Here is a 57,671-nt window from a genome sequence, read left to right as displayed (position 1 = left end):
GACCACCTCCGGGTCACCGGTGACCGCGCCGGTGTCGGGCGCCAGCCGCACCGCCACGGTCTTCTTGGAATCGACCAGGTTCACCAACACCGTGCCCTCCAGGGCCGCGCACCCGGCAACGCCCGGCCGGTCCGGCCACGTCCACACCGTGGACACCTTGGAATCCTTGGTGATCCGCTGCAGCCGATCGGCACTCGGAGTGCGGTCGGTGACGTAGAGCGAGCCGTCAGCCGAGTCGACGCACATGGCACCGGCAGCACCCAGGCCGCTCAGCGCCGTGGTGACCGGGGCCTGGTTGACCGTGGTGGGCTGCTCGATGCGCAGCACCTTGCCTGCCAGCGAGTTGGGATCGGCGGCCAGTGCCGGATCGCCGGCATCACCGGTCTGCACCAACAACGTGGTCTTGCTGGTGAAGGTCAGCGAACCCATGTTGCCGCTGGCCCCCTTGGGGATGCCGGTGAGAATCGGTTTCGGCACGTCGCCGTCGGCGATGCGGATGACCCGGTTGTCGCTCGGAGTGCTGACGTAGGCGTACATCAACCGGTCCTGGCTGTACGTCGGCGACAACACGATGTCCATCAAGCCGCCGTCGCCGGACGGGTCGACCGGGATCGTCACTTTGACCTTCGGTTCGGCCTTCACCGAAACCTGCTTGACCGCACCCGTGAGCCGCTCACCCACCAGGGCGGACTGGCTGTCGGGCAGCATGACCAAACCGCTGGTGCTGTCCAGGCAGCCCTGCATCACGCCCGTCGCCTTGCATTCCTTCGGGAACGGCTTGGCCGGCAGCGGCGGCGGAGGCGGCGGCGTCGTGGTCGGCCCCGGCTCCATCTTCGGTTCAGTGGTGAACGGCTCGGACTGGGCCGCGTCGAACCGGGCGCAGCCCGAACCGACCAGCATCGCGGCACACAGAACGGCGGCCACCCCCGTCATCCGCCGGCGCGATTTCATGCCGCCAGATTACGGATGACCCGGCGGTGCGCGCCACGTCGGGACCGGGCACCGCGACGCCGGCAGCCCGATACCAGGCAGAAGCGCCGGGGTAAATACCCGGATCGAACCGAACTTGCACTTACCCTGGCAGCTGTGACCAGTCACTCGCAGGACCCACAAGCCTGGCAACGACCGGGTTACTCGGACGATTCCGCCAGGCCGGCCGGAGCCAGCCTGGTCGACCCGGAAGACGACCTGCCGTCGGCGACGTACGGCGGGGACTTCGAAACCACCGCGATTCCGCGCTACGACTCCAAATCAGGTGACCAGTCGGCGTTCAGCCTGGTCGCCGACCCTGAGCCGCTGCCGTACGTGCAAGCCGGCGGCGCCGCCCCGATGGGATCCTTCTCGGCAGAACCCGCCGAGATCGAGCGCGACGAGTTCGTCGACGACCGGATCAAGGCGGCCGGTCGCAGAGGCACCCAGGACCTCGGTCTGCTGATCCTGCGGGTGGCCCTCGGCGGGCTGATGATCATCCACGGCCTGCAGAAGGCATTCGGTTGGTGGGGTGGCCCGGGCCTGGACGGGTTCAACACCTCGCTGACCGAGTTGGGCTTCAAGAACGCCGACATCCTGACTTATGCGGCCACCGGCGGCCAGATCGCCGCCGGTGTGCTGCTGGTGCTGGGGCTGTTCACGCCGATCGCTGCGGCCGGAGCGCTGGCCTACCTGATCAACGGGGTGCTGGCCACGGCGATGGCGGCCCACGAGCAGGCCCGGCTTGCCGAAGTCATCACCGACGGCACCGAATACCGGATGATCGTCGTCGTCGCCGCGGCCGCCATCATCCTGACCGGTCCCGGTCGCTACGGATTCGACGCCGGCCGCGGCTGGGCCCGCCGCCCCTTCGTCGGATCCTTCGTCGCCCTGTTGCTGGGGGTGGCCGGCGGCATCGCCATCTGGGTGCTGCTCAACGGCGGCAACCCCCTCGGCTGACCCGACCCTCAGGCGTACGGATTCGGTACCCGTCCGCCGCTCACCTCGGTCAGCAACGGCAGTGTTGCGAACGTCACGGCCGGCAGGCGCAGGTCGGTTCCGTCGGTCAGGTCGGCGATCGCCCACGATGACCGGTCGAACCGCAGTCCCTTGATCTCTTCCCAGGACACCGTGCGGCTGCGCGTCAGAGTCCGTGCGGTCACGGAGTCGGCATCGACGGTGGTGCGGTACCGGAAGATGGCTGCCGACAAGGCAACCGGGATCACCAGCAGCACCGAGAACAGGGTCGGATTGCTCAGCACCAGGGTCAACAGGCCCAGCGTCAGGAAGCCGACTGCCAGGTGCGCCATGGGCGATATCCGGATGACGACGGGGGCGGTTGCCGAACGTGCGCTCACAGCTTCATCCTTGCACCACCTGATCGGCCGGCCCGCCGGCCATCAGCCGGGGGGACGTCCGAAGCGAAGCAATTTGACCTTTAACCTGTACGGCAGCTACCGTCAGGTGCTATGCAGACCCCCGGATTGCTCGTAGTAATTGGTTGGCGCGTTGATGCCGCGCTGGCCCTCTGCCGGGCATAGCCAACCGCATCGACGCGCCACCCTCGTACAGCTACCGGCTGACGGGGGTTTTTTATTTGCCCGCAAGCGCGCCGGAACCATTGAAAAATTGAAGTTTCCGCCAAGAGGAATGTGACGCAAACCGTGAAGAGGACATCGTGAGCGCACCGACAACACGACCGCCGGCCCGGTCAGCAAGCGCGCCCGCCAACGGCGCGGCCAAGGCCAAATCAGAAGCGGGTCAGCCCAATCGGGTGGCACCGCAGCAGCTCACCGGCGCCCAGGCGGTCGTCCGGTCGCTCGAAGAGCTCGGCGTCGACGTCGTCTTCGGGATCCCGGGCGGCGCAGTGCTGCCGGTCTACGATCCGCTGTTCGACTCGCAGAAGCTGCGCCACGTGCTCGTCCGCCACGAGCAGGGCGCCGGCCACGCGGCCAGCGGCTATGCCCACGCCACCGGCAAGGTCGGCGTGATGATGGCCACCTCGGGTCCGGGTGCCACCAACCTGATCACCCCGCTGGCCGATGCCCAGATGGACTCCATCCCCGTGGTGGCCATCACCGGGCAGGTCGGGCGCAGCCTGATCGGCACCGACGCCTTCCAGGAAGCCGACATCACCGGTATGACCATGCCGATCACCAAGCACAACTTCCTGGTGCGCGACGGTGACGACATCGCCCGGGTGATGGCCGAGGCCTTCCACATCGCCCGCTCGGGCCGGCCGGGGGCGGTGCTGGTCGACGTTCCCAAGGACATCCTGCAGGGGCAGTGCACCTTCTCGTGGCCGCCGCAGATGGACCTGCCCGGCTACAAGCCGAACACCAAACCGCACAGCCGTCAGGTCCGCGAGGCCGCCAAGCTGATCGCGGCGGCGCGCAAGCCGGTGCTCTACGTCGGCGGCGGTGTGATCCGCGGTGAGGCCAGTGCCGAACTGCTCGAGCTGGCCGAGCTGACGGGCATCCCGGTCGTCACCACGCTCATGGCCCGCGGTGCGTTCCCGGACAGTCACACCCAGCACCTGGGAATGCCGGGCATGCACGGCACCGTGGCCGCGGTGGGCGCCCTGCAGAAGAGTGACCTGCTGATCGCCCTGGGCACCCGGTTCGACGACCGCGTCACCGGTCAGCTGGCCTCGTTCGCCCCCGAGGCGAAGGTGATCCACGCCGACATCGACCCGGCTGAGATCGGCAAGAACCGGCACGCCGACGTGCCGATCGTGGGTGACGTCAAGGCGGTCCTCACCGACCTGATCGAGGTGCTGCGCCGCGACGGGACCACAAGCGCCACACTGCAATTGGACAGCTGGTGGGAATACCTGTCCGGGCTGAAGGCGACCTACCCGCTGAGCTACGGCCCGCAGAGCGACGGCAGCCTCAGCCCCGAGTACGTGATCGAGAAGCTCGGCCAGATCGCCGGACCCGAGGCGGTCTATGTCGCCGGGGTCGGCCAGCACCAGATGTGGGCCGCGCAGTTCGTCAAGTACGAGAACCCGAAGACGTGGCTGAACTCCGGTGGCCTGGGCACCATGGGCTTCGCCGTCCCGGCGGCCATGGGCGCCAAGTTCGCCCGGCCCGAGGCCGAGGTGTGGGCCATCGACGGCGATGGCTGCTTCCAGATGACCAACCAGGAATTGGCCACCTGCGCCATCGAAGGTGCGCCGATCAAGGTGGCGTTGATCAACAACGGCAACCTGGGCATGGTGCGGCAGTGGCAGACGCTGTTCTACGAGCAGCGTTACAGCCAGACCGACCTGGCCACGCACTCCCGCCGGATCCCGGACTTCGTCAAGCTGGCTGAGGCGCTGGGCTGCGTGGGTCTGCGCTGCGAGCGGGCCGAGGACGTCGAGGACGTCATCAACCAGGCGCGGGCCATCAACGACCGCCCGGTGGTCATCGACTTCATCGTCGGTGCCGACGCGCAGGTGTGGCCGATGGTCGCCGCCGGCACCAGCAACGACGAGATCATGGCGGCCCGGGACATCCGGCCGCTGTTCGACGAAAACGACGACGAGGGGCATGCCTGATGAGCAACACCACCCCCACCCACACCTTGTCGGTGCTGGTCGAGGACAAACCCGGTGTGCTCGCCCGGGTGGCCTCGCTGTTCTCCCGTCGCGGCTACAACATCCAGTCCCTGGCTGTCGGCGCCACCGAGCAGAAGCACATGTCGCGGATGACGATCGTGGTCAGCGTCGAGGAATCGCCGCTGGAGCAGATCACCAAGCAGCTCAACAAGCTGATCAACGTGATCAAGATCGTCGAGCAGGAGGACGACAACTCAGTCTCCCGCGAGCTCGCGCTGATCAAGGTGCGTGCCGATGCGTCCAACCGTGGCCAGGTCATCGAAGCGGTGAACCTGTTCCGCGCCAAGGTGGTTGACGTCTCGACTGAGTCCTTGACCGTCGAGGCGACCGGAACTCCGGAGAAGCTGGAGGCCCTGCTGCGGGTCTTGGAGCCCTACGGTATCCGCGAGATCGCACAGTCCGGCATGGTGTCGGTCTCGCGCGGTCCCCGTGGTATCAGCGCAGTGAAGTAAGCACGTCAAGTAGCGTTAAGCGGCTGTAGAGCTAGAAAGAGAAGGAAAATTTCGCATGGCAGTTGAGATGTTTTACGACGCCGACGCGGACCTGTCGATCATCCAGGGTCGCAAGGTCGCCGTCATCGGCTACGGCAGCCAGGGGCACGCGCATTCGCTGTCGCTGCGTGATTCGGGCGTGCAGGTCAAGGTCGGCCTGAAGGAAGGCTCGAAGTCCCGCGTCAAGGTCGAGGAGCAGGGCCTCGAGGTCGACACCCCGGCCGAGGTGGCCAAGTGGGCCGACGTGATCATGGTGCTCGCACCCGACACCGCGCAGGCTGAGATCTTCCGCAACGACATCGAGCCCAACCTCGAAGACGGCAACGCGCTGTTCTTCGGCCACGGCCTCAACATCCACTTCGGCCTGATCAAGGCCCCGGCCAACGTCACCGTCGGCATGGTCGCCCCCAAGGGCCCGGGTCACCTGGTGCGTCGTCAGTTCGTCGACGGCAAGGGCGTGCCCTGCCTGATCGCGATCGACCAGGACCCCAAGGGTGAGGGCCAGGCCCTGGCGCTGTCCTACGCCGCCGCCATCGGCGGTGCCCGCGCCGGCGTCATCAAGACCACCTTCAAGGAAGAGACCGAGACCGACCTGTTCGGTGAGCAGGCCGTGCTCTGCGGTGGCACCGAGGAACTGGTCAAGGCGGGCTTCGAGGTCATGGTCGAGGCGGGCTACGCCCCCGAGATGGCCTACTTCGAGGTGCTGCACGAGCTCAAGCTCATCGTCGACCTGATGTACGAGGGTGGCATCGCCCGCATGAACTACTCGGTGTCCGACACCGCGGAGTTCGGTGGCTACCTGTCGGGTCCGCGGGTCATCGACGCCGACACCAAGAAGCGCATGAAGGACATCCTGACCGACATTCAGGACGGCACCTTCGTCAAGCGCCTGGTCGCCAACGTCGAGGGTGGCAACAAGGAGCTCGAGGCGCTGCGCAAGGCCAACGCCGAGCACCCGATCGAGGTCACCGGCAAGAAGCTGCGCGACCTGATGAGCTGGGTCGACCGGCCGATCACCGAAACGGCCTGATTTTCATCCTGACTGGCCAGTTATTGCACGCGAGCTTTGTAAAAGCGTGCAATAACTGGCCTTTCGGCTTTTCTAGATGATTCGGTAGCCGATCGCGGCCAGCGTGCGGGATACGTTCCTGCCATCGGCGCTGCCGGGCAGCTTCTCGGTGCTGTCGAGCTGCAAGGCTTCACCGACCACGCCGTACAACTCGGTCGACACCGGATCGTCGGGCTCTGGCGGCTCGATGCGGCCGTCTGGGTAGATGCACTGGGCCCGGATGGCCCATGACTGTTGTGAGGCGGCGACGACGTGGTAGCCGTGCAACGGCGGGCTCACGTGATACAGCTCCATATCGCCCACCGCGAACAACTTCATGACCGGATCGGTGTGCGGTACAGAACCCACCAAACGGGCGATGCCAGTGCTCACCGCATAAATCTAAGCGCCGGTGGAGGGGGTGCGGCGCAGCAGTTTTCGAGTCAGCTCAGCTGGCACAGCCGATGGGCGCGGGTTCGCCGGCTTCCGAGGCGGCCTCGCAGGCTTCCCGGAACCAGGCTCCGCCGGCGTCCCCGGTCGCATACCCGCCACCGGCTTCGCCGCGCGCGTAACCACCGCCGGCGCTGCCCGTTGCATACCCGCCGCCGGCCTCTCCCGTCGCTTACCCGCCACCCGCGCTGTCGTTCGCATAGCCGCCGCCGCCAGGATCGCCAACGACCGCGCGAGCAATCCACGTCGGCGGCGACCCGGCCCGGATGCGTCGTACTACGCGGCCAGCCGCTGGGCGACGCCGACCACACGCCGGGCCAGGTGGTCGAGGGCATCGTTGGTCGCGTCGTCGAATTCGGCGATGTTGTCGCGGTTGGCGATCAGGCCGACGCCATAGGGATTGCCGTCGGCGAACTTCACCTGGTCGGTGTAGCCGGGCGGCACGATGATCCCGCCGAAGTGCATCAGCGACACGTACAGATTCAGCAGTGTCGACTCCTGCCCGCCGTGCAGAGTCTGCGATGAGGTGAAGGCCGCATATACCTTGTCGGCGAGCTTGCCTTCCGCCCACAGTCCGCCCAGCGAGTCGATGAAGGCACGGAATTGAGCGGTGGGAGAACCGAACCGGGTGGGTGAGCCGAAGATCACCGCATCCGCCCACACGATGTCCTCTCCGGTGGCCGCCGGAAGTTCCTTGGTGGCTTCGTAATTGGCGGTCCAAGCCGGATTGTGGGCGAACGACGCCGGATCCTGCGTCTCGGCGATGTGGCGAAGGCGCACCTCGGCGCCGGCCGATTCCGCGGCGGCGGTAACGCGTTTGGCCATGGTGGTGCCGTGGCCGGTGGCGGAGTAATAGATGACGGCTACCTTGGGCTGGGTCATGGCGCCAGCTTAGGCAGTTCCGTGATGCCGAACTCGCGTTTGAGCACGGTGCGCGCCGCGTACAGACCTGCCATGCCGTGTACCGCGGTGCCCGGTGGCGTCGCCGACGAACACAGGTAGGCCTTGGGGATCGGCGTGGTCCAGGGGTTGGCGCGCAGCGTCGGCCCGACCATCGCGGCGAACAACGTCGCGCCACCGACGATGATGTCGCCTCGTACGTAGTTGGCGTTGTGCTGCGACATCTGGTCCGCGGGGACCGCCCGTGCCGCCAAGACCAGATCCCGGAAACCCGGGGCGGCTTCTTCGAACATCGCGGTCACGGTCTCGGTCAGGTCTGCGGGTGAGTTCGCCGGCACGTGCGAGTACGTCCACAGTGGGCGTCGGCCCTGGGCATCGACACGGCCGGGATCGACCAGATGCGGCAGCGCCGCGAGCGTCATGGGGCGCCGGGCATGCCGGCCCGCGGCGACTTCCCGTTCGGCCGTGGCCATCTGTGCGCGCGTGCCGCCCAGGTGCACGGTCGGCGAGGTGCTCATCCGCGGATCCCGCCAGGGGATCTCACCGGAGAGCACGAAGTCGATCTTGCACACACCAGGGCCATATCGGTAGCGGCGCAACGCTTTTGCGTACCGTGCCGGCACCGAGTCGCCGTAGATGTCCAGCAGCGCCGTCGGCGCGGTGTCATAGATGACGACGCCGCCGGGTGGGTCTGTCACCGGCGAACTCGTGATCAATTCGCCGCCGTGGGCGCGCAGATCGGCGATCAGTGCGTCCGAGATCCGTTGCGTGCCGCCGACCGGAATGGGCCAGCCGGCAGTGTGTGCGACGGTGCCGAGCATGATGCCGGCGCCGCTGTTGACGGGCGACGGCATGCGGGAGATGGCGTGTGTGCCCACGCCGGTGAACAGGGCGCGCGCGTCCTCGCCACGCAGTACGCCCCAGGCCGGGCTGCCCTGTGCGAGCACCCGCAGGCCCGTCCGCACCGTCGTCGGAAGGTCCGGCGGCAACGAGCGTTTGTCGCCGAGGAAGAACCCCAGCACGCCGTCGGACTGCTCCACCAGTGGCCCGAACAGCCGCCGCCACGAGGCGCCGCGTTCCAACTCGTCGCACGTCCGGTCCAGCGACCGGTAGGCGATCGCGGCGCGCCCCGACGGCAGCGGGTTGGCATACGAGATCTCCGGCGCCCGCAGTTCTACGCCACGCGCGGCCAGATCGAACTCGGCGAAGAACGGTGACACCACACCCATCGGATGCACCGCCGAGCACACGTCGTGCAGCACATCGGGATACTCGGGGTCCGCGGCACTGCGTGCGCCACCGCCCGCGGTCGGTTGGGCTTCGATCACCCTCACCGACAAACCGGCCCGTGCGCAGATGACAGCGGCGGACAGCCCGTTGGGGCCGCTGCCGACGATCGTGACGTCCACGCCCATCAGTACATCGCACGCGGTTCGGCTGTGGTAGGGCGCACACACTAGGCTGTCCGCGTGAGTCTTCCCGTTGTTTTGATTGCCGACAAGCTCGCGGAATCGACCGTCGCCGCCCTCGGTGACCAGGTAGAGGTCAGGTGGGTCGACGGTCCGGACCGCGAGAAGTTGCTCGCTGCCGTGCCCGACGCCGATGCGCTCCTGGTACGTTCCGCCACCACGGTGGACGCCGAGGTTCTCGCCGCGGCCGCCAAGCTCAAGATCGTGGCCCGCGCCGGCGTCGGCCTGGACAACGTCGACGTCGACGCCGCCACCGCCCGCGGCGTGCTCGTGGTCAACGCGCCGACCTCCAACATCCACAGCGCCGCCGAGCACGCCCTGGCCCTGCTGCTGGCCACCGCCCGCCAGATCCCGGCCGCCGACGCGACGCTGCGGGAACACACGTGGAAGCGGTCGTCGTTCTCGGGCGTCGAAATCTTCGACAAGACCGTCGGCGTGGTGGGTCTGGGCCGCATCGGGCAGCTGGTCGCCCAGCGGCTGGCCGCCTTCGGCGCGCACATCGTGGCCTACGACCCCTACGTGTCGCAGGCCCGCGCGGCTCAGCTCGGTATCGAATTGCTGCCGCTGGACGAGTTGCTCGGCCGTGCCGACTTCATCTCGGTGCACCTGCCCAAGACCAAGGAGACCGCCGGCCTGCTCGGCAAGGAGAACCTGGCCAAGACCAAGCCGGGCGTCATCATCGTCAACGCCGCTCGCGGCGGCCTGATCGACGAGCAGGCCCTGGCCGACGCGATCACCAGCGGCCACGTACGCGCCGCCGGCCTGGACGTCTTCGCCACCGAACCGTGCACGGACAGCCCGCTGTTCGAGCTGCCGCAGGTCGTCGTCACCCCGCATCTGGGTGCCTCGACCGCCGAGGCCCAGGACCGCGCGGGCACCGACGTGGCCGCCAGCGTGAAGCTGGCGCTGGCCGGCGAGTTCGTACCGGATGCGGTCAACGTCGGCGGCGGCGCCGTCGGCGAAGAGGTGGCGCCGTGGCTGGACCTGGTCCGCAAGCTCGGTCTGCTGGCCGGCGCCCTGTCCGATGCGGCGCCGGTGTCGCTGTCGGTTCAGGCACGCGGCGAGCTGGCCTCCGAAGATGTTGAGATCCTGAAGCTGTCGGCGCTGCGTGGGTTGTTCTCCGCGGTGGTCGACGAGCAGGTGACGTTCGTCAACGCCCCGACGCTGGCTGCCGACCGCGGCGTGACCTCTGAGATCAGCACTGCCACCGAGAGCCCCAACCACCGCAGTGTGGTCGACGTACGTGTCGTGCACGCCGACGGCAGCGCGGTGAACGTCGCGGGCACCTTGAGCGGCCCGCAGCTGGTCGAGAAGATCGTCCAGATCAACGGGCGCAACTTCGACCTGCGCGCCGAGGGCTACAACCTCATCGTCCACTACAACGATCAGCCGGGCGCGCTCGGCAAGATCGGCACCCTGCTGGGTGGGGCCAACGTCAACATCCTGGCCGCGCAGCTGAGCCAGGACGTCGACGGCGACAGCGCCATCGTGATGCTGCGCCTGGACACCGATGTGCCCGAGGATGTGCGCTCCGCGCTCGCATCCGCGGTCGACGCCACCACACTGGAAGTGGTCGACCTGTCATGAAACTCGCAGTCATCGCCGGCGACGGCATCGGCCCCGAGGTCATCGCCGAGGCACTGAAGGTGCTCGACGCGGTCCTGCCGGGCGTGGACCGTACCGAATACGACCTGGGCGCGCGGCGCTACCACGCGACCGGGGAGACCCTGCCCGAGGGATTCGTCGACGAGCTCAAGGGCTATGACGCAATCCTGTTGGGCGCCATCGGTGATCCCTCGGTACCCAGCGGTGTGCTCGAACGCGGCCTGCTGCTCAACATGCGCTTCGCGTTGGACCACCACGTGAACCTGCGGCCGTCGAAGTTGTTCGCCGGGGTCTCCAGCCCGCTGGCGGGCAACCCGGAGATCGACTTCGTGGTGGTGCGCGAAGGAACCGAAGGCCCGTACACCGGCACCGGCGGCGCGATCCGCGTGGACACCCCGCACGAGGTCGCCACCGAGGTGTCGACCAACACCCGGTTCGGTGTCGAGCGCGTGGTGCGTTATGCCTTCGAAAAAGCCCGAGCGCGGCGCAAACACCTCACCCTGGTGCACAAGAACAACGTGCTGGCGTTCGCCGGCTCGCTGTGGAAGCGCACCGTCGACGAGGTCGGTGCTGACTACCCGGACGTCGAGACGGCGTACCAGCACATCGACGCCGCAACCATCCACATGGTCACCGATCCCGGCCGGTTCGACGTGATCGTCACCGACAACCTGTTCGGCGACATCATCACCGACCTGGCGGCCGCGGTCTCCGGCGGCATCGGCTTGGCCGCTTCGGGCAATATCGACGCGACGGGCACCAACCCGTCGATGTTCGAGCCGGTGCACGGCAGCGCCCCCGACATCGCCGGGCAGGGGATCGCCGATCCGACCGCCGCGGTCATGAGCGTGGCGCTGCTGCTGACTCACCTCGGTGAGACCGACGCGGCGGCGCGGGTCGACAAGGCCGTCAGCGAGCACCTGGCCACCCGGGGTGACGCGAAGCTCTCGACCAGCGAGGTCGGCGAGCGGATTCTGTCGCTGCTGTAGCGATCCGGCCTGCGCCTGTGTCAGCGGTGACTGCCCGGTTCGCCACCCTGACGCGTCAGTGCTGGCTTTTCGCGATCGGAGCCTCGTTCTTCACGATCGCCACGGTGCCCGGCTTTCCGGCGCTGGCCGGGTCGGGCATCACGAATGCGCTCTGCTTCGTCGGCTCATGGTTTTTCAGTACGGCGGCGTGGATGCAACTCGTGCTGGCCGGCCAGGGTGTCGAAAGGTGGTCGGCGGCGACTCAATTCGCCGGCACCCTGCTGTTCAACCTGAGCACAGGGGCTGCGGTGTGGGCGCACACCATCATCGGCGAGCGTCGCTACGTGTGGGCCCCCGATGCGACCGGCTCGCTGGCCTTCTTGATCAGCGGAGCGCTGGCGGTCGTGGCGGTCGGCGTGTGGTCACCGAGATCCGTCGACTGGCAGGCCGCGTGGATCAACATGATGGGTTGTGTGGCGTTCGGAGTGTCCGCGCTGGCGGCATTCGTCCGCAAGACCGGCGTGACCGTCGACGAGCGTCTGGCCAACTTCGGCACCTTCATCGGTGCGTTGTGTTTTCTGGCAGCCGCGTTGATGTTGCGTCCCCATGCGGCGTCGGCGCCGGCCACGCGCTGAGGGCGTTGCGATGAATCTGGTGACGCCGACCGGTCTGTACGGGCATGGGACTCATCGAGATCGAACTGTTCGCCACCCTGGACCTCGTCGCGCAGGCGCCGGGCGGACCTGACGAGGACCCCGAGGGCTTCTCATTCGGCGGCTGGCAGGCGCCGCTGATCGACGAGGTTTCGGGTGCCCAGGTCGGCGCTTCGTACCAGGGCGCCGACGCCCTTCTGCTCGGCCGGCGCACCTACGACATCTTCGCCGCCTACTGGCCGCATCAGACCGACGAGTTCGGCACGCTGTTCAACAGCATCCCCAAGTACGTCGCGTCCCGCGGCGCGCCTGACCTGTCGTGGGCCGGTTCCACACAGCTCGGCCCGGATCTGGGTGCTGCCGTGCGTGAGATCCGAGATCGGCATGAACATGTGAAGGTTGTCGGAAGCCTGAACCTGGTCCAGACCCTCTTGCGGGAAAAGCTCTTCGACCGCCTCGACCTGTGGGTGCACCCGATCATGCTGGGAGCGGGGAAGAAGGTTTTCGACGGGGGTTCGGTACCCACCAACGTCACCCTGCTGCAGCCGCCGGTCGCCAGCCCGAGCGGTGTGGTGTTCCTGCGGTACGGACTCGCCGACGGCGTGCCCGCGACGGGTGACATGAGTGATCCGGGCCGCGGATAGCAGCTTTACAACTGCTTGCGCGCTGGGTCGGCCGGCACGAGGGGGACCGCCAACAACGGCAACAACGCACACAGCGCGAACGCGGCCGGATAACCGGCCACCCCGATCAGCGCGCCGACCAATGGTGCGGAGCTCGCGGTCGCCAAGTGCTGGCTGGTGTTCTGCGTGCCCAGTGCGCGCCCGCTCCAGAAGGGGCCGGCGATCTCGGCGATCGCGGTGAACGCCAAACCGTTGTCCGACACCGTGATCACCGACGCGATCACGATCAGCGCGACACTGATCGGTGAACCCAACCAGTCGGTGAGGGCCAGCAGCCCCATCGTCGCAGCAGCCGCCAACGCGATGGTCCGGATGGGCCGCAGCCGCTGTCCGACGACGTCGGACCACCGGCCCGCGGCGATCCGCCCTGCCGCACCCAGCAATTGAGCGATGGTCACCAGTGTGCCGGCCGATGCCGCCGACCAACCCCGGTCGCTCATCAGCCATACCAGCGTGAACGTCCACACCACACCCTGCGGCACCACCAGCAGTACCGAGACCGCATGGATGCGCCACAACACGTTTGAGCCGCGGTACGGGTTGGCCAGGTGCTCGGCCGGAGCCTCATGGCGCGGCGGCCGTGGCGGATCCAGCACTCCCACAGCGCAGATCGCCGCTGCCAGCACACAGACGATCGCGGGGAAGAGCAATGCCGTTGCCACGCCGTGCGATTCGGCCAGGCGCGGAATCACCAACGCGCCCAGGCCGACTCCCAAAGGGGTTGCCGTCTGCCGGATTCCCATCGCCAAGCCGCGCTGTTCCGGAGGAAACCAGCCGACCACGACCCGCCCGCTCGCCGAATTGCTGCTGGCCGCAGCCATTCCGCCCAGCAGCAGGAAGATTCCGACGGTTACCAGGGAGTGCGACGCTGCTGCACCGAACGCGGCGGCAGCGGTCAGCGCCGAGCCCACGGTCAGCACGATCCGTTCGCCGACGCGGTCGACGACGTAGCCCCAGGCGATCAACGTCACCACGAGGCCGAAGCTCGGCATCGAGGACAGTAGGCCGGCCTTGGCCAGGTCCAGGCCGCGCTCGGCATGCAGGGTGGGGATGAGGAACGCCGCGCCGTTGATGAAGACGTTGGCACACGTGGTCGCAGTCAGGGCGATCGCCAACATCGACCAACGGCGAAACGTGCTGATCGACGAGTCGGGCATGCGGCCATCGTGTCACGGATGTCCCAAAATATTGAACTCGTGTCTCATAATATGAGACACGAGTAGCGCTGCCATAGGCTGTGGCGGTGAAGTTGTGGTTGACGGCAACCGTTTTGCTGATATGTGGGTTCCTGGCGGCGCCGAGCGCGACGGCGGCCGCGCCGAACTGGTCAGGGCTGGACGCACGGCACTTCGACACACCGATTCCCGTGGCAGGCACCCTGATCGAGACGGTCCCGCTGGACCCGGCGTTGTCGGTGCCGGGTGCGGCCAGTGCCTATCGCATCCTCTATTCGACTGTCGATCAACATGATTCGCCGGCGCTCAGTACCGCCGCGGTGTTCCTTCCGCACGGTCAGGCCCCGGAGGGTGGCTGGCCGACCATCGCCTGGGCGCACGGCACGGTCGGACTCGGCGACGACTGCGCACCGTCGGCCCAGCCGCGCAGCGCTCGGGATGTGGAATACCTCACCCACTGGCTCGACCAGGGCTACGCCGTCGTCGGCTCCGATTACGCCGGGCTGGGCACTCCGGGACTCATGAGCTACCTCAACGGCGTTGCCACCGCCCACAGCGTCGTCGACTCCGTCATCGCCATGCACCACATGGGCCTGCCGTTGTCGCCGAAGTGGGCACTCGTCGGCCAGTCGCAGGGAGGTGGCGCCGCAGTCAACAGTGCGCGCTGGGCCACCGAGTTCAGCCGGGGGACCGGTCTGGACTACCGCGGCGTGGTGGCCACCGGCACGCCGTTCAACGTCGAGAGCGTCGTCAAACAGGCCGGGCCCGACATGGCGCTGCCGCCCAACCTGGGGCCGGCCGCCAACAGCTACACCGCCTACATTCTCGCCGGGTTCCGCGAGGCCCGCCCCGACATCGACGTCGACAGTGTCCTCACCCCGGCCGGGCTCGATGCCGTCAACAAGGCCGAGACGCTGTGCAAACCGGAGCTCGACCAGCAGCTCACGGCCATGACGCCGACCGGGTTCTTCCGTGCGCCGCTGGCCACCCTGCCGGGAGTGTCGGAAGCCCTCGATGCCTACCTCGGCACCCCGACGAGCGGTTACGACCGGCCGATCTTCCTCGGCGTCGGGCTGCAGGACCGGGATGTCCCGCCCAACATGTCGCTGCAACTCGACGAGCAGTTGCGGGCAAACGGGCAGGACGTCACCCTCAAGGTCTATCCCGACGAAGACCACTCCGGCACCGTGATGGCCTCGGTCCCGGATTCGACGCCGTTCCTCGCCGCGATGTTCGACGGGAGCTGACACCGATCGTCCACGGCACCGTAACTACGCTTGACCAATGCGCTTAGGTCGAATCGCCAGTCCCGACGGCGTCGCTTTCGTCAGTGTCGAAGGCGACGGCGCCGATGCCGTCTGCAAAGAGATCGCCGAGCACCCGTTCGGCACCCCCAACTTCACCGGGCGAAGCTGGCCGCTGGCCGATGTCCGGCTGCTGGCCCCCATCCTCGCCAGCAAGGTCATCTGTATGGGCAAGAACTATGAAGCCCATGCCGCGGAGATGGGCGGGGCGGCCCCCGAGGATCCGGTGATCTTCCTCAAACCCAACACCGCGATCATCGGCCCCAACGTGCCGATCCAGTTGCCGGCCGATGCCCATCCGGTTCACCACGAGGGTGAGCTGGCCATCGTCATCGGGCGACCCTGCAAGGACGTGCCCGCCGCGCGGGCGGCCGAGAACATCTTGGGCTACACCATCGCCAACGACATCTCGGCGCGCGATCAACAGGCCAAGGACGGCCAGTGGATGCGGGCCAAGGGCCATGACACCTTCTGCCCGGTGGGCCCGTGGATCGTCAACGACCTCGACCCCTCCGATCTGGAGATCCGCACCGAGGTCAACGGGGAAGTGCGCCAGCTCAGCCGGACCTCGCTGATGATCCACGACATCGGCGCCATCGTCGAGTGGGTCTCGGCGGTGATGACGCTGCTTCCGGGCGATCTCATCCTCACCGGAACCCCCGAGGGCGTGGGCCCCATCGAAGACGGGGACACCGTGAGCGTCTCCGTCGAGGGCATCGGCACCCTCACCAATCCCGTTGTCCGCAAGAAGAAGTAGAGGAAAGTGATGACATCTCCCGCTGGACCGGTCAGGGTGCGGTTCTGCCCGTCGCCGACCGGAACCCCGCACGTCGGGTTGGTGCGCACCGCGCTGTTCAACTGGGCTTACGCCCGGCATACCGGGGGAGCGTTCGTCTTCCGCATCGAGGACACCGATTCCGCTCGTGACAGCGACGAGAGCTACGCCGCCATTCTCGACGCCCTGCGCTGGTTGGGTCTGGACTGGGACGAGGGCCCCGAGGTGGGCGGCCCCTACGAGCCCTACCGGCAGTCGCAGCGCAGCGAGATCTACCGCGACGTGATCGCGCGCCTGCTCGAGGCCGGCGAGGTCTACGAGGCTTATTCGACACCGGAAGAGGTCGAGGCTCGCCACCACGCCGCGGGCCGGAACCCCAAGTTGGGCTACGACAATTTCGATCGCACGCTCACCGACGAGCAGCGCAAAGCCTTTGCCGACGAGGGTCGTAAGCCCGTGCTGCGTCTGCGGATGCCCGACGAGGATCTGGGCTGGACCGATCTGGTGCGCGGGCCGGTGAGCTTCCCGGCGGGCTCGGTGCCGGATTTCGCGATCACGCGGGCCAACGGAGATCCGTTGTACACCTTGGTGAACCCGGTCGACGACGCGCTGATGAAGATCACCCATGTGCTGCGCGGTGAGGACATCATGCCCTCGACACCGCGCCAGATCGCCCTCTACCGAGCGCTGATGCGGATCGGTGTGGCCGAGCGAGTGCCCGAATTCGCGCATTTGCCAAGTGTTCTCGGTGAGGGCAACAAGAAGCTGTCAAAGCGGGACCCGCAGTCGAACCTCTTCCTGCACCGCGACCGCGGTTTCCTGCCGGAGGGCCTGCTGAACTACCTGGCCCTGCTGGGCTGGGGCATCGCCGACGACCACGACGTGTTCAGTCTCGACGAGATGGTGGCCGCCTTCGACGTGGCCGACGTCAACTCCAATCCGGCGCGGTTCGACCAGAAAAAGGCCGATGCGATCAACGCCGAGCACATCCGGCTGCTGACGCCTGAGGATTTCACCGCCCGGCTGCGTGCGTATCTCGACGCCCACGGCCACGACACGGGTTTGAACGACGCCGCATTCGCCGAGGCCGCGGCACTGATCCAGACCCGCATCGTCGTCCTCGGTGACGCGTGGGGGCTGCTGAAGTTCTTCGACGACGGCTCCTACGAGATCGACGAGAAGGCCGCCGCCAAGGAACTGCGGGAGGAGGCCGTACCGGTCCTGGACGCCGCGCTGAGCGCCTTGGAGGGCGTCGGGGAGTGGAACACCGCCAACATCGAGGCGGCGCTCAAGACGGCGCTCCTGGAGGGTCTGGAGCTCAAGCCTCGTAAGGCGTTCGGACCGATCCGCGTCGCCGTCACGGGCGCGACCATCAGCCCGCCCCTGTTCGAGTCGATGGAGCTGCTGGGTGCCGAGCGCAGCCTGAAGCGGTTACGGGCGGCCCGCGCCGCGCTGTGAACACCCGGGCGCGACGGGCCTTGGTAAAGAGAGCCGAAAATCTTTGGTAGTCTGCTCGTCGGCCCGGAAAGCAAAGCGGGGAAGCCCCCGCCGAGCAGATCGGACCAAAAATTGCCCGTGACCTGCGGTGATGGGCAATTAATGGGGTATGGTGTAATTGGCAACACAGCTGATTCTGGTTCAGCCATTCTAGGTTCGAGTCCTGGTACCCCAGCCATCCGGAGCGGTTCAGCCGGATTAGGTGAGCACGACCGCCTAAGCTATGCTGACCATCCGGAAGTTCTAGCCCCCGTCGTCTAGCGGCCTAGGACGCCGCCCTCTCACGGCGGTAGCGTGGGTTCGAATCCCATCGGGGGTACAGAGGTAAAAGCGTCCAGTTCATACGAACTGGGCGCTTTTGCGTTGGCGGGTGCGGGCCCGCTTGCCTTTGTCACACCAGAGTGGCTGTGGGTGTCGAACGTCACTCTGGCGTGACGACGGGTGAATCTGGGCCGGGTCGGCGACGGCGGACCGCTCGGTTTGTCACGCTGGATTGGCGCTGGGGCTCGACGGCCACTCTGGCGTGACAACCAACTGGCGTGACAACCAATCGCCGGGTGATTGAGATTCGCCTCACAGTCGGCGCGTGAGCGCGTCGGCGGCGGCGAGCAGATCGGCGGCCCAGCGGGCGCCGGGCCGGCGGCCCATGCGGTCGATCGGCCCGGACACCGACACCGCGGCGATCACGGCGCCACGTCCGTCGCGGACGGGGGCCGAGACGCTCGCCACGCCCGGTTCGCGTTCAGCGGCACTCTGCGCCCATCCGCGCTTACGGACCTCGGCCAGTGTGCGGTCGGTGAACTTGGCGGCCGGCAGCACGGCCTGCTGGGTGGCTGCGTCGGCATACGCCAGTAGCACTTTGGCTCCTGATCCGGCCGTCATCGGCAGGTGAGTACCCACCGGCACGGTGTCGCGCAGCCCTGCCGGAGGTTCCAGCGCCACCACGCAGACCCGCGATTGACCCTCTCGCCGGTACAGCTGCACGCTCTCGCCCGTGATCTCGCGCAGGCGGGGCAGTACCGCGGCGCCGGCCGCCAGAAGCGGATCGTTGACGTGGGAGGCCAATTCGGTCAATGCCGGGCCCAGTCGCCAGCGTCCGTCCCCGTCCCGGGCCAGCAGCCGGTGGGTTTCGAGCCCGGCGGCTAGTCGGTGGGCGGTCGCCCGCGGCAGCCCGGTCCGCTCGCACAGTTCGGCCAGCCCGCAAGGTGACTCGGCCACGGTGTGCAGCACACCCACGGCTTTGTCGAGAACGCCGATGCCGCTATCATTTCTCACAGAGAGATACTAACGTCTCGCATTGTGAGATGACAGGCGAGATGACGTCAGTACCGCCCAGCCCTGGCGGACTCTTGATGCAAGCCCGCATTGCCGTTAATCGAATCGAGAAGTAGCGATGGACCAATCGACACAGACATCCGTGAAGCCGCGCACCCTGGCCGAAAAGGTTTGGGACGACCACGTCGTGGCGCGCGGTGAGGGAGAGGGCGCGGCCAAAGAGCCCGACCTGATCTACATCGACCTGCATCTCGTGCACGAGGTCACCAGTCCGCAGGCATTCGACGGCCTCCGATTGGCCGGCCGGCCGGTGCGCCGTCCCGACCTGACGATCGCCACCGAGGACCACAACGTGCCCACGGTCGACATCGACAAGCCGATCGCAGACCCGGTTTCGCGTACCCAGGTCGAGACATTGCGGCGCAACTGCGAGGAATTCGGCATCCGGCTGCACCCGATGGGTGACGCCGAACAGGGCATCGTGCACATCATCGGGCCGCAGTTGGGGTTGACGCAGCCGGGCATGACGGTGGTGTGTGGGGACAGCCACACCTCGACCCATGGCGCGTTCGGTGCCATCGCGATGGGCATCGGCACCTCCGAGGTCGAACACGTGATGGCCACACAGACCTTGCCCCTCAAGCCGTTCAAGACCATGGCGGTCAACGTCGACGGCGTATTGCCGGCCGGGGTGAGCGCCAAAGACATCATCTTGGCCGTCATCGCCAAGATCGGTACCGGCGGTGGCCAGGGGCACGTCATCGAATACCGGGGCAGTGCCATCGAGGCGCTCTCCATGGAAGGTCGGATGACGATCTGCAACATGAGCATCGAGGCCGGGGCCCGCGCCGGCATGGTGGCTCCCGACGAGACCACGTTCGAGTTCCTCAAGGGTCGCCCGCACGCGCCCAAGGGTGCGGATTGGGACGCCGCCGTTGCCGCGTGGAGCCAGTTGCGTACCGACGAGGGCGCCGAATTCGACACCGAGGTTTACCTCGACGCCGCGACGTTGAGCCCGTTCGTGACGTGGGGCACCAATCCGGGGCAGGGTGTCCCGCTGTCTGCGTCGGTTCCGGATCCGGAGTTGATCGGCGACGACGGCGACCGTCAGGCGGCGGAGAAGGCTTTGGCCTACATGGACCTTCGGCCCGGGATGGCGATGCGTGACATCGCCGTGGACACCGTTTTCGTCGGGTCCTGCACCAATGGCCGGATCGAGGATCTGCGGGTGGTCGCAGACGTGCTGCGCGATCGGAAGGTCGCCGACGGCGTGCGGATGCTCGTCGTGCCGGGGTCGATGCGGGTCCGGGCCCAGGCCGAATCGGAAGGTCTCGACCGCATATTCACCGCGGCAGGCGCCGAATGGCGTCAGGCCGGCTGCTCGATGTGTCTTGGTATGAACCCCGACCAATTGTCTCCGGGACAGCGCTGCGCTTCGACGTCCAACCGAAATTTCGAAGGCCGTCAGGGCAAGGGCGGCCGTACGCACCTGGTCTCGCCGGCAGTCGCCGCAGCCACCGCCGTGCGCGGAAAGTTGGCATCCCCGGCCGATCTGCCCGCCGCAACCCACTAAGCAAAGCAAAAGGAGAAGCCCGATGGAGGCTTTTAGCACTCACACCGGCATCGGCGTCCCGCTGCGACGCTCCAATGTCGACACCGACCAGATCATCCCCGCCGTCTATTTGAAGCGGGTCACCCGAACGGGTTTCGAGGACGGATTGTTCGCCGCCTGGCGCTCGGATCCGTCGTTCATCCTGAATCTCCCGCCATTCGACAAGGGCTCGGTGTTGGTCGCCGGACCCGATTTCGGTACCGGATCTTCACGCGAACATGCCGTCTGGGCGCTCATGGACTATGGCTTCCGGGTGGTTATCTCATCCCGTTTCGCCGACATTTTCCGCGGCAACGCCGGCAAGGCCGGGCTATTGGCGGCAGAAGTCGCCCAAGACGATGTCGAGCTGTTATGGAAGCTGATCGAGCAGAATCCAGGCCTGGAAATCACTGTGAATCTTCAAGATCGCAATATCGTCGCCGGAACGGTTGTGGTGCCGTTCAGGATTGACGACTACACGGCCTGGCGGCTGCTCGAAGGACTCGACGATATAGGCCTTACGCTGCGGAAACTCTCTTCGATCGAGGATTACGAGAAGCGCAGGCCGGCCTGGAAGCCGCGCACTCTGCCGGCCTGATTCGGGGCCGTGTACGGGTGCTTCGGCACCCGAATTCGCCGCCTGCCAAACCGGTTTTGGACCCAGCCGGGCGGAGACCAAGTGGGGCAAGCGGATTGCCGGAATGTTCGCTAGCTACGCCTGAAATTGCGCGTGGCTCTTGGAAATCAGTGGTCACAGGGTTTACCGTGTCCTCTAGTCGGTCCAAGGAGGACCACTGGTTTCGGAGGTTTTGGATGAACAAAGCGGAGCTCATCGACGTACTCACAACCAAACTGGGCACCGATCGTCGGCAGGCTACCGCCGCGGTGGAGAACGTTGTGGACACCATCGTCCGCGCGGTGCACAAGGGTGACAGTGTCACGATCACCGGCTTCGGTGTCTTCGAGCAGCGCCGCCGCGCTGCCCGGGTGGCGCGTAACCCGCGTACCGGCGAGACCGTGAAGGTCAAGCCCACCTCGGTGCCGGCTTTCCGTCCCGGCGCACAGTTCAAGGCGGTTGTCTCTGGGGCGCAGCGCCTCCCGGCTGACGGTCCCGCGGTCAAGCGTGGCGTGACCGCCGGTCCGGCCAAGCGCACCGCTGCCAAGAAGACCGCCGCCAAGAAGGCGCCGGCCAAGAAGGCCGCGACCAAGGCCCCGGCCAAGAAGGCCGCGACCAAGGCACCGGCCAAGAAGGCCGCGACCAAGGCGCCCGCCAAGAAGGCCGCGACCAAGGCGCCCGCCAAGAAGGCCGCGACCAAGGCGCCCGCCAAGAAGGCGGCTGTCAAGAAGGCCCCGGCCAAGAAGGCCGCGACCAAGGCACCGGCCAAGAAGGCCGCGACCAAGGCGCCCGCCAAGAAGGCGGCTGCCAAGAAGGCCCCGGCCAAGAAGGGCCGCAAGTAATTACGGTAAAGGCACGTCGTGAGCGGTGACTGAGCTCACGACGTGTCTTTTCTCGTGTCGGTCTAACGTGCCGCGGACAGCGGGCTGCACATATGGTCGGCGGCCACGAGCCGACCGTCGACCAGTGACAGAACCCAGCTGCTGCCTTTGCGATTTCCTGTCGTGGACGGGCGGACGCCGTCACGTTCGCACCACCAGGAAATCAGCCCCGGGATCACCTTGCCTTGTGAGCAGATCACCGGTGTTCCCGCGCGCGCGGCGATGTCGATCAGTCGATGGCGAGCGGTCTTGTGGTCGTCGGCGTAGGCCTCTTCGGTCAGCGCCGGCTCGTTGTGAATGTCCACGCCGAGTTCCTGGCCCAGGGGCTCCAGGGTCTGGTGGCACCGCAACCGATCAGCCGCGTAAAGCGTTGTGGCACCGAATGCCAGTAGTTGCGCGACCAACGCTTCGGCTTGCGCCCGCCCCAACTTGTCGAGCGGACGCTTACGGTCGTCGCCCTTGAAGCGAGACCTCCGTCCGGCCGTACCATGCCGGACGACGATCACCGTCTTGGTGTCTGGCGGCTGTTTTACGAAGCGGCGCAATACTTTTCGATCATGCGGGTAGACCAGCTGATCAGCTGCCGCCGGTACCGGCAGCCAGATGAGCTTGTCCACCTCGTCGTTGGGGGCGAAGTCGCCGCCTGTCGCGCGGGCAGCCCAGTACCAGACCCGTTTGGTTCCCTGGGGAATGTCGTACGAGATCGAGCCCAGCCGGCGACCGAGTTGTGCGGTGTAACCCGTCTCCTCGTGAACCTCGCGCACGGCGGCAACGGGTTCGGTCTCGCCGAGGTCGAGCTTGCCCTTGGGCAGGGACCAGTCGTCGTACCGTGGACGGTGGATCACGGCGACCTCGGTGACGGCTGAGGCATCCTCGCCACGGCGCCACAACACGGCGCCGGCCGCCGGCACGAGCTTGTTGCCCGTTGTCGCTGCTGGCGTGCTGTCCTTCGACACCTCAACTCCTGCAGGTCATTCACCGGCCGGGGCCGGGCGGGATCAGGGATGTCGGTGACGTTCCATCATCGACACCTGGTGGTCTCGAACTGTCTGCCCCTCCTGGGGCAGCGCCGTCCAGTGACCATCGTGTCGTAGCTCCCAGCATCGGGTGGCCGGATCCATCGCCGATTCGAACACCTCGTTGAGCTGTGCGGTCAGCCTCGGATCCTTGACCTGAGCCATCACTTCGACACGGCGGTCGAGATTACGATGCATCATGTCGGCGCTGCCGATCCAGAACTCGTTGATGGCGCGGAAATGAATAATCCGCGAGTGCTCGAGGAATCGGCCCAGGATCGAGCGCACCCTGACGTTGTCGGAGTACCCGGGTACGCCCGGGCGCAGCGCGCAGATGCCGCGCACGACGATCTCGACCGGAACCCCGGCCTGCGAGGCCCGGTACAGCGCGTCGATCACCTGTTCGTCGACCAGGGCGTTGGCCTTCAACCGGATTCCGGTTGCCGCACCCTCGTGGTGGGCGGCGATCTCCCGGTCGATGCGCTCGATGATGCCCTTGCGTACACCGCGCGGGGCCACCAGCAGGTTGCGGTAGGCGTCCTTGCGCGAGTAGCCGGTCAGTGAGTTGAACAGGTCCGTCAGGTCGGCGCCGATGTCGGGATCGGCGGTGAGCAAGCCGACGTCTTCATACAGGCGCGCGGTTTTCGGGTTGTAGTTGCCGGTGCCGATGTGGCAGTAGCGCCGGATCGTCGAGCCTTCGCGCCGGACCACAAGGCAGGTCTTGCAGTGGGTCTTGAGCCCGATCAACCCGTAGACCACATGCACCCCGGCTTGCTCGAGCGCCCTGGCCCACTTGATGTTCGCCTGTTCGTCGAAGCGGGCCTTGATCTCGACGAGGGCGACCACCTGCTTGCCGGCCTCGGCCGCGTCGATCAACGCGTTGACGATCGGCGAGTCACCGGATGTGCGGTAGAGCGTCTGTTTGATCGCCAGCACGTTGGGGTCGGCGGCGGCCTGCTCGATGAAGCGCTGCACGGTGGTGGAGAAGGAGTCATATGGGTGATGTACCAGCACATCTCCGTCGCGCAGGGTGGAGAAAATGCTCTTCGGTGTCTCGCGTTCGCCGAAAGCCGGCGGGGTGGCGGGCACGAAAGGCCGGTCCTTGAGCGTGGGCCGGTCCACGTCGTAGATCTGCCAGAGCGCCGACAGATCCAGCAGGCCGGGCACTTCGATGACATCGCCGGGTGCCACATCGAGTTCCCGCAACAACAGCTCGAGCATGCTCTCGGTCATGTCGTCGGAGACTTCGAGCCGCACGGGCGAGCCGAATCTGCGGCGCGCCAGTTCACGTTCGAGCGCCTGCAGCAGATCCTCGTCGCGGTCCTCTTCGACCTCGAAGTCGGCGTTACGGGTGATCCGGAACGCGTGGTGCTCGACGATCTCCAGCCCGGGGAACAACACGGGCAGGAACGCCGCGATCAGTTCCTCCATCGGCAGGAACCGCACCACGGTCGATCCGTCGGCGGGAGGGCTCAATTCCACGAAGCGGCCGACGTTGTCGGGGACCTTGATCCTGGCGAAGTGCTGGCCGCCGTCCTCAGGATGCTTGACCGTGATCGCCAGGTTCAGGCTCAGCCCGCTGACGAACGGGAACGGGTGAGCCGGGTCGACCGCCAGCGGGGTGAGGACCGGGAACACCTGCTCGTGGAAGTACGTGGAGAGCTTCGCGCGTTCGGACTCGTCGAGTTGAGCCCAGTTGACGATGACGATGCCCTCTTCGGCCAGCGCCGGGCGCACCGAACTGAGGAACACGTTGGCGTGCCGGTTGGCGATCTGCTGAGTGCGTTCGTTGATGCGGCGCAACTGCTCGCGCGGAGACAGGCCGTCGGCAGAGCGCACCGAAAGTCCCATCTCGTCGCGGCGTTTGAGGCCCGCCACCCGGACCATGTAGAACTCGTCGAGATTGGAGGCGAAGATCGCCAGGAACTTCGCGCGCTCCAGCAACGGCAGGGACGGGTCGGCCGCCAGGGCCAGCACCCGGGCATTGAAGTCCAGCCAGCTCAGCTCGCGGTTGAGATACCGATCCTCCGGTAGCGCGTTGTCCACTGCCGGCGAGGTGGCCGCCGGTGGTGCCTCGGGTGTCGCCGACTCGATGGCGGGCACCGACGCGGTTGAGGTGGCGTCCCGTCGGGAGTTGTTCGATCGGGTCCCCGGCTCGGCTTCGGTGGCTTCGCTCATCTGTCCGATCATTCCCTATCCCATGGGTGCACGGCTACCTGCCGACGTGCCTGCCCAGGGTGCGCGCGGTGGCCGCTCCGACGCCGAGGCGCCGGGCCGCCTGCAGATCGTCGGGAGTGTCGATGTCGCAGCGCAGGCCCGGCCAGGCGCCGGTGAGCTCGATCGCACCGGAGTGTCGATGGCGCGCAGCCGAATCGGATCCGAAATGCGGGGCCAGCGAAGTGCCGAACGCGAACAGTGCCGAGGTTCCCGTCCCGTGCCGGTCTCCGACGAAGCTGCGTGGATAGCCTCGCGCCAGGGTCAGGGCCTCAGCCAGCTCCTGGGGCTGCAATGCAGGTAGATCTCCTTGCAGAACAACGATATTCGGGGAGTTGGAGCGCAGTTCGGCCTCGGCTGCGGCGATGGCGTTGTTGAGCGGGTCGCGGTGGCCGGGCGGGGTCGGGTCCACCAGTACTCCGGCACCGAGTTGCCGGGCGGCCTCAGCCGCGGTGTCGTCGGGGGTGACCACGGTCACCGGCGCGATGGCGGACGCGGCAGTGACGGTGTCGACGAGCATCGCCAACACCACCGCCTCGCGGGTGGATGCGGAGAAGATGGGTGCCAGCCGGGTTTTGGCGGCCGACAGCCGTTTCACCGCGATCACCAGGGAGACGTCAGCGGCCTGCGTTGCTGCTGCGGCGTTGTCGCTTCGGGAGCCGCTCATGGGTTCATCCTGCCAGCCCGGCCGGTCCCGGCGAGCGACGCGGTCGCCGGGATAGGGTGAGCGGGTGGTAAAGGCTGCGGTGATGGGTGCCGGTGCGTGGGGGACGGCGCTGGCCAAGGTGCTGGCGGACGCGGGCAATCCGGTGACGATGTGGGCCCGGCGCCCCGAGGTTGCCGATGAGATCAACGCCGATCATCGCAACAGCCGCTACCTCGGCGATGTCGTGTTGCCGCCGTCGATCCGCGCCACCGCAGATCCGGCCGAGGCGTTGGAGGGCGCCTGCACGGTGTTGCTGGGCGTTCCGGCGCAACAACTGCGGGCCAATCTCGAAGGCTGGAAGCACCTGATCGGTGACGACGTCACCCTGGTGAGCCTGGCCAAGGGGATCGAGCTCGGCACGCTCATGCGGATGAGCCAGGTGATCGTCCAGGTGACCGGAGCCGATCCGTCCCGGGTCGCGGTGGTGACGGGGCCGAACCTGGCCAGCGAGATCGCCGACGAGCAGCCCGCGGCCACCGTCGTGGCCTGCAGCGACTCCGGCCGCGCGGTGGCGCTGCAACGCGCACTGGCCACCGGATACTTTCGGCCCTACACCAACGCCGACGTGGTGGGCGCCGAAGTCGGCGGGGCCCTGCAAGAACGTCATCGCGCTCGCCTGCGGCATGGCGGTCGGGGTGGGGCTGGGGGAGAACACCGTCGCCGCGATCATCACCCGCGGCCTGGCCGAGGTGATGCGTCTGGGCATCGCGCTGGGCGCCACGCCGGCCACGCTGGCCGGGTTGGCCGGTGTCGGTGACCTCGTGGCCACCTGTACTTCCAGGCATTCCCGTAACCGCACGTTCGGCGAACGGCTCGGCAAGGGCGGGACGATGGAATCGGCGTTGATCGCGGGAGCCGGGCATGTGGCCGAGGGGGTCGCCTCGTGTGAGTCGGTGCTGGCCCTGGCCTCCAGCTACGGTGTCGAGATGCCGTTGACCGATGCCGTTTATCGGGTGTGCCACAAAGGATTGTCGGTTCACGAGGCGGTCGCGGGACTGCTCGGACGCACCACCAAACCGGAGTAACGGCCTCCGGAAGCGAGGAGGTAGCACCAATGGACAGCTTCTACGGGGATTCCACCCGAAGTGTCAAAGCTGTTGGTGTGGAACCGATTCCAGGGCAACCGGTTGCGCCGACGCCGATCCCGGTGTCGGCGTATCATCTCTCACCCGACGAAGCCGAGCCGCTGGACACCTACGGCCGCAGCTCCAATCCGTCCTGGCGGCAACTGGAATCAGCGCTCGCCGAGCTCGAAGGAGCTGCGCGGGCGCTCACGTTCGGCTCGGGCATGGCCGCCATCACCTCGGCCCTGCGTGTGCTCGCCAAGCCGGGGAGCACACTTGTGGTTCCCGCGGACGGCTACTATCAGGTGCGCCGATATGCTGCCGAATACCTTGCGCCACAAGGCATAACGGTGATCGAGGCGAATATCGCCGATATCTGCGAGGCGGCTGCTCGTGCCGATGTGGTGCTGGCCGAGACGCCGGCCAACCCCGGGCTCGACGTGGTCGACCTGCACCGGTTGGCGATGACCTGCCGCCGGCGTGGCGCGACCCTGGTCGTCGACAACACCACCGCCACACCGCTGGGCCAGCAGCCGCTTTCACTGGGAGCCGATCTGGTGGTGGCCAGCGCCACCAAATCACTGTCCGGACACAGCGATCTGGTGGCCGGCTACGTCGCGGGCAGCCAGCCCGAGTTGATGGCCGCCCTCGAGCGGGACCGGCTGCTGGCCGGGCCGATACTGGGCGCGTTCGAGGCCTGGTTGGTGCTGCGCAGTCTCGGCAGTGCCGGGCTGCGCTTCGAACGGCAATGCCAGAACGCCTCGGCGCTGGCGCTGATGCTGCGCAAGCATCCGGCGGTGCGCTCGGTGCGTTACCCGGGCCTGCCCACAGACCCGGCACATGAGCCGGCCGCCGCCCAGATGAAGCGGTTCGGGGGACTGGTGTCGATCGAGCTGGCCGACGAGGCCGCCGTCCACGCGTTGGTGGCACGCAGCGCCCTGCTGATCGCCTCGACCAGCTTCGGCGGAATCCACACCTCCGTCGACCGCCGAGCCCGGTGGGGTGACCCGGTTCCTGCGGGATTCGCCCGCATCTCGGCTGGGATCGAGGACACCGAAGACCTGCTGGCGGACGTCGAGCAGGCCCTTGCCGGTTGAAACCCCAGGTCAGGATGCGCCGACAGGCAGGGACCGCCCGGGACGGTAGCCTCTCTAGTTTGTGAGTGCCCGCAATCAGACCGGATCCCGCACCCGCGTCGCCGTCGTCTACGGCGGGCGTAGCTCCGAGCACGCGATCTCATGCGTGTCGGCGGGCAGCATCCTGCGCAATCTCGACCCGCAGCGGTACGAGGTCGTCGCCGTCGGGATCACCCCGGACGGCTCGTGGATGTTGACCGACGGAAGCCCCGAGACCCTCGCGATCAGCGACGGCCGGTTGCCCGAGGTCACCGAGACATCCGGCACCGAGCTCGCGTTGCCCGCCGCTCCGAACCGCAGCGGCCAGCTGCTGGCGCTGAGCCACGGGCCCGGCGAGCTGTTGGCCGCTGTCGACGTGGTCTTCCCGGTGTTGCACGGCCCCTACGGCGAGGACGGCACCATCCAAGGACTGCTGGAACTGGCCGGGATCCCGTACGTGGGCTCCGGTGTGCTGTCCAGCGCCGCGGGAATGGACAAGGAATTCACCAAGAAGCTTCTGGTCGCCGAGAACTTGCCGATCGGCGACTTCGTGGTGTTGCGTCCCAGCGAATCCACCCTCGACCTCGAACACCGCGAACGACTCGGCCTGCCGGTGTTCGTCAAACCGGCCCGGGGTGGATCCTCGATCGGCGTGAGCCGGGTCGCGGCGTGGGATGAACTGCCCGCGGCGATCGAACTCGCGCGCCGCCACGACCCGAAGGTGATCGTCGAGGCCGCCATCCCCGGCCGCGAATTGGAATGCGGCGTACTGGAATTCCCCGACGGCCGGATCGAAGCCAGCACCGTGGGCGAGATCCGGGTGGCCGGTGTGCGCGGACGCGAGGACGGCTTCTACGACTTCGCCACGAAATACCTCGAAGACGCAGCCGAATTGGATGTGCCCGCCAAGGTTGACGACGAGATCTCCGAGGAGATCCGTCGGTTGGCCGTGCGTGCCTTCACCGCGATCGACTGCCAGGGGCTGGCCCGCGTCGACTTCTTCCTCACCGACGACGGGCCGGTGATCAACGAGATCAACACCATGCCGGGATTCACCACCATCTCGATGTTCCCGCGGATGTGGGCCGCCAGCGGCGTCGACTACCCGACCTTGCTGACCGCGATGGTCGAGACCGCGCTCGCGCGCGGAACCGGCTTGCGCTGAACCTTCAGCGCGGCGGTCCCGGTGCCGGCTCCTGGGCGCCCATCGTGCGGGCGATCTGGCCGGAGATCTGCTGAATGGGTGTCGGCCCGGACCCGGCCGGCAGCGTCAACGCGACGTACACCGGGCGGTCCACCGCGTACCACGTGCTGCGGCCCTGATCATCGGCGGCCGGGCCGGCTTCGCCCACCCGGAACCACTGGACCTCGTCGACCACCTGCAGCGGCGTGCCCACGACGAAATCGGCCGGGCGTTCCAGCCCGCACCTCAGCACCACGGGTTCGGTGTCCGGCTCGGCGCGCCATGCCGCGGTGGCAGGCGGCGTCGGGTCAACGGTCGGTGCCCGGCGGAAATCGCCGAGCTGCTCGGGCAGCGCCGCCAGCAGGTCCTGGCACTGGCTGCTGTCGGCCTGGGGTGCCGGTATCGCCGGGATGGCCACGGGCTGCTGCGAGGGGGACTGTTGCCGGGACGCGGCGATGCCGAGGACGGTGATCAGCACCGAGACCGCGACGACAACCGCCGCGATGAGCAAGGCCCGGGGCGGTCCGTCGGCGGCGTGCGAGTCGGTCACCCCACCAACTCTATGGGTGCCCGGCCGGGGCGATCGGACAGGTCAGGGTCCGCGTGATTCCCGGCACCTGCTGTACGGCGGGGACCACATCGGACCGCAATGCCGTCAACGTCTCGGCGCTCACGCGCAACACCACGTCATAGGGCCCGGTCACGTATTCCGCGGACACCACGCCCGGCAGCCCGGCGAGTTGTTTGGCGACGACTTCGGCGCGGCCCACCTCCGTCTGGATCAGCACGTAAGCCTCCACCACCGGCTGTCTCCTCCATCTCGCTGCATAAACTGCTGGCCGCAGGCACCAAACGTACCGCAGGTCGGGTTTGGGTTCAGGACGCGGCAGCCGACCGGCAGGAGGCCACATGACGGGCGAGACCATCGGGAGCGGTTCCGGTGACGACAACGACGACACGCTGGGGGGAGCCGGGGAATTCGTCGTCATCGACCGCTTGGTGGCCGGCCGCACGCAGGCCGACGCGGTGACGTTGGGCCCCGGCGATGACGCAGCCGTGGTGACGGTGGCCGACGGCCGCACGGTGGTCTCCACCGACATGCTGATCCAGGACCGCCATTTCCGGCTGGATTGGTCGACGCCGCACGACATCGGGCGCAAGGCGATCGCCCAGAACGCCGCCGACATCGAAGCGATGGGGGGTCGTAGCACCGCCTTCGTGGTGGCGTTCGGGGCACCGTCGGAGACGTCGGTCAGCGCCAGTGCGGAACTGGCCGACGGTCTGTGGGACGAAGCGCGCCGGCTGGGCGCGAGCATCGCCGGGGGAGACTTGGTGAGCGCTCCGCTGTGGGTGATATCGGTCACCGTGCTCGGCGATCTCGGTGGGCGGGAACCGGTGTGCCGCAGCGGTGCCCAGCCCGGCGACACCGTGGCGGTGGTCGGCGAGCTGGGTTGCTCGGCGGCGGGATACGCGCTGCTGCTCGCTGGCGTCGACCGGTTCACCGAACTGCGGCAGCGGCATCTGACCCCGCAGCCGCCCTACGGGCAGGGCGCCCGGGCGGCTGAGGCGGGGGCCACCTCGATGACCGATGTGTCCGACGGATTGCTCGCCGACCTGGGCCACATCGCCGCGGCTTCGGGGGTCGGCATCGACGTGGACCGCGGCTTTCTCGAGGGCGACAGGCAGGTGGTGGCCGAGGCTGCCGCAGCAGTGGATGCCGACCCGTGGGAGTGGGTGCTCGGCGGCGGTGAGGACCACGCGCTGGCGGCGACGTTCCCAGGCGCGGTGCCCCCCGGGTGGCGCGCCATCGGCCGAGTGCTCGAAGGCCCGGCCGCGGTGCTCGTGGACGGCGCGCCGTGGGCGGGTCGTGCGGGATGGCAATCGTTTGACTGAGCAGTCAGGCTAAGTTGGCTTTCTGTGACTGCGGATGCGACAACCAATTCAACAGGTGCACGTCCCCTGAATGAACTGGTCGAGGACGGCTGGGCCCGCGCACTCGAGCCGGTAGGCGCGCACGTCGCGAAGATGGGGGAGTTCCTCAGGGCCGAACTGGCGGCCGGCAGACGCTATCTGCCTACCGGTCAGAATGTCCTGCGCGCCTTTACTTTTCCGTTCGACAAGGTGCGCGTGCTGATCGTCGGTCAGGATCCGTATCCGACGCCGGGGCATGCTGTCGGCCTCAGTTTCTCGGTGGGCGCCGATGTCCGACCGCTGCCGCGCAGCCTGACGAACATCTTCACCGAGTACACCGCGGATCTGGGCTACCCGCCGCCGGTCAACGGTGACCTCACGCCGTGGGCCGAACAAGGCGTGATGCTTCTCAACAGGGTGCTGACGGTGGCTCCCGGCGCTCCGGCCTCCCATCGCGGCAAGGGCTGGGAAGCGGTGACAGAGTGTGCCATCCGGGCGCTGGTCGCCCGCGATCAACCGTTGGTGGCGGTGCTCTGGGGCCGTGACGCGTCCACGCTGAAACCACTACTGGCCGAAGGCGACTGCGTGACGATCGAATCGCCGCATCCGTCGCCGCTGTCGGCGTCGCGCGGCTTCTTCGGATCGCGCCCGTTCAGCCGTGCCAACGAGCTGTTGCAGCACAAGGGTGCCGACCCGATCGACTGGCGGCTGCCCTGAGAATCAGGGCATCGGCACTGCCGGCGGGGCGGGGATGGCCGGCGGGGCCGGTACCGGCGGGGGCGAAGGGATGCCCGGTGACGGAATCTGTACGGTCACGTCGCCGTCGCCTTCGGTCGGCGGGCCGGGCATCTCGGCCGGCGGCGATGCAGGCCCGGGCGATACCGGGGTCTCGATCACCGTGGTCTCGGTTTCAGTGGCCGGGCCTTCCGAGGTCACGGGCGCCTCGGTGGTTGTAGGGCTCTCCGACGTGGTCGTATCGTCCTCGGAGGCGGTGCCACCGCACGCGGTCAATATCGAGCCGACCGCGACGGCAGCAGCAAACGCATAGAGCGGTGTGTGTGATGCACGACATGGGGTCATAACGGCGGGAGATACCCCGCCGTGACCTCAGATAAACGGAATTGTCGCGCAGACGATGAGGTGCGCGACCTCAGCCGCGCGAGACCTTGCCGGCCTTGATGCAGGAGGTGCAGGCGTTCACGCGCTGCTTGTTGCCACCCGGACGCGCGACCGCGCGCACCGACTGGATGTTCGGATCCCAGCGTCGGCTGGTCCGCCGATGCGAGTGCGACACCGACTTGCCGAAGCCCGGGGCCTTTCCGCAGATATCGCACACGGCAGCCATATCAACAACTCCTCGAATTCAGTCCTTGGGGGTCTGGGCCCGCTCGCCGGAAACGGCGGGGCTCAGCCCGACAACCTGATCAGAATACCGGGACCTCAGGGGATCGCCAAAACGGCCCGTGAACACGACGCCAGGTTGTCCACAGCTGACGGTGCTCTGATCAAGTGTGTCGCCACAACTCGATAGGCTGGCGCCCACGGCGGTGGCTGCGGGGGCGGTCGCGCCATTCTGTGGGATCTGATGGGGATTGGGAGGTCCGATGTCGGCTCGACGGCTGGATGGCCCCGCACTGCGTGCCTGGGCCCACACCGCCGTCGATGACCTGATCAGCCATACCGACGAGATCAACCGGCTCAACGTTTTCCCGGTGGCCGACGCCGACACCGGGACAAACATGCTGTTCACGATGCGTTCGGCATGGGCGCATATCGACGCCGAACCGGTTGACGGGGACATTCCGGCGCTGGCGAGCGCGCTGGCGGCCGGCGCGTTACAGGGGGCCCGCGGCAACTCCGGGGTGATCCTGTCGCAGATTCTGCTCGGTCTGGCCGAGGCGATCACCAACGCGGCGGCCCGGCGTGACGGGGATCTGCCCATGGTGGACGCCGCGCTGCTGGGCGCGGCGCTGCGCCATGCCGCCGCCCTGGCCGGTACGTCGATGGGTGAGCCCGTACCGGGCACCATCGTGTCGGTGCTGGAGGCCGCGGCCCAGGCTGCCGAGCGCTGCGCGGCCGAAGGCGGCGACGTAGCTGACGCGGCCGCGGCCGCGGGTGATGCCGCGGCCACCGCGCTGGACCGCACACCGGAGCAACTCGACGTGCTGGCCAAGGCCGGTGTGGTCGATTCGGGCGGGCGCGGTCTGCTGGTTCTGCTCGACGCGATGACGGCGACGTTGGTGGGGCATGCGCCCCGCCGGCCGGTGTACACACCGTCCTCACCGCAGGCTCCGCCGGCGCCGGCCGACCTTGCCGTCGCTGACGCCCCACCGCAGTTCGAGGTGATGTATCTGCTGACGGGCTGTGGCGCTCCCGCCGTCGAGGGGTTACGGGCGGCGCTCGAGCAGATGGGTGAGTCAGTCGCGATCGCCGCTTCCGGCAACGACCAGTACTCGGTGCACGTCCACCTCGACGACGCCGGGGCCGCGGTCGAGGCCGGGCTGGCGGTCGGGACGCTGAGCCGCATCCAGATCACCGCCCTGACGGTGGGCCCCGGCCTCACTCCGGCGGGGGGCTGGGCCCGTGAGCGGGCCGTGCTGGCTGTCGTCGACGGGGACGGCGGCGTCGAATTGTTTTCCGGCGAGGGAGCGCACGTGTTGCGGCCCAAGGCGGACGAACCCATCAGCGCACAGCAGTTGTTGCGTGCCTTGATCGACGTGGGGGCGGCCCAGATCATGGTGCTGCCCAACGGCTATGTGGCCGCGGAGGAGCTGGTGGCCGGCTGTACGGCGGCGATCGGGCGCGGTATCGATGTCGTGCCGGTGCCGGCCGGGTCGATGGTGCAGGGTCTGGCCGCGCTGGCGGTCCACGACGAGAGCAGACAAGCCGTCGATGACGGGTACACCATGGCGCGGGCGGCCGCCGGCGCACGGCACGGGACGGTGCGGATCGCCAGCGAAGAGGCGCTGACGTGGGCGGGTGCCTGCAAGCCGGGCGACGGGCTCGGTATCGCGGGCGACGAGGTGCTGATCGTGGGGTCTGATATCACCACGGCCGCAGCCGGATTGATCGACCTGCTGATGGTGGCGGGCGGAGAATTGATCACGGTGCTGACCGGTGATGGTGTGGACGGTGCGGTGGGCGAGGCACTGCAGGCGCACGTTCATCGCGAGCACCTCGGCGCCGAGTTGGTCACCTATCACACGGGCCACCGGGGCGACGCCCTGCTGATCGGGGTGGAGTAGTGGTCAGCCTCAGCGACCGTCTCGATTTCGTGCTCGGCGCCCGCGCCGCCAAGCCTCTCGAAGAACACTTCGGCATCGTCACCGTCAACGATCTGCTGCGGCACTATCCCCGCAAGTACAGCGACGGGATGTCAGTGCGTGGTGAGGGCGAGGCTCTCGACTTTGAAGAGGGCGAGCACGTCACGTTCATCGAGGTGATCACCGAAACCAAAACCGGCGAGATGAAGCCGACCTTCAGCAAGAAGACGGGCCGGCCGAAGAGCCGAACCTGGTTGCGGGTCACCTTGGGGGAGCATCGGCCCACCGTGACGGCGACGTTCTTCAACGCCGGATGGATGGTCGACAAGTTGCCGACCGGTACGCGGCTCATGCTCTCCGGCGAGGTCAAGTACTTCCGCAACAACCTCCAGTTGGACCACCCGGCCTTCCTGGTCCTCAACGCCCCGTCTGGCAAGCAGATCGGGACCAAGTCGCTCAAAACCATCGCCTCGGCATCGGGAGCTACCGGGGAGGAGATGCTGGCCGAGTTCGAGCGAGACTTCTTCCCGATCTATCCGGCATCGGCCAAGGTGCAGAGCTGGGACATCTACGCGTGTGTGCGGCAGACGCTCGACGTCCTCGACCCGGTTCCCGATCCGCTGCCGGAATCCTTTGTGCGCGAACACAATCTGATGACCGAAGACGAGGCACTGCGGGCGATCCATCTGGCGCAGAACACGCTCGAGCGCGAACGCGCCCAGGAGCGGCTCACATTCGACGAAGCCATCGGACTCCAGTGGGCATTGGTGGGCCGGCGCTACAGCGAGCTGAGCGAATCCGGCCCTGCCGCACCACCCGTCGATCACGGACTGGCCGCTGCGATGCGCGCCCGGATGCCTTTCGAGTTGACTGCCGGACAATCCGAAGTGCTGGAGGTGATCTCGGGCGAGCTGACCTCGACCCGCCCGATGAACCGGATGCTGCAGGGTGAGGTGGGTTCGGGTAAGACCATCGTGTCGGTGCTGGCGATGTTGCAGATGGTCGACGCGGGTTATCAATGCGCCTTGTTGGCACCCACCGAAGTCCTTGCGGCCCAACATGCGCGCTCGATCCGTGACGTGCTGGGGCCGCTGGCGATGGCGGGGGAACTCGGCGGTGCCGAGACGGCAACCGGTGTCGCGCTGCTCACCGGGTCGATGACGGCACCGCAGAAGCGCGCGGTGCGCGCCCAGGTGGCGTCGGGGCAGGCCGGCATCGTCGTCGGCACGCACGCACTGCTGCAGGAGGCCGTCGAGTTCCACAACCTGGGCATGGTGGTCGTCGACGAACAGCACCGCTTCGGGGTGGAGCAGCGGGATACGTTGCGCGCCAAGGCACGTGATGGCCTGACTCCGCATCTGCTGGTGATGACGGCCACGCCGATTCCGCGCACGGTGGCGCTCACGGTGTACGGCGACCTGGAGACGTCGACGCTGCGCGAGCTGCCCCGCGGTCGGCAACCCATCGCCACCAACACCATCTTCGTCTCACAGCAGCCGTCCTGGCTGGACCGGGCCTGGGCCCGGATTCGCGAGGAGGTCGACGCCGGCCGGCAGGCCTACGTGGTGGCCTCCCGTATCGACGAATCGGACAAACCCGCCGACAAGAACGACAACCGCGGCGGCCCTCCGCCCATCACCGTGATCGACCTGTTCGACCGGTTGAGTACGGGCCCGCTGTCTGGCTTACGGCTCGGGCTCATGCACGGCCGGTTATCCGGTGATGAGAAGGACGCGGTGATGGGGCTGTTTCGAGCCGGCGAGATCGATGTGCTGGTGTGCACCACCGTGATCGAGGTCGGCGTCGACGTGCCCAATGCGACCATGATGGTGGTGATGGACGCCGACCGGTTCGGCGTCAGCCAGCTGCACCAGCTGCGCGGGCGGATCGGTCGCGGGCAGCATCCCAGCTTGTGCCTGCTGGCCACCCGCCTGCCGGAGACCTCCAAGGCAGGTGAGCGGATCAAGGCCGTGGCGGCGACCCTGGACGGTTTCGCACTCGCCGATCTCGACCTCGATGAGCGTCGGGAGGGAGATGTGCTGGGCCTCAACCAGTCCGGACGCGCCATCAACCTGCGCTTCCTATCGCTGCGCGATCATCTGGAAGTGATCCAGGAGGCCAGGGAGTTCTGCGAGCGACGGTACGAACAGAGCCCGCACGATCCCGGAATGGATCTGCTGGCAGCGCAGTTCGTGAACACCGACCGGGTCGAGTACCTGGACAAGTCATGACGAACCGACGGGTGTGGTGGCTGGTGGCGGCCGTCGCACTCGCGGTGGTGGTGGCCGTTCAGGTGACCACGTCGACGCACAACGTCGCGCGGTTCGTCGCTCAAGCGCAGCCGCCCACCGTGGCAGCCGGCATCGACCTGCTGGCCGGCGTGCCGCAGATTCCGGTGCGGGTGCGCGGCAACGATTACCGTCGTGCGGCGTTCGGCGAATCCTGGGACGACGACAACAGTGCGCCCGGCGGGCACAACGGCTGCGACACCCGTAACGACATCCTCGACCGCGACCTGGTGGACAAGACCTTCGTCGCGATCAAGCGGTGCCCGACCGCAGTGGCGACGGGCACACTGCACGATCCGTACACGAACGCGGTCGTGTCATTCGTCCGCGGCAATCAGACCGGCGCCTCGGTACAGATCGACCACATCGTGCCGCTGGCGTTGGCGTGGGATCTCGGGGCCAGGGACTGGCCGGACGATATGCGACTCCGTTTCGCCAACGACCCGGCCAATCTGCTCGCGGTTGCCGGTAAACCCAATCAGGACAAGGGAGACCAGGAACCCGCCCACTGGATGCCACCCAACCGCGCGTTCTGGTGCCAATACGCGGTGCAGTTCGCCGAGGTGCTACGCGGCTATGCGCTTCCGGTCGACGCGGCCTCGGCAGGTGTCCTGCGCGAGGCGGCCGCAACCTGCCCGGTGGGTTGACGCTCCGCGCGGATTCGGTCAGCCCGTGAAAGTCGCCGGGTCCGGCCGGAACCGGGTGCCGTCGTCGAGACCGTTGAGGCTGTCCATCTGTTCGCCCGTCAGCTCGAAACCGAACACGTCGAAATTGGACGCGATGCGCTCGGGATCGGTCGATCGGGAGATCACGATGTTGCCCAGCTGGATGCTCCAGCGGATCAGCACCTGCGCCGGCGTCTTGCCGTGCGCCTCGGCGATGGCCGTGACCGCCGGGTTGTCGAGCAGATTGCCGACGCCGAGGGGGCTGTAGGCCTCCGTGACGACGTTGTAGCGGGCGTTGGCTGCCCGCCAGTCGCTCTGATTCAGCAACGGGTGCAGCTCGATTTGATTGACCGCGGGCGCCGTGAACGTCAGGTCGACGATCGTCGAGAGATTCTCGGGGCTGAAATTGGACACGCCGGTGGAGCGCGCCAATCCCTGCTGCTTGAGCGCCATCAGGCCACCCCAGCTGTCGACGTACTTGCCGACATCGTTGCCCGGCCAATGGATCAGGTAGAGGTCGACATAGTCCAGGCCCAGCCGTTCGAGGCTGGCTCGTGCGGCGTTCTGGGAGGACTGGAAGCCGTGATCGGTGATGGCCAGTTTGGTGGTGACCGAGATTTCCTCGCGGGGTATGCCCGACGCCGCGATGGCGCGCCCGACACCGGCTTCGTTGCCGTAGGCCGCCGCGGTGTCGATCAACCGGTGGCCGGCCTCCAGCGCCGCGGACACCACGCGCTCGGCCTCAGAGTCCGAGAGACCGCCGACGCCCAGGCCGACCACGGGGATCGTGCGTTCGTCGTTGAGCGTGACGGTGGGAATCGCAGCCCCGTCCGAGGAGGTCATGTCACCTATCCTGTGAAGTTGAAGGTTCGCGGATCGGGACCCAGGCGGGTGTCTGTCTCCAACGTGGCGATGGCCGCCATGTCCGTTTCGTCCAGATCGAAATCGAACACGTCGAAATTGCTGACAATCCGCTCGGGGTTCACCGACTTCGGGATGACGATATTACCCAGATGGATATGCCACCTAATCAGTACCTGTGCGGGGGTTTTACCGTGCCGTTCGGCGATCTGTGTGATCACCGGATCGGTGAGCAGCGACCCCTGCCCCAACGGACTCCACGCCTCGGTCGCGATGCCGAGCCTGGCGTGCACCTCACGAAGCTCGTGCTGCGGTAGTAGCGGGTGCAACTCGATCTGGTTGACCGCGGGCACGATGCCGGTGGAGTCGATGAGCACGTTGAGATGTTCGGGCTCGAAATTGCTCACCCCGATAGAGCGGACCCGGCCCTGATCGTGCAGGTGCGCGAACGCCCTGAACGTCTCGACATAGGCGTTGTTGGCGGGTACCGGCCAGTGGATCAGATACAGATCGAGATAGTCGACGCCCAGCCGATCCAGGCTCGCGTCGAACGCGGCCAGCGTGGAGTCATATCCCTGGTCGCTGTTCCACAGCTTGGTCACCAGGAACACCTCGTCGCGGGGGACCCCGGAGTTGGCCAGGCCGCGGCCGGTCTCGGCCTCGTTGCGGTAGGCGGCCGCGGTGTCGATGTGCCGATAGCCTGCCTGCAGTGCGGCCGTCACCGCGCGTTCGGTCTCCTCGGCGGGGGTCTGCCATACCCCCAGTCCGACTTGCGGTATCGAATTACCGTCGTTGAGCGTGACACGAGGACTCACAGAAGGAGCAGCCATGACTGAAAGTCTGCCAGGCGGACCAGTCGAAGGCGGACATGATGGTCATGGCTGGGATGTGGTCAAACAGAAGCTGCTGGAGCGGGCCACGGGATTGACCTTGGCCGCGATCCCGCGGATCCCGGATCAGCTCAAGAGGCTGATGCTGGGCGGGCGGTCGGTGACCGTCGACGGCAACACACTGGACACGACGTTGCAGCTGACACTGGCCGCCCAACACGCGGCCGGAGTCGGCGGACTGGTTGCCGACTACAGTCCGGAATCCGGTGTCGCCGTTTCCCGAGCGGCGCTGGCGGTCACAGCGGGAATGATGAAGACCCGGATCCGTGCGGACGTCACCGAGATTTCGATTCCGGGGCCGGCCGGGCCGATGCGGGCGCGACGGTATGTCCCCGACGGCAGCGGTTCCCCGGCGATACCGGCGTTGCTGCTGTACTTCCACGGCGGTGGTTTCGTGATCGGCGACCTCGATACCCACGACAGTCTGTGCCGGTTGATCTGCCGGGACGGCGGGATCCAGGTCATCTCCGTGGACTATCGGCTCGCGCCCGAGCACAAGGCACCGGCTGCTGTCGACGACGCCTACGCCGCCTACCGCTGGGCGCTCGACCACGCCGCCGGCCTGGGTGCCACGCGCATCATGGTCGGCGGGGACAGTGCGGGCGGCAACCTGGCCGCCGTAGTGACCCAGCAGGCCCGCGATTCCGAACTGCCGCTGCCGGCGCTGCAGTTGCTGCTCTATCCGGTCACCGACATGTCGAGCGACACGCGATCCAAGACGCTGTTCGCCGACGGCTACTTCCTGAAGAAACGTGACATGGACTGGTTCGCCGGGCACTACCTCGACGGCGCTGAGGTGTCGGCCGAGGATCCGATGGTGTCACCGCTGCTCAGCGAGGATCTGTCCGGCTTACCTCCGGCGCTGGTGGTCACCGCGGGCTTCGATCCGTTGCGGGACGAGGGCAACCGATACGCCAGGGCGATGCGCGACGCCGGGGTGGTTGTCGACCTCCGTGAGGAGCGCTCGATGATCCACGCTTTCGCCAGCTTCTTTCCTCTGGGCGGCGGCAGCGCCACCGCCACGGGGGCGATGATCTCCGCGCTGCGCGCACATCTCAGCCACGCCGAAAGTTGACCTGTCGACGCCGGTACGCTTGTCGACGTGGCCAAACCGAAGAAGACCGCGAAGTACGACCTCAAAGCGGCTGACCGCAAGCGCAACCTGTGGGTTCAGATCGGGCTGACAGCCGTGGTGGTGCTGTTCGCCGTCGGCCTGGTGCTCTACATCGTGATGACCGGCCACAAGCGGCCGGCTTCCGGTGAGGCCAGGGCCGTGCACGTCGCAGCGCCCAACGTGATCACCAAAGAGGGCACTTCGGAGCCCAAGGTGACGCTGAGCCTCTTCGAGGACTTCCTGTGCCCCGCCTGCGGTCATCTGGAGCAGCAGTTCGGCCCGACCATCAACAAGCTCATCGACTCCGGTGCGGTGGCCGTCGACTACCACATGGTGGCGATTCTGGATAAAGCCGGCAACGGCTACTCGTCCCGGGCCGGTGGCGCTGCGTACTGCATCGCCGACGAGTCCGTCGAAGCGTTCCGCCGCTTCCACTCCGCGCTTTTCACCCCGGGTATCCAGCCTGAGGAGGGCAGCGGTGTCTACCCGGACAACGGCCGGATCATCGAGCTGGCCCGCCAGGCCGGTGCGGCCGGGGACGTCCCCGACTGCATCACCAATGGGCGCTACGTGGAGATGGTGCAGGGCATGGCCGCGGCCACCGGTATCAACTCGACTCCGACCGTCAAATTCAACGGCGAGGAATACAACCCGAGCACCCCTGACGCGCTGATCGCGAAGGTGAAAGAGATCGTCGGTGACGTGCCCGCGTTGAACGGCCCGGCGCCCGGCCCCGGCGCACCGGCAGCGCCTGCTCCAGGGGCTCCCGCCGCGCCTGCTCCGGCCACACCCGCTCCGGCTCCGGCCAACCCATGAGCGACACCGCCGCCGAACTGGACGAGGTGGGAACCGAAGAGCCCCGCGGCGTAGCCGTGGGCAAGGCCAGCGCCGTCTGGGTGCTCATCGCAGGTGTCCTCGGTTTGGCGGCGGCGCTGGCACTCACGGTCGAGAAGATCGAGCTGCTGATCGATCCGTCCTATGTCCCGTCCTGCAGCATCAACCCGGTCATCTCCTGCGGTTCGGTGATGACCACCCCGCAGGCGTCGGTCTTCGGATTCCCCAATTCGCTGATCGGGGTGGTCGCATTCACGCTCACCCTGGTCACCGGCGTGCTGGCAGTCGCAGGTGTCCGCTTGCCCCGCTGGTACTGGGGCGGGTTTGCGGCCGGGACTCTGCTCGGTGCGGTCATGGTGCACTGGCTGATCTTCCAGAGCCTCTACCGCATCGGCGCCCTGTGCCCGTACTGCATGGTGGTGTGGGCGGTGACCATCCCGCTGTTGGTGGTCACCAGTTCCATCGCGCTTCGGCCGTTGCACACCAATGCCGTCGCCCGGGCGGTCTACCAGTGGCGCTGGTCGATCGTGGCGATCTGGTTCACCTCACTTGTGCTGTTGATCTTGGTGCGTTTCTGGGAATACTGGTCAACGCTGCTGTAACACTTCCGAAATAACTTGTCGGTTAGGTCTACCCGTGATTTCCAAACTGCTGGTCGCCAATCGTGGCGAGATCGCGATCCGTGCGTTTCGTGCTGCTTATGAGTTGGGCATTGCGACGGTGGCGGTGTATCCGTATGAGGATCGCAATTCGTTGCATCGGTTGAAGGCTGACGAGTCGTATCAGATCGGTGAGGTCGGCCATCCGGTGCGGGCGTATTTGTCGGTGGACGAGATCATCCGGGTGGCTAAGCATTCCGGGGCCGACGCGGTTTATCCGGGTTACGGGTTTTTGTCGGAGAATCCGGAGTTGGCGTCGGCGTGTGCGCAGGCCGGTATCACCTTTGTGGGGCCTTCGGCTCAGGTGTTGGAGTTGACGGGGAACAAGTCGCGGGCGATCGAGGCGGCGCGGGCAGCGGGCTTGCCGGTGTTGGCGTCCTCGGCGCCGTCGTCGTCGGTGGATGAATTGGTCGCTGCGGCAGCCGATATGGAATTCCCGCTGTTCGTCAAGGCGGTGTCCGGCGGTGGTGGGCGCGGGATGCGCCGGGTCACCGATCCTGAGGCGTTGGCCGAGGCGGTGGAGGCGGCTTCGCGTGAGGCGGAGTCCGCGTTCGGTGACCCTGCGGTGTATCTGGAGCAGGCGGTCATCAACCCGCGTCATATCGAGGTGCAGATCCTGGCCGATACGGCCGGCAACGTGATGCATTTGTTCGAGCGGGATTGCAGTGTGCAGCGCCGGCATCAGAAGGTGATCGAGCTGGCGCCGGCACCGAACCTGGATCCCGCACTGCGCGAACGGATCTGCGCGGACGCGGTGGCCCTGGCCCGGCACATCGGGTACTCGTGTGCGGGCACCATCGAGTTTCTTCTCGATGAGCGTGGCCATCACGTGTTCATCGAGTGCAACCCGCGGATTCAGGTGGAGCACACGGTGACCGAGGAGATCACCGATGTGGACCTGGTGGGTTCGCAGTTGCGGATCGCGGCCGGTGAGTCGCTGGCGGATCTGGGTTTGAGCCAGGATTCGCTGGTCATTCGCGGGGCGGCGATGCAGTGCCGGATCACGACCGAGGATCCGGCCAACGGATTCCGTCCCGATACCGGGCGGATCACCGCCTACCGCTCGCCTGGCGGTGCGGGGGTGCGTCTGGACGGCGGTACCAATGTCGGCGCGGAGGTGTTGGCGCATTTCGACTCGATGCTGGTCAAGCTGACGTGTCGGGGTCGGGATTTCTCCACCGCGGTGGCGCGTGCCCGCCGGGCGTTGGCGGAGTTCCGGATTCGTGGGGTGTCGACGAACATTCCGTTTTTGCAGGCGGTGATCGAGGACCCCGATTTCCGGGCCGGGCGGGTCACCACGTCGTTCATCGATGACCGTCGGCAGCTGTTGACCGCGCACACCCCGGCTGACCGCGGCACCAAGATTTTGAATTACCTGGCTGATGTCACGGTGAACAAGCCCAACGGCGAACGCCCGACGGGGGTGTACCCGCAGGACAAGTTGCCGGTGATCGATTTGGAGGCGCCGCCGGCGGCGGGGTCCAAGCAGCGGCTGGTCGAGTTGGGGCCGCAGGGCTTTGCCCAGTGGCTCAAGGATTCGCCTGCTGTCGGGGTGACGGATACGACGTTCCGCGATGCGCATCAGTCGTTGTTGGCTACCCGGCTGCGGTCGACGGGTTTGTTGAAGGTGGCGCCGTATGTGGCGCGGATGATGCCGCAGCTGCTCTCGATCGAGTGCTGGGGTGGCGCGACCTACGATGTGGCGCTGCGGTTTTTGAAAGAGGACCCGTGGGAGCGGCTGGCCGCCCTGCGGGAGGCGGTGCCCAACATTTGTTTGCAGATGCTGCTGCGCGGGCGCAACACCGTGGGCTACACCCCATATCCGGAGTTGGTGACCTCGGCATTCGTTCAAGAGGCCACCGCAACCGGCATCGACATCTTCCGGATCTTCGACGCGCTCAACAACATCGAGTCGATGCGTCCGGCGATCGACGCGGTCCGCGAAACCGGCACCGCGGTCGCCGAGGTCGCGATGTCCTACACCGGCGATCTGTCCGATCCTGCCGAGAATCTGTACACCCTGGACTATTACCTGAAGCTGGCCGAGCAGATCGTCGAGGCGGGCGCGCATGTGCTGGCGATCAAGGACATGGCCGGGTTGTTGCGCCCGGCCTCGGCGCACCTGTTGGTCTCGGCGTTGCGATCGCGTTTTGATCTGCCGGTGCACGTGCACACCCATGACACCCCCGGTGGACAGTTGGCCACCTACCTGGCGGCCTGGCAGGCCGGGGCCTCGGCGGTCGATGGTGCGGCGGCACCGTTGGCCGGGACGACCAGTCAGCCGGCGTTGTCCTCGATCGTGGCCGCCGCGGCGCACACGTCGTTCGACACCGGCCTGTCACTGGACGCGGTCTGTGATCTGGAGCCCTACTGGGAGGCGTTGCGCAAGGTCTATGCACCCTTCGATGTTGCGGCGTCGGGTCCTCCTTTTCCGACCGGGCGGGTGTACACCCACGAGATTCCCGGTGGGCAATTGAGCAACCTGCGCCAGCAGGCCATCGCGTTGGGGTTGGGGGATCGATTCGAGGAGATCGAAACCGCTTACGCCGCAGCCGATCGGGTGCTGGGCCGGTTGGTGAAGGTGACCCCGTCGAGCAAGGTGGTCGGGGATCTGGCGTTGGCGTTGGTGGGGGCGGGGGTCAGTGCCGCCGAGTTCGCCGCCGATCCGGCCCGCTACGACATCCCCGACAGTGTGATCGGATTCCTGCGTGGCGAGCTGGGTGACCCGCCGGGGGGATGGCCCGAACCGTTGCGCAGCAAGGCTCTTGAGGGCCGGGGACCGGCCAGGCCGATCCAGGAACTCTCGGTCGAGGATGAGGCGCTGCTGGCCGCACCCGGGCCCAAACGTCAGGCGGCGTTGAACCGGTTGTTGTTCCCTGGGCCGACCAAGGAATTCGAGGCCCACCGTGAGGAATACGGCGACACCTCGGGTTTGAGTGCCAACCAGTTCTTCTACGGGCTGCGTTACGGCGAGGAACACCGCGTCGAATTGGAACGCGGGGTGCAGTTGCTGATCGGGCTGGAAGCGATCTCCGATGCCGACGAGCGCGGCATGCGCACGGTGATGTGCATCCTCAACGGGCAACTGCGACCCATCACCGTGCGTGACCGCAGCATCGCCAGCGAGGTCCCGACCGCGGAGAAGGCTGATCGCACCAACCCCGATCACGTCGCCGCCCCGTTCGCCGGGGTGGTCACCGTCGGGGTCGCCGCAGGCGACACCGTGGAGGCCGGCGCGACCATCGCCACCATCGAGGCGATGAAAATGGAAGCCGCCATCACCGCCCCCAAAGCCGGCACCGTGCAACGCGTCGCCGTGTCCGCCACCGCACAAGTCGAAGGCGGCGACCTACTGGTAGTGGTGACCGGTTTGGCGGGCAAAAGCGAAGCGGCCGGGGGATCGAGCTGACCCGCATCATCGCGGGGGTGCTCGGTGGCCGTCGGATCGCGGTGCCCCGTAGCGGTACCCGGCCGACTTCAGACCGGGTCCGCGAAGCAGTGTTCAACGCGTTGACCGCGCGGGTGGATTTCACCGGCTTGTCGGTGCTGGATCTGTACGCCGGTTCGGGAGCGCTTGGCCTGGAAGCACTTTCGCGGGGCGCCACCTCGGCGACCTTCGTCGAGGCGGATGCTCGCGCGGCCGCGGTGATCGCCGAGAACATTTCTGCGCTCGGTGTGCGTAACGCGTCGGTACGCCGGGGCAATGTCGACACGGTACTGGCCGGAGGTGCTACGCGGCCGGTCGATCTGGTGTTCGCCGACCCGCCGTACGACCTGGATGACGCCGCGGTCGATGCGATGCTCGCGGCGCTGGCCAGCGCCGGTTGGGTAGCCGCGGGCACCCTCGTTCTGGTGGAGCGGCGGTCATCTAGTGGGCCGGTGAGCTGGCCGGCAGGCTGGGATGAGCTGAGCGTGCGGCGCTACGGCGATACCCGGGTCGAACTCGCCGAAGTGGCCTAGCGGCTCGGCCGCGGGGGTGGGGCCTGTAGCGTCGTCACCCATGAGTGGCGCGGTATGCCCCGGCTCCTTCGACCCGGTAACCCTTGGCCATGTCGACATCTTCGAGCGTGCGGCCGCACAGTTCGACGAGGTCGTGGTGGCGGTTCTGGTGAACCCCAACAAGAAAGGGATGTTCGATCTCGACGAGCGGATGGCGATGATCGAAGAGTCGACGACACACCTGCCGAATCTGCGGGTCGAGTCCGGGCAGGGCCTGGTGGTCGACTTCGTCAAGGCCCGGGGACTGACCGCGATCGTCAAAGGGCTGCGCACCGGCACCGATTTCGAGTACGAGCTGCAGATGGCTCAGATGAACAAACATGTCGCAGGCGTCGACACGTTCTTCGTGGCCACCACGCCGCAGTACTCGTTCGTGTCGTCGTCGTTGGCCAAGGAGGTCGCCTCCCTGGGCGGTGACGTTTCGGCGTTGCTCCCGGAGCCGGTCAATCGTCGGCTGCAGGAGAAACTCGGCGGTTAGCCCAGCCCGCCGACGGGTATCTGGATCGGGTGGCGCTCAGCCCATGCGCCCCGACCTGAAACCCGATCCGCGGAGGTTCCGCTGTGCCCAACACATTCGTTCAATCCACCGACGATGTCGTGAAGTTCCTCAAGGACCAGCACAACCTGATCAAAGACTTGTTCGAGGAGGTGTTCTCGGCCTCCACCGTCGAGGCCCGCGAAAAGGCCTTCGTCGAATTGCGGCAACTGCTGGCGGTGCACGAGACCGCCGAGGAGATGGTCGTGCATCCGCGGGTGCGCCGCGAGGTGACCGACGGCGACGAGATCGTCGACGCGCGCCTGCACGAAGAGCACGCCGCCAAGGAACAGCTGTCCAAGCTGGAGAGCATGGACTTCGATTCCGCCGAATTCCTCACCGAGCTCGCCAAGTTCCGCGACGCCGTGGTCGACCACGCCGAACACGAGGAACACGAAGAGTTCAACAAGCTGCACCGAAAGCTCGACGCTGATGAACTCCAGCGTCTGGTCAAGGCTGTGCAGGCGGCCGAGGCGATCGCTCCTACCCGTCCGCATCCCGGGGTGGAGTCGGCCGGGCTCAATTTCGCCGTAGGACCGTTCGCCTCGATGCTCGACCGTGCACGGGATCTGATTGCCGCGGCGATGCGGTGACTTTGCCGTAGCGGCGGGTTCAGGACTACCCCAGGCGACACACCGATTGTGCTCCCAAGTCACAGGCGTAACACCAGGCACACTAGTCACTGACAACGACGACCTGGAGGGTTTTGCCGTGTACCGAGTTTTTGAAGCGCTCGACGAGCTCGGCGCGATCGTCGAAGAAGCGCGCGGTGTGCCGATGACCGCCGGTTGCGTGGTTCCGCGCGGCGATGTCCTCGAGCTGATCGATGACATCAAGGACGCCATCCCCGGTGAACTCGACGATGCGCAGGACGTGCTCGATGCGCGTGACTCGCTGTTGCGTGAGGCCAAGGAGCATTCGGAGTCGGTGATGGCGAAGGTCAACGCCGATGCGGACGGCATGCTCAACCACGCCAGGAGTGAGGCCGACCGGCTGCTGGCCGATGCCAAGGCCCAGGCGGATCGGATGGTCGCCGAGGCTCGCCAGCACAGTGAGCGCATGGTCGGCGAGGCGCGCGAAGAGGCTGCGCGGCAGGCGGCCGTGGCCAAGCGCGAGTACGACGCGACCACGGGCCGGGCCAAGGCTGAGGCCGACCGCCTGATCGAGAACGGCAACCTGTCTTACGAGAAGGCCGTGCAAGAGGGCATCAAGGAGCAGCAGCGCCTCGTGTCGCAGACCGAGATCGTCTCGACGGCGACGGCCGAGGCCACCCGTCTCATCGACGCGGCGCACGCCGAAGCCGACCGGCTGCGCGGCGAATGCGACATCTACGTCGACAGCAAACTGGCGGAGTTCGAGGACTTCCTCAACGGCACGTTGCGTTCCGTCGGCCGGGGACGTCACCAGCTGCGCACGACTGCGGGCACACACGACTACGCCACCCGCTGACGACGCCGCCGGGCCGGCACGCACTGCGTCATGGTGCGGTCTGACGCCGCCGTAGGATCGATGCATGGCGACGCACGCGAAATCGTCCGGTCGGGAGGGGCCTGAAAAGCGCACCGGTTCCCGGTCACCGCTGGTCATCGATGTCTCCCGACTGGGCCGGCGACCGGGTTCCTTCCTGCCGTACCAGGAGACTGTGCCCAGCCCGGTACGCATCGGTGTCGAGTTGGTCGCCATCGAGAAAGGGGCGCCACTCGAACTCGACCTGCAGTTGCAGTCGGTTTCAGAGGGTGTGCTGGTCAGCGGAACCGTATCGGCACCCACCGTCGGTGAATGCGCGCGCTGCCTGACCGAGCTCACCGGCGACGTCCAGATCGAGCTGACCGAGCTATACGCGTATCCCGACAGCACCACCGACGAGACGACCGAGGCCGACGAGATGGGGCGGGTCGGTGGCTCCGGTCAAGCCGACACCGTCGACCTGGAACAGCCGATCATCGATGCTGTCGGGCTGGCATTGCCGTTCTCTCCGTTGTGCCGTCCGGACTGCCCAGGCTTGTGCCCCGACTGCGGAGTTGCGCTGGCCACCGCCGAGCCGGGACATCACCACGACAAGATCGATCCCCGCTGGGCGAAGCTTGCCGCGATGCTGCCCGACGAAGAGCGGCCCAGGGGCGACAAGTGACCGACCCGCATGCGGATCTGCTGGAGGCGCTCGGCGTCGACCTACCGGCAGAATTGCTCACCATCGCGTTGACTCATCGCAGCTATTCCTACGAGAACGGCGGCGTGCCGACCAACGAGCGGCTGGAGTTTCTCGGCGACGCGGTGCTCGGATTGACGATCACCGAGGAGCTCTACCACCGCCATCCCGAACGCTCGGAAGGCGACCTGGCGAAGCTTCGCGCCAGCATCGTCAACACCCAGGCGCTGGCCGATGTCGGCCGGGGGCTCACCGACGGCGGTCTCGGCAGCCACCTGTTCCTGGGCAAGGGCGAGGAGAACTCCGGCGGTGCCGACAAGTCGAGCATCCTCGCCGATGGTGTCGAATCCCTGCTCGGCGCAATCTATTTGCAGCACGGTCTGGCCACTTCCCGTGAGGTGATCCTGCGGTTGTTCGGTGAGCTGCTCGATACGGCGCCGACCCTGGGTGCCGGGCTGGATTGGAAGAGCAGCTTGCAGGAGCTGACCGCATCCCGGGGCCTCGGGGCTCCCAGCTATGTGGTCACCTCGACCGGACCCGATCACGACAAGGAGTTCTCGGCGGTCGTGGTGGTGGCCGATGTCGAATACGGCAGAGGTGTCGGGCGCAACAAGAAAGAGGCCGAACTCAAGGCTGCCGCGGCAGCGTGGAATGCACTCGACAATGCGTGAGCACCGATGCCAGAGCTGCCCGAGGTAGAGGTAGTCCGCCGCGGCTTGCAGGAACATGTTGCGGGCAAATCGATTTCGGCGGTACGGGTGCATCATCCCCGTGCCGTACGCCGTCATGAGGCCGGCCCCGCTGACCTGACTGCCCGGTTGCTCGGCGCCCGCATCACCGGAACCGGTCGCCGCGGCAAATACCTGTGGTTGACGCTGGGGGAGGACGAGGGCGACGAGACCGACGCCTTGGTGGTGCACCTGGGGATGAGCGGTCAGATGCTGCTGGGTCCGATCCGCGACGATCGGCACCTTCGGATCGCGGCGCTGCTCGACGACGGTACGGCCTTGAGCTTCGTCGACCAACGTACGTTCGGAGGCTGGCAGCTGGCCGAGTTGGTGACGGTCGACGGCACCGCGGTGCCGCAACCGGTGGCGCACGTCGCCCGCGATCCGCTCGACCCGCTGTTCGACCGCGAACACGTGGTCAACGTGTTGCGGCGTAAGCACTCTGAGATCAAACGCCAGCTACTCGATCAGACCGTGGTGTCCGGTATCGGCAACATCTACGCCGATGAGGCGCTGTGGCGGACCAAGATCAACGGCGCCAGAACCGCTGCACTGCTACCACGCCGCCGGCTGGCCGAGTTGCTCGACGCCGCAGCAGAGGTGATGACCGATGCGCTGAGCCAGGGCGGGACGTCGTTCGATTCGCTGTACGTCAACGTCAACGGTGAATCCGGTTACTTCGAACGCTCTTTGGATGCCTACGGTCGCGAAGGTCAGCCGTGCCGACGGTGCGGTGCGGTGATGCGCCGCGACAAGTTCATGAACCGGTCGTCGTTCTACTGCCCGAAATGTCAGCCCCGTCCCCGGGGCTGATATCTCGGCTGCATGCCGCCGCTCACGGCATGCTGGGCATGCCCGGCGAGTCGGTCATGCAGATCTTCCACGATCCGTCCTCCTTGCGCAGGTAGAACTTGGCTGCGCCTCTGCTGGTAGACAGATCCACCGTCGCCTTGTCGCCGTTCACCGTGATCTTGTCGATCTGTGCGGTCTCGTCAGCGCTGGTGTTGTCGTGGGGAATGTCGATGGCGTCCAAACCGCCGACCTTTTCGAACAGGTCCTGGTCTGCCTGGCAGAAGTAGGGCAGGGCGTCCTTGAAGTCGCCCTTGTCCGCCATCACCGTCTCGAGGAATTCGCGGACCTCCTGTTCCTCGGAAGTCTCGCTCGACGACGATGATCCCGCGCTGGTGCGGCTGCTCGATTTCGAATCGCCGCCCAACGCGAAGATGAGGACCGCACCGACCACTACCACCACCGCGAGCACCGCAGCGGCGATCGCGATCCACTTGCCGTTGCCACCTTTGGGCGGCTGCGGAGTGGGGTAGCCGTACGGCTGCTGTGGTGCCCCGTAAGGCTGAGCCCCATAGGGAGCTCCGTACGGTTGCTGGGCGGCTCCATACGGTGCGCCGAAGGGGCCTTGAGGCTGTTGCGGTGCGCCGAAGGGTTGTTGTGGCCCCCCGAACGGCGGTTGCGGCTGCTGCGACGGCTGAGGTCCCCCGAAAGGTGAGCCGTACGGCTGTTGCGGCTGCTGGGGCGCCCCGAAGGGCTGCGCAGGATTGCCACCGGTGTTCGGATATCCCTGAGGCCCGCCCTGCTGGTACGGCTGCTGCCACGGGTCAGGAGAACCCGACGGCGGGGTGGGCGGATTGCTCGGCGGATAGGTCACGGTGCTCCTCGGCGAAAGTCGGTCCGTCGAGTCTATCGTCGCCGTGTGCTCCGCCGTCGTGTTGAACCGTGAGCATCGAGGTGAGTCGGCGGTCGTCACCGCCGGAATAACCCTTCCCGGGGACGTGTAGAAATACCGCATGACCGAACTTTGGGTTGACCGCACCGGTGTACGCAGGTATGTCGGGCGTAGTTCACGCGGTGCAGAGGTACTCATCGGCAGCGAGGATGTCGAGGGCGTGTTCACCCCGGGTGAATTGCTGAAGATCGCCCTGGCGGCATGCAGCGGCATGTCCAGCGACCAGCCGCTGCGCCGCCGCCTGGGCGACGATTATCCGGCGACCATCCGGGTGTCCGGGCCGCCGGATCGTGAGCAGGAGCGTTACCCGCTGCTGGAGGAGAAACTCGAGATCGACTTGTCGAACCTCTCCGAAACCGAGGTGGCCCGCTTGCTGACGGTGGTCGAGCGAGCGATCGACCAGGTCTGCACGGTCGGCCGTACCCTCAAATCGGGCACTGAGGTGAAGTTCGAAGTCACCACTCGATGACCGGACCGGAACTCCCCGCGAACGGACCCGATACCGAGGTGCGCCTGAGCGCCTGGGTGCACGGTCATGTGCAGGGCGTGGGATTCCGGTGGTGGACCCGGTCGCGGGCGCTGGAGCTGGGCCTGACCGGGTTTGCTTCGAATCGGCCCGACGGCCGCGTGCACGTGATCGCCCAGGGGCCGCGCGAGAAATGTCAGCGATTGCTTGAGCTGCTGAGCAGCGGGCAGACGCCGGGGTCGGTGGATCACGTCGTCGCAGATTGGACCGATGCCGACGCCACGATGACGGGGTTTCGCGAACGGTAGCCGACTCGGCGGTAGGGTAAATCGCCGTGCACCTCAAGAGTCTGACGCTGAAGGGCTTCAAGTCCTTCGCTTCGCCGACGACTCTGCGCTTCGAACCCGGCATCACCTGCGTCGTCGGCCCGAACGGGTCGGGCAAGTCGAACGTGGTCGACGCCCTGACCTGGGTGATGGGCGAGCAGGGTGCCAAGACCCTGCGTGGCGGCAAGATGGAAGACGTCATCTTCGCCGGCACGTCCTCGCGGGCACCGCTGGGCCGCGCCGAGGTGACGCTGACCATCGACAACTCGGACAACGCGCTGCCCATCGAGTACTCCGAGGTGTCGATCACCCGCCGCGTGTTCCGTGACGGCGCAGGTGAATACGAGATCAACGGCAGCAGCTGCCGGCTGATGGATGTCCAGGAGCTGCTCAGCGACTCCGGTATCGGCCGCGAGATGCACGTCATCGTCGGCCAGGGCAAGCTCGCCGAGATCCTGGAGTCGCGTCCCGAGGACCGCCGCGCCTTCATCGAGGAGGCCGCCGGGGTTCTCAAACACCGCAAACGCAAGGAAAAGGCGGTCCGCAAGCTCGACTCGATGGCGGCGAACCTGGCCCGCCTGACCGATCTGACCACCGAGTTACGCCGCCAGCTCAAGCCGTTGGGCCGTCAGGCCGAGATGGCGCGTCGCGCGGCGACGATCCAGGCCGATCTTCGCGATGCCCGGCTGCGGCTGGCCGCCGATGATCTGGTGCGGCGCCAGGTCGAGTTCCACAACACCAACCAGGCCGAGACCACGCTGCGTCGCGAGCACGACGAGGCGACCGTCCGGTTGGAAGCCGCAACCGTCGAGCTGCAGGCGCACGAGGCCGCCGTCGCCGAACTGACCCGTCGCGCCGAAGCGGCCCAGCAGACCTGGTTCCGAGCCTCGGCCCTGGCCGAACGGCTGAGCGCGACCGTGCGCATCGCGACCGACCGGGCCCAGTTGTTCGAGGCCGAGACCGAGGTGTCCACCGGGCAGGACCCCGAAGCGCTGGAAGCCGAGGCCGACGAGGTTGCCGAGCTCGAAATGGAGCTGCTCGGTGAGCTCGAGGAATCGCGCATCGTCTTGGAGACCGCCCGTGCCGAGCTGGCCGAGCGTGAGCAGCTCGCCGCCGAGGCCGAGCGGGCACATCTGGCTGCCGCGCGCGCCGAGGCCGATCGGCGTGAAGGTCTGGCCCGGTTGGCCGGTCAGGTCGACACCATGCGCACCCGCGTCGAGTCGATCGACGACGGGGTGATGCGCCTGTCGGTCAACATCGAGGAAGCCGCCGCCAAAGCCCAACAGGCGAAAGCCGAATTCGAGACCGTGCAGAGTCGCGTCGGCGAACTCGACGCCGGTGAGGTGGGTCTGGACGAGCAGCATGACCGTTCGGTGGCAGCGCTGCGGCTCGCCGACGAACGGGTTGCCGAGTTGCAGGCCGCCGAGCGTGCCGCCGAACGGCAGGTGGCATCTCTGCGAGCCCGTATCGAGGCGCTCTCGGTCAGCCTGGACCGGCGTGACGGTGCCGCCTGGCTGCAGAAGAACCACAGTGGCGCAGGTCTTTTCGGCAGTATCGGCGAATACCTGAAGGTGCAGCCGGGGCATGAGGTGGCGGTGGCCACGGTGTTGGGTGCCGCCGCCGACGCACTGGCGGCCGAGGATTTCGGGGTGGCTGCGGCCGCTGTGGCTGCGCTCAAGGAGTCCGACGGTGGCCGGGCGGCCCTGCTGCTGGGGGACTGGAAAGGCAACGGATCGGCACCGTCAGGGGTACTTCCCGACGGAGCGATCTGGGCCAATGACGTGGTGTCCGTTCCGGACCGGTTGCGTCCGGCGATCACCGCGATGCTCGCCGGGGTGGCGGTGGTGGGCGACCTGGCAGCCGGGGTGCAGCTGGTATCCGGGCGACCCGACCTGCGTGCGGTGACCGCGGACGGTGACCTGGTCGGCGCGGGCTGGATCAGCGGCGGGTCCGACCGCAAGCCGTCCACGCTCGAGATCAGCGCTGAGATCGACAAGGCCCGTGCGGAACTGGAGATCGCCGAGAGGCAGACCGGTGAGCTGGCCGCGGCATTGTCGGGGGCGTTGACCGAGCAGGCCGCCCGCCAGGAATCGGCCGAAGAGGCGATGGCCGCGCTCAACGAGTCCGACGCCGCGATCTCGGCCATCTACGAGCAACTGGGCCGGCTTGGGCAAGATGCGCGCGGGGCCGATGACGAGTACCAGCGGCTGATCCGCCAACGCGACGAGCTCGAGGCGGGGCGCACCAATACGGTCGAGGAGCTCACCGAACTCGAGTCGAGGCTGCACAACGCCGAACAGCTGCCGATGTTCGAGGCCGAGCCGGTGGACCGGCAGGCCTCGGTCGCCGCGGCCGAGGCAGCCCGCTCGGTTGAGGTGGAGGCCCGGCTGGCGGTGCGTACCGCCGAGGAGCGCGCGAATGCGGTTCGCGGGCGCGCGGATTCGCTGCGTCGGGCCGCTGCTGCCGAGCGTGAGGCTCGGGTGCGGGCGCAACGGGCCCGGGAAGCGCGCGAACACGCGGCGCGGGTGGCGGCTGCGGTCTCGGAGTCCGGACGCGTGGTGGCCCAGCGCTTGAGCGCTGTGGTGTCGGTGGCTTCGCGGATGCGCGACGAGCTGGCCACCGAACGTCAGATGCGTGCCACCGCCCTGTCGCAGGTGCGCGAGACGGTCACCGAGCTCAACGCGCGGATCACCGCGCTCACCGACTCCCTGCACCGTGACGAGATGGCCAAAGCCCAAGCGGCGCTTCGGATAGAACAACTGGAAGCGCAGGTGCTCGAACAGTTCGGGATGCCCGCAGCCGACCTGATCGCCGAGTACGGGCCCCAGGTCGCGTTGCCGCCGAGCGACCTGGAGATGGCCGAGTACGAGCAGGCGCGTGAGCGCGGCGAACAGGTGATGGCGCCTGCCCCGATGCCGTTCGACCGGCCGACCCAGGAGCGTCGGGCCAAGAAGGCCGAACGTGAGCTCTCCGAGCTCGGCCGGGTGAATCCTCTTGCGCTGGAAGAGTTTGCGGCACTGGAAGAGCGCTACAACTTCCTGTCGACCCAACTCGAAGACGTCAAGGCCGCGCGCACCGATCTGCTCGATGTCATCGCTGATGTCGATACGCGCATCCTGCAGGTGTTCACCGAGGCCTACGTCGATGTGGAGCGCGAATTCGAGCAGGTGTTTTCCACGCTGTTCCCGGGCGGCGAAGGCCGCCTGCTGCTGACCAACCCGGCCGACATGCTGACCACCGGCATCGAGGTCGAGGCCAGACCGCCGGGCAAGAAGATCAAACGACTGTCGCTGCTGTCCGGTGGCGAGAAGTCGTTGACCGCGGTGGCGATGCTGGTGGCGATCTTCCGTGCCCGCCCTTCTCCGTTCTACGTGATGGACGAGGTCGAGGCCGCGCTCGACGATGTGAACCTGCGCCGGCTGATCAGCCTTTTCGAGCAGCTACGGGAGAAGTCTCAGCTGATCGTGATCACCCACCAGAAGCCCACCATGGAGGTGGCCGACGCGCTTTACGGTGTGACGATGCGCGGCGACGGCATCACCACCGTGATCTCGCAGCGGATGCGGGGGCAGGAGATGGCTGCCAGCTCAGGCTGATTCGGTGCTGAGCTACTCGAATGTCCTTGTCGCTGCAGGGGCGGTGCCGGGAAACTGTGCCGAGCGTGCGACTATGCCGCGTCGGAGCGTGCGGCGCGCGGACTACGGCGCGGCTTATCGTGGGGGCCGGCGTTTTTCGTCGTCGCGGTTGCGGATTTGGTCCGGGCCGAACCGCTTTCGCCTGAGCGGGGGCTCCTCAGGGTCGCATGCCGGTCAGCCCCTGACCGGTCATCATCGACGCCGTTGGACGTCGTAGGCGAGAACGTGTGCCGCAGTGACTGCCGGATTCGCTCGGCCGTCGCTTGCGGCTTCGGCCGCGTCTTGGCCTTCACCTCGGTGTCTACTTCCGGATCCGATTTGACGGTATCCGCGCCGGCGACGGTGCCGTCGATTGTTGCGGCGTCCGTGCTGGTCGCCTCCCGCCGGGTGGGCTCGGACTGAGGTTCCTCCGCGGCCGCCGGCTTACCCGGCGCAGTAACGGTTTCCGTGCGGTGATCGAAACCATCGGCGGTATGGACGCCCAAGCCGGCAAGCGCATCGCGCACACCTTCCTCGGCTGCGGCGGCCAAGTCCGACGCCAACTTGTCGAGATCGATGTGGGGTATCAGTCCCGCGCGGGTCGGTACACCCATGTTCTCCGGCGTGCGGTCATAGGCGAGGTCGATCAGTACCCGCAGGGTCGGCTCGGCCAGGTCGAGCAGGGGATCGAGAATTCCTGTGCCGCGCAACGGCTGTAGCAGCGGCAGGTGCTCGGTGTGCACCAGGTAGTAGGTGGTGTTGCCGGATGTGTAGGACTGATAGCTGGTCGGGTCGTTCAGGTTGATCACCGATGACCCGTAGTTGGGATGCAGATAGAAGTAGCCCATCAGGGCGTTCAGATCGGCCAGCAGATTGAGTGGGTACTTGGGGAAATCGGCGATCAAGTCGTATTCGCGCGCCACGTCGATCGTCTGGTACTCGTCGTCCGGGGTGGCGCCGTCGAAACTGACCCCGAGCAGTGGGATGTAGAGGCCTTCGAACCGGGCCAGTATTCCTCCGTTGGGGCGGTTGGGGTTGGCCACGAACACGAACGACAGTTCGTCGGCGGCCGGAACGGTGGCGCCCTGTGTTCGGAGTTCGGCCAGATTGCGCTTCTCCCGGGTGGCGATGTTGGCGCTTTGCGAATAGCCGACGACGATCTTCTCTCCCGGGGTGCTCAGGACGGCATTGTTCAGGCTCAGAACTCCGCGGGCCACCGAGGTGTCGAAGCTGACGTCGCTCAGGCCGGTCGCCGGCCAGAAATGCTCCGGCGTCGACACCCAATAAAGGTCGTCCTCGTCGAGGTGCCGGTCGGACAGATAGGTGCCGTTCACCTGGTCCAGGTAGGTGCCTGCGCCCCACTGGTGTGGATCTCCCAGTGCTTTCATCCCGGTGCCACCCATGATGAGCGCCGTAGCCGCCAGCTGCACCAGTGTGGTCATGCTCGCGGTCAGCGCCAGCCCGACCGTTCCGGCCACCGCGACGAGCGTCGGCGCCAACCCCCGAAACACACGCATGTGCATCTTGTGTCCTCCACTTTTCGCAAAAAATCCCAAGGGAAGGACCGCATGCTGCCCAAACGCTGAAGTCATTCCCGACCCGCTTTGGATCGTGGACCACATTTGCTGCGGATGTCAGCGAATTGAAAAAATTCGGAACTGAATGCCGAAAGAGCAGCCCAACGCTTAATCAGAAAGAATCAGAATTTCACGCAGCTAAGCCGTAGCGGATATCTACGGCTGGATTCAGTGCGTGCTGGTTCGTATGTGGTGGCGAATAGATGCGACGGTGGTACGTGAGTGTACCGTCCTTGCGCGCCGAACGGTATACCGATCTTTCCCACCGGGATGGGAATGTGCGGAGCTTCACCGGCCGGGCAGGCTCGCGGGGCCGGTCGTGCCCATCTCGCTGCCCTGAGACAATGGCCTCGTGTCAGATGGTGCGTTGTTGGGTCTGTGGATCGCTGTCGCGGTCGTCGCCGTTCTCGTCGTCGTCGCTCTCACGATCGGGTTGGTGCGTTATCGGCGTCGGCGGATCAGCCTGTCGGGGCGCGACGCCACGAAACCGATCGACCGGTCCGGTGGCTATACGGCGTCCTCGGGGATCACGTTCAGCCAATCGGGCACGCCGACGGTTGAACGCATCGACACCAGCGGCCTGCCCGCGGTCGGGGACGACGCGACGATTCCGCGTGATGCGCCGAAACGCACCATCTCCGATGTCCAATTGCCCGAGCCGGTCGAACCGGAAGCACCGGCCGTACCGGAAGCGCCGGCCGAACCGGCACCGCAGGAGCCGGCCGAAGCGGCGGAACCGGCTGTGGTCGCCGAGCCCGAACCGGTCGCCGAGCCGACCGAGGCGCAAGATGCGGTCGCTGCC

Annotated in this window: 54 protein-coding genes, 2 tRNA genes and 1 pseudogene (2 of these 57 only partly in view); 39 read left to right on the top strand and 18 right to left on the bottom strand. The window is 66.9% G+C overall.

The window, feature by feature from the left end; genetic code table 11:
- A protein-coding gene (locus K6L26_RS20950) for a PQQ-dependent sugar dehydrogenase (RefSeq protein ID WP_019343137.1) crosses the window boundary here: on the bottom strand, positions 1–951 show its 5' portion. The gene continues 171 nt to the left of window position 1, outside the view; the window shows 951 of its 1,122 coding nt (coding positions 1–951); its start codon is at positions 949–951; the stop codon falls past the left edge of the window.
- A 135-nt stretch (positions 952–1,086) separates the two neighbouring features.
- Here K6L26_RS20950 and K6L26_RS20945 point away from each other — a divergent pair, with 135 nt between their 5' ends.
- Positions 1,087–1,929, top strand: coding sequence for a DoxX family protein (locus K6L26_RS20945; RefSeq protein ID WP_019343136.1), 843 nt, complete (start codon positions 1,087–1,089; stop codon positions 1,927–1,929).
- Between the two features lie 8 nt (positions 1,930–1,937).
- On the opposite strand, the gene K6L26_RS20940 is transcribed toward K6L26_RS20945, so the two are convergent.
- Positions 1,938–2,279, bottom strand: coding sequence for a PH domain-containing protein (locus tag K6L26_RS20940; RefSeq protein ID WP_019343135.1), 342 nt, complete (start codon positions 2,277–2,279; stop codon positions 1,938–1,940).
- A 368-nt stretch (positions 2,280–2,647) separates the two neighbouring features.
- Here K6L26_RS20940 and K6L26_RS20935 point away from each other — a divergent pair, with 368 nt between their 5' ends.
- From K6L26_RS20935 to ilvC, 3 genes are read left to right on the top strand one after another with little or no spacing between them, the layout of a single operon-like run.
- Positions 2,648–4,510 (top strand): acetolactate synthase large subunit, encoded by a 1,863-nt coding sequence (locus K6L26_RS20935; RefSeq protein WP_036388294.1) that lies wholly within the window; start codon positions 2,648–2,650, stop codon positions 4,508–4,510.
- Positions 4,510–5,022, top strand: a complete 513-nt coding sequence (gene ilvN, locus K6L26_RS20930) for an acetolactate synthase small subunit (RefSeq protein WP_019343133.1) — start codon at positions 4,510–4,512, stop codon at positions 5,020–5,022. Before K6L26_RS20935 ends, ilvN begins: the two co-directional genes overlap by 1 nt.
- Before the next feature lie 55 nt (positions 5,023–5,077).
- Positions 5,078–6,091: a ketol-acid reductoisomerase gene (ilvC, locus tag K6L26_RS20925; RefSeq protein ID WP_036388291.1), complete on the top strand. Its 1,014-nt coding sequence runs from the start codon at positions 5,078–5,080 to the stop codon at positions 6,089–6,091.
- A 72-nt stretch (positions 6,092–6,163) separates the two neighbouring features.
- Here ilvC and K6L26_RS20920 read toward each other — a convergent pair whose 3' ends face one another.
- The 3 genes from K6L26_RS20920 to K6L26_RS20910 form a co-directional block, all read right to left on the bottom strand.
- Positions 6,164–6,502, bottom strand: a complete 339-nt coding sequence (locus K6L26_RS20920; RefSeq protein WP_019343131.1) for a hypothetical protein — start codon at positions 6,500–6,502, stop codon at positions 6,164–6,166.
- 333 nt (positions 6,503–6,835) lie between these two features.
- Entirely contained in the window at positions 6,836–7,441 is a 606-nt protein-coding gene (wrbA, locus tag K6L26_RS20915; protein ID WP_076212614.1) for an NAD(P)H:quinone oxidoreductase, read from the bottom strand.
- On the bottom strand, positions 7,438–8,868 hold the full coding sequence (locus K6L26_RS20910; protein WP_221853446.1) for a phytoene desaturase family protein: 1,431 nt from the start codon (positions 8,866–8,868) through the stop codon (positions 7,438–7,440). The genes wrbA and K6L26_RS20910 overlap by 4 nt, the downstream gene beginning before the upstream one ends.
- Before the next feature lie 60 nt (positions 8,869–8,928).
- Between K6L26_RS20910 and serA the strand changes: the two genes are divergently transcribed.
- Genes serA through K6L26_RS20890 form a run of 4 tightly spaced genes read left to right on the top strand, consistent with a single transcriptional unit; the run spans position 8,929 to position 12,798 of the window.
- Positions 8,929–10,515, top strand: coding sequence for a phosphoglycerate dehydrogenase (serA, locus tag K6L26_RS20905; RefSeq protein WP_036388286.1), 1,587 nt, complete (start codon positions 8,929–8,931; stop codon positions 10,513–10,515).
- Positions 10,512–11,522, top strand: a complete 1,011-nt coding sequence (locus K6L26_RS20900; protein ID WP_221851442.1) for a 3-isopropylmalate dehydrogenase — start codon at positions 10,512–10,514, stop codon at positions 11,520–11,522. The genes serA and K6L26_RS20900 overlap by 4 nt, the downstream gene beginning before the upstream one ends.
- A gap of 26 nt (positions 11,523–11,548) precedes the next feature.
- Entirely contained in the window at positions 11,549–12,136 is a 588-nt protein-coding gene (locus tag K6L26_RS20895; protein WP_221853445.1) for a hypothetical protein, read from the top strand.
- A gap of 44 nt (positions 12,137–12,180) precedes the next feature.
- Positions 12,181–12,798, top strand: a complete 618-nt coding sequence (locus K6L26_RS20890) for a dihydrofolate reductase family protein (protein WP_019343124.1) — start codon at positions 12,181–12,183, stop codon at positions 12,796–12,798.
- A 5-nt stretch (positions 12,799–12,803) separates the two neighbouring features.
- Here the strand turns inward: K6L26_RS20890 and K6L26_RS20885 are convergent, their stop codons facing one another.
- On the bottom strand, positions 12,804–13,994 hold the full coding sequence (locus K6L26_RS20885) for an MFS transporter (protein WP_221851440.1): 1,191 nt from the start codon (positions 13,992–13,994) through the stop codon (positions 12,804–12,806).
- Between the two features lie 86 nt (positions 13,995–14,080).
- Here K6L26_RS20885 and K6L26_RS20880 point away from each other — a divergent pair, with 86 nt between their 5' ends.
- The 5 genes from K6L26_RS20880 (at position 14,081) to K6L26_RS20860 (ending at position 17,907) form a co-directional block, all read left to right on the top strand.
- Positions 14,081–15,259 (top strand): alpha/beta hydrolase family protein, encoded by a 1,179-nt coding sequence (locus K6L26_RS20880; protein WP_109748950.1) that lies wholly within the window; start codon positions 14,081–14,083, stop codon positions 15,257–15,259.
- A 37-nt stretch (positions 15,260–15,296) separates the two neighbouring features.
- A complete protein-coding gene (locus tag K6L26_RS20875) occupies positions 15,297–16,073 on the top strand; it encodes a fumarylacetoacetate hydrolase family protein (RefSeq protein ID WP_036388280.1) in 777 nt (258 codons plus the stop codon).
- Between the two features lie 9 nt (positions 16,074–16,082).
- Positions 16,083–17,549, top strand: a complete 1,467-nt coding sequence (gene gltX / locus K6L26_RS20870; protein ID WP_221851438.1) for a glutamate--tRNA ligase — start codon at positions 16,083–16,085, stop codon at positions 17,547–17,549.
- Positions 17,550–17,691: 142 nt separating this feature from the next.
- Positions 17,692–17,766 (top strand) — tRNA-Gln (locus tag K6L26_RS20865).
- A gap of 68 nt (positions 17,767–17,834) precedes the next feature.
- Positions 17,835–17,907: transfer RNA gene (locus K6L26_RS20860), tRNA-Glu, on the top strand.
- Positions 17,908–18,161: 254 nt separating this feature from the next.
- Here K6L26_RS20860 and K6L26_RS20855 read toward each other — a convergent pair.
- Entirely contained in the window at positions 18,162–18,863 is a 702-nt protein-coding gene (locus K6L26_RS20855) for an IclR family transcriptional regulator (protein ID WP_036388277.1), read from the bottom strand.
- Positions 18,864–18,981: 118 nt separating this feature from the next.
- Here K6L26_RS20855 and leuC point away from each other — a divergent pair, with 118 nt between their 5' ends.
- From leuC to K6L26_RS20840, 3 genes are all read left to right on the top strand, one after another.
- A complete protein-coding gene (gene leuC / locus K6L26_RS20850) occupies positions 18,982–20,436 on the top strand; it encodes a 3-isopropylmalate dehydratase large subunit (RefSeq protein ID WP_019343117.1) in 1,455 nt (484 codons plus the stop codon).
- Between the two features lie 22 nt (positions 20,437–20,458).
- Complete coding sequence (gene leuD, locus K6L26_RS20845; protein WP_019343116.1) at positions 20,459–21,052, top strand: 3-isopropylmalate dehydratase small subunit; 594 nt, start codon at positions 20,459–20,461, stop codon at positions 21,050–21,052.
- 215 nt (positions 21,053–21,267) lie between these two features.
- Entirely contained in the window at positions 21,268–21,912 is a 645-nt protein-coding gene (locus tag K6L26_RS20840; protein ID WP_064894552.1) for an HU family DNA-binding protein, read from the top strand.
- A gap of 62 nt (positions 21,913–21,974) precedes the next feature.
- On the opposite strand, the gene K6L26_RS20835 is transcribed toward K6L26_RS20840, so the two are convergent.
- The 3 genes from K6L26_RS20835 to cofC are packed head-to-tail and all read right to left on the bottom strand — an operon-like array spanning position 21,975 to position 25,848.
- Entirely contained in the window at positions 21,975–22,907 is a 933-nt protein-coding gene (locus K6L26_RS20835; RefSeq protein WP_221851437.1) for an 8-oxo-(d)GTP phosphatase MutT1, read from the bottom strand.
- 42 nt (positions 22,908–22,949) lie between these two features.
- Entirely contained in the window at positions 22,950–25,157 is a 2,208-nt protein-coding gene (locus K6L26_RS20830; RefSeq protein WP_019348112.1) for an RNA degradosome polyphosphate kinase, read from the bottom strand.
- 22 nt (positions 25,158–25,179) lie between these two features.
- Positions 25,180–25,848, bottom strand: a complete 669-nt coding sequence (gene cofC, locus K6L26_RS20825; RefSeq protein ID WP_221851434.1) for a 2-phospho-L-lactate guanylyltransferase — start codon at positions 25,846–25,848, stop codon at positions 25,180–25,182.
- Positions 25,849–25,912: 64 nt separating this feature from the next.
- Between cofC and K6L26_RS20820 the strand changes: the two are divergent.
- From K6L26_RS20820 to K6L26_RS20810, 3 genes and pseudogenes are all read left to right on the top strand, one after another.
- Positions 25,913–26,912, top strand: a pseudogene (locus K6L26_RS20820) (NAD(P)H-dependent glycerol-3-phosphate dehydrogenase).
- A gap of 29 nt (positions 26,913–26,941) precedes the next feature.
- Complete coding sequence (locus K6L26_RS20815; RefSeq protein ID WP_085141138.1) at positions 26,942–28,048, top strand: cystathionine gamma-lyase; 1,107 nt, start codon at positions 26,942–26,944, stop codon at positions 28,046–28,048.
- 61 nt (positions 28,049–28,109) lie between these two features.
- Entirely contained in the window at positions 28,110–29,231 is a 1,122-nt protein-coding gene (locus K6L26_RS20810) for a D-alanine--D-alanine ligase family protein (RefSeq protein ID WP_019348116.1), read from the top strand.
- 4 nt (positions 29,232–29,235) lie between these two features.
- Here the strand turns inward: K6L26_RS20810 and K6L26_RS20805 are convergent, their stop codons facing one another.
- A complete protein-coding gene (locus K6L26_RS20805) occupies positions 29,236–29,799 on the bottom strand; it encodes a DUF3515 domain-containing protein (RefSeq protein WP_221851432.1) in 564 nt (187 codons plus the stop codon).
- 10 nt (positions 29,800–29,809) lie between these two features.
- Positions 29,810–30,052 carry an Lrp/AsnC family transcriptional regulator gene (locus tag K6L26_RS20800; protein ID WP_036388265.1) on the bottom strand — a complete coding sequence of 81 codons (243 nt, stop codon included), beginning with the start codon at positions 30,050–30,052 and terminating at the stop codon, positions 29,810–29,812.
- 106 nt (positions 30,053–30,158) lie between these two features.
- Here K6L26_RS20800 and K6L26_RS20795 point away from each other — a divergent pair, with 106 nt between their 5' ends.
- Positions 30,159–31,142 (top strand): thiamine-phosphate kinase, encoded by a 984-nt coding sequence (locus K6L26_RS20795; protein WP_221851431.1) that lies wholly within the window; start codon positions 30,159–30,161, stop codon positions 31,140–31,142.
- A 24-nt stretch (positions 31,143–31,166) separates the two neighbouring features.
- A complete protein-coding gene (locus K6L26_RS20790) occupies positions 31,167–31,877 on the top strand; it encodes a uracil-DNA glycosylase (protein ID WP_221851429.1) in 711 nt (236 codons plus the stop codon).
- 3 nt (positions 31,878–31,880) lie between these two features.
- Here K6L26_RS20790 and K6L26_RS20785 read toward each other — a convergent pair whose 3' ends face one another.
- Both K6L26_RS20785 and rpmB read right to left on the bottom strand, forming a co-directional pair.
- Positions 31,881–32,096: a hypothetical protein gene (locus tag K6L26_RS20785; RefSeq protein WP_076212587.1), complete on the bottom strand. Its 216-nt coding sequence runs from the start codon at positions 32,094–32,096 to the stop codon at positions 31,881–31,883.
- A 214-nt stretch (positions 32,097–32,310) separates the two neighbouring features.
- Positions 32,311–32,505: a 50S ribosomal protein L28 gene (gene rpmB, locus K6L26_RS20780; RefSeq protein WP_003881125.1), complete on the bottom strand. Its 195-nt coding sequence runs from the start codon at positions 32,503–32,505 to the stop codon at positions 32,311–32,313.
- 259 nt (positions 32,506–32,764) lie between these two features.
- On the opposite strand from rpmB, the gene K6L26_RS20775 reads away from it, so the two are divergent.
- Genes K6L26_RS20775 through K6L26_RS20765 form a run of 3 tightly spaced genes read left to right on the top strand, consistent with a single transcriptional unit; the run spans position 32,765 to position 37,358 of the window.
- Positions 32,765–34,405: a DAK2 domain-containing protein gene (locus tag K6L26_RS20775; RefSeq protein ID WP_221851427.1), complete on the top strand. Its 1,641-nt coding sequence runs from the start codon at positions 32,765–32,767 to the stop codon at positions 34,403–34,405.
- Positions 34,405–36,654, top strand: a complete 2,250-nt coding sequence (gene recG, locus K6L26_RS20770; RefSeq protein WP_064894570.1) for an ATP-dependent DNA helicase RecG — start codon at positions 34,405–34,407, stop codon at positions 36,652–36,654. The genes K6L26_RS20775 and recG overlap by 1 nt, the downstream gene beginning before the upstream one ends.
- Complete coding sequence (locus tag K6L26_RS20765; RefSeq protein ID WP_221851425.1) at positions 36,651–37,358, top strand: HNH endonuclease family protein; 708 nt, start codon at positions 36,651–36,653, stop codon at positions 37,356–37,358. Before recG ends, K6L26_RS20765 begins: the two co-directional genes overlap by 4 nt.
- Positions 37,359–37,376: 18 nt before the next feature.
- Here the strand turns inward: K6L26_RS20765 and K6L26_RS20760 are convergent, their stop codons facing one another.
- Complete coding sequence (locus K6L26_RS20760) at positions 37,377–38,219, bottom strand: aldo/keto reductase (RefSeq protein ID WP_064894572.1); 843 nt, start codon at positions 38,217–38,219, stop codon at positions 37,377–37,379.
- A 5-nt stretch (positions 38,220–38,224) separates the two neighbouring features.
- Positions 38,225–39,052 carry an aldo/keto reductase gene (locus tag K6L26_RS20755; RefSeq protein WP_085141146.1) on the bottom strand — a complete coding sequence of 276 codons (828 nt, stop codon included), beginning with the start codon at positions 39,050–39,052 and terminating at the stop codon, positions 38,225–38,227.
- 13 nt (positions 39,053–39,065) lie between these two features.
- On the opposite strand from K6L26_RS20755, the gene K6L26_RS20750 reads away from it, so the two are divergent.
- The 11 genes from K6L26_RS20750 to mutM all read left to right on the top strand — a co-directional run bounded on the left by K6L26_RS20750 (position 39,066) and on the right by mutM (position 49,958).
- A complete protein-coding gene (locus K6L26_RS20750) occupies positions 39,066–40,202 on the top strand; it encodes an alpha/beta hydrolase (protein WP_221851423.1) in 1,137 nt (378 codons plus the stop codon).
- A 27-nt stretch (positions 40,203–40,229) separates the two neighbouring features.
- Entirely contained in the window at positions 40,230–41,057 is an 828-nt protein-coding gene (locus K6L26_RS20745; protein ID WP_221851422.1) for a DsbA family protein, read from the top strand.
- Complete coding sequence (locus tag K6L26_RS20740) at positions 41,054–41,677, top strand: vitamin K epoxide reductase family protein (protein WP_221851420.1); 624 nt, start codon at positions 41,054–41,056, stop codon at positions 41,675–41,677. The genes K6L26_RS20745 and K6L26_RS20740 overlap by 4 nt, the downstream gene beginning before the upstream one ends.
- Before the next feature lie 34 nt (positions 41,678–41,711).
- Positions 41,712–45,143, top strand: coding sequence for a pyruvate carboxylase (locus K6L26_RS20735; protein ID WP_221851418.1), 3,432 nt, complete (start codon positions 41,712–41,714; stop codon positions 45,141–45,143).
- Positions 45,140–45,694: a 16S rRNA (guanine(966)-N(2))-methyltransferase RsmD gene (gene rsmD, locus K6L26_RS20730; protein WP_084676653.1), complete on the top strand. Its 555-nt coding sequence runs from the start codon at positions 45,140–45,142 to the stop codon at positions 45,692–45,694. Before K6L26_RS20735 ends, rsmD begins: the two co-directional genes overlap by 4 nt.
- Positions 45,695–45,734: 40 nt before the next feature.
- Positions 45,735–46,211, top strand: a complete 477-nt coding sequence (gene coaD, locus K6L26_RS20725) for a pantetheine-phosphate adenylyltransferase (protein ID WP_019348855.1) — start codon at positions 45,735–45,737, stop codon at positions 46,209–46,211.
- Between the two features lie 83 nt (positions 46,212–46,294).
- Positions 46,295–46,861 (top strand): hemerythrin domain-containing protein, encoded by a 567-nt coding sequence (locus K6L26_RS20720; protein ID WP_036388249.1) that lies wholly within the window; start codon positions 46,295–46,297, stop codon positions 46,859–46,861.
- 118 nt (positions 46,862–46,979) lie between these two features.
- Positions 46,980–47,717, top strand: coding sequence for a cell division protein SepIVA (gene sepIVA / locus K6L26_RS20715; RefSeq protein WP_019347326.1), 738 nt, complete (start codon positions 46,980–46,982; stop codon positions 47,715–47,717).
- A gap of 64 nt (positions 47,718–47,781) precedes the next feature.
- Entirely contained in the window at positions 47,782–48,399 is a 618-nt protein-coding gene (locus K6L26_RS20710; protein WP_019347327.1) for a YceD family protein, read from the top strand.
- Positions 48,396–49,088 (top strand): ribonuclease III, encoded by a 693-nt coding sequence (rnc, locus tag K6L26_RS20705; protein WP_019347328.1) that lies wholly within the window; start codon positions 48,396–48,398, stop codon positions 49,086–49,088. The genes K6L26_RS20710 and rnc overlap by 4 nt, the downstream gene beginning before the upstream one ends.
- Positions 49,089–49,094: 6 nt before the next feature.
- Positions 49,095–49,958, top strand: coding sequence for a bifunctional DNA-formamidopyrimidine glycosylase/DNA-(apurinic or apyrimidinic site) lyase (mutM, locus tag K6L26_RS20700; RefSeq protein WP_036388243.1), 864 nt, complete (start codon positions 49,095–49,097; stop codon positions 49,956–49,958).
- Positions 49,959–49,980: 22 nt separating this feature from the next.
- Here mutM and K6L26_RS20695 read toward each other — a convergent pair whose 3' ends face one another.
- A complete protein-coding gene (locus tag K6L26_RS20695; RefSeq protein ID WP_019347330.1) occupies positions 49,981–50,808 on the bottom strand; it encodes an Rv0361 family membrane protein in 828 nt (275 codons plus the stop codon).
- 139 nt (positions 50,809–50,947) lie between these two features.
- Between K6L26_RS20695 and K6L26_RS20690 the strand changes: the two genes are divergently transcribed.
- Genes K6L26_RS20690 through smc form a run of 3 tightly spaced genes read left to right on the top strand, consistent with a single transcriptional unit; the run spans position 50,948 to position 55,274 of the window.
- On the top strand, positions 50,948–51,355 hold the full coding sequence (locus K6L26_RS20690) for an OsmC family protein (protein ID WP_019347331.1): 408 nt from the start codon (positions 50,948–50,950) through the stop codon (positions 51,353–51,355).
- Positions 51,352–51,660, top strand: coding sequence for an acylphosphatase (locus K6L26_RS20685; protein ID WP_221851416.1), 309 nt, complete (start codon positions 51,352–51,354; stop codon positions 51,658–51,660). The genes K6L26_RS20690 and K6L26_RS20685 overlap by 4 nt, the downstream gene beginning before the upstream one ends.
- A gap of 26 nt (positions 51,661–51,686) precedes the next feature.
- On the top strand, positions 51,687–55,274 hold the full coding sequence (gene smc, locus K6L26_RS20680; RefSeq protein ID WP_221851414.1) for a chromosome segregation protein SMC: 3,588 nt from the start codon (positions 51,687–51,689) through the stop codon (positions 55,272–55,274).
- A gap of 71 nt (positions 55,275–55,345) precedes the next feature.
- On the opposite strand, the gene K6L26_RS20675 is transcribed toward smc, so the two are convergent.
- The gene (locus tag K6L26_RS20675; RefSeq protein ID WP_221851412.1) at positions 55,346–56,809 is read right to left on the bottom strand and encodes a PE-PPE domain-containing protein; all 1,464 of its coding nucleotides are present in this window, start codon (positions 56,807–56,809) and stop codon (positions 55,346–55,348) included.
- A 412-nt stretch (positions 56,810–57,221) separates the two neighbouring features.
- Between K6L26_RS20675 and ftsY the strand changes: the two genes are divergently transcribed.
- Positions 57,222–57,671: the beginning of a signal recognition particle-docking protein FtsY gene (gene ftsY, locus K6L26_RS20670; protein WP_019347335.1), read on the top strand. Its footprint extends 936 nt past the window's final position; only the first 450 of its 1,386 coding nucleotides appear in the window; its start codon is at positions 57,222–57,224; its stop codon lies off the right edge, out of view.

The organism is Mycobacterium farcinogenes (genome assembly GCF_019739075.1).
GTDB classification, from domain to species: domain Bacteria; phylum Actinomycetota; class Actinomycetes; order Mycobacteriales; family Mycobacteriaceae; genus Mycobacterium; species Mycobacterium senegalense.
This window is presented reverse-complemented; position numbering and strand designations above follow the sequence as displayed.

Coding starts and splice junctions, on each gene's coding strand:
- K6L26_RS20940 (WP_019343135.1), bottom strand. CDS start 2,279: ATGGCGCACCTGGCAGTCGGCTTCCTGACGCTGGGCCTGTTGACCCTG.
- ilvN (WP_019343133.1), top strand. CDS start 4,510: ATGAGCAACACCACCCCCACCCACACCTTGTCGGTGCTGGTCGAGGAC.
- ilvC (WP_036388291.1), top strand. CDS start 5,078: ATGGCAGTTGAGATGTTTTACGACGCCGACGCGGACCTGTCGATCATC.
- wrbA (WP_076212614.1), bottom strand. CDS start 7,441: ATGACCCAGCCCAAGGTAGCCGTCATCTATTACTCCGCCACCGGCCAC.
- K6L26_RS20900 (WP_221851442.1), top strand. CDS start 10,512: ATGAAACTCGCAGTCATCGCCGGCGACGGCATCGGCCCCGAGGTCATC.
- K6L26_RS20890 (WP_019343124.1), top strand. CDS start 12,181: ATGGGACTCATCGAGATCGAACTGTTCGCCACCCTGGACCTCGTCGCG.
- K6L26_RS20885 (WP_221851440.1), bottom strand. CDS start 13,994: ATGCCCGACTCGTCGATCAGCACGTTTCGCCGTTGGTCGATGTTGGCG.
- K6L26_RS20875 (WP_036388280.1), top strand. CDS start 15,297: ATGCGCTTAGGTCGAATCGCCAGTCCCGACGGCGTCGCTTTCGTCAGT.
- gltX (WP_221851438.1), top strand. CDS start 16,083: ATGACATCTCCCGCTGGACCGGTCAGGGTGCGGTTCTGCCCGTCGCCG.
- leuC (WP_019343117.1), top strand. CDS start 18,982: ATGGACCAATCGACACAGACATCCGTGAAGCCGCGCACCCTGGCCGAA.
- leuD (WP_019343116.1), top strand. CDS start 20,459: ATGGAGGCTTTTAGCACTCACACCGGCATCGGCGTCCCGCTGCGACGC.
- K6L26_RS20840 (WP_064894552.1), top strand. CDS start 21,268: ATGAACAAAGCGGAGCTCATCGACGTACTCACAACCAAACTGGGCACC.
- K6L26_RS20830 (WP_019348112.1), bottom strand. CDS start 25,157: ATGATCGGACAGATGAGCGAAGCCACCGAAGCCGAGCCGGGGACCCGA.
- cofC (WP_221851434.1), bottom strand. CDS start 25,848: ATGAGCGGCTCCCGAAGCGACAACGCCGCAGCAGCAACGCAGGCCGCT.
- K6L26_RS20815 (WP_085141138.1), top strand. CDS start 26,942: ATGGACAGCTTCTACGGGGATTCCACCCGAAGTGTCAAAGCTGTTGGT.
- K6L26_RS20795 (WP_221851431.1), top strand. CDS start 30,159: ATGACGGGCGAGACCATCGGGAGCGGTTCCGGTGACGACAACGACGAC.
- rpmB (WP_003881125.1), bottom strand. CDS start 32,505: ATGGCTGCCGTGTGCGATATCTGCGGAAAGGCCCCGGGCTTCGGCAAG.
- K6L26_RS20775 (WP_221851427.1), top strand. CDS start 32,765: ATGTCGGCTCGACGGCTGGATGGCCCCGCACTGCGTGCCTGGGCCCAC.
- K6L26_RS20765 (WP_221851425.1), top strand. CDS start 36,651: ATGACGAACCGACGGGTGTGGTGGCTGGTGGCGGCCGTCGCACTCGCG.
- K6L26_RS20760 (WP_064894572.1), bottom strand. CDS start 38,219: ATGACCTCCTCGGACGGGGCTGCGATTCCCACCGTCACGCTCAACGAC.
- K6L26_RS20750 (WP_221851423.1), top strand. CDS start 39,066: ATGACTGAAAGTCTGCCAGGCGGACCAGTCGAAGGCGGACATGATGGT.
- K6L26_RS20740 (WP_221851420.1), top strand. CDS start 41,054: ATGAGCGACACCGCCGCCGAACTGGACGAGGTGGGAACCGAAGAGCCC.
- coaD (WP_019348855.1), top strand. CDS start 45,735: ATGAGTGGCGCGGTATGCCCCGGCTCCTTCGACCCGGTAACCCTTGGC.
- K6L26_RS20710 (WP_019347327.1), top strand. CDS start 47,782: ATGGCGACGCACGCGAAATCGTCCGGTCGGGAGGGGCCTGAAAAGCGC.
- mutM (WP_036388243.1), top strand. CDS start 49,095: ATGCCAGAGCTGCCCGAGGTAGAGGTAGTCCGCCGCGGCTTGCAGGAA.
- K6L26_RS20690 (WP_019347331.1), top strand. CDS start 50,948: ATGACCGAACTTTGGGTTGACCGCACCGGTGTACGCAGGTATGTCGGG.
- K6L26_RS20685 (WP_221851416.1), top strand. CDS start 51,352: ATGACCGGACCGGAACTCCCCGCGAACGGACCCGATACCGAGGTGCGC.
- K6L26_RS20675 (WP_221851412.1), bottom strand. CDS start 56,809: ATGCGTGTGTTTCGGGGGTTGGCGCCGACGCTCGTCGCGGTGGCCGGA.